Annotated in this window: 52 protein-coding genes (2 of these 52 running past the window's edge); 19 read left to right on the top strand and 33 right to left on the bottom strand. The window is 65.5% G+C overall.

Going from position 1 to position 56842, the window contains the following annotated elements:
• Window positions 1-1528, top strand: partial view of a TonB-dependent receptor gene (locus KP010_RS18430; protein ID WP_142863685.1) — the 3' portion only. The gene continues 662 nt to the left of window position 1, outside the view; the window shows 1528 of its 2190 coding nt (coding positions 663-2190); the start codon falls outside the window, past its left edge; it ends in the stop codon at window positions 1526-1528.
• Window positions 1529-1607: 79 nt separating this feature from the next.
• On the opposite strand, the gene KP010_RS18425 is transcribed toward KP010_RS18430, so the two are convergent.
• The 9 genes from KP010_RS18425 to KP010_RS18385 all read right to left on the bottom strand — a co-directional run bounded on the left by KP010_RS18425 (window position 1608) and on the right by KP010_RS18385 (window position 11582).
• Entirely contained in the window at window positions 1608-2132 is a 525-nt protein-coding gene (locus KP010_RS18425; protein ID WP_142863684.1) for a hypothetical protein, read from the bottom strand.
• Between the two features lie 4 nt (window positions 2133-2136).
• Window positions 2137-2742 carry a hypothetical protein gene (locus KP010_RS18420; protein WP_142863683.1) on the bottom strand — a complete coding sequence of 202 codons (606 nt, stop codon included), beginning with the start codon at window positions 2740-2742 and terminating at the stop codon, window positions 2137-2139.
• The gene (locus KP010_RS18415; protein ID WP_142863682.1) at window positions 2739-3356 is read right to left on the bottom strand and encodes a hypothetical protein; all 618 of its coding nucleotides are present in this window, start codon (window positions 3354-3356) and stop codon (window positions 2739-2741) included. The genes KP010_RS18420 and KP010_RS18415 overlap by 4 nt, the downstream gene beginning before the upstream one ends.
• Complete coding sequence (locus KP010_RS18410) at window positions 3353-4108, bottom strand: ABC transporter ATP-binding protein (RefSeq protein WP_142863681.1); 756 nt, start codon at window positions 4106-4108, stop codon at window positions 3353-3355. Before KP010_RS18410 ends, KP010_RS18415 begins: the two co-directional genes overlap by 4 nt.
• Window positions 4105-5160, bottom strand: a complete 1056-nt coding sequence (locus KP010_RS18405) for an iron ABC transporter permease (protein ID WP_142863680.1) — start codon at window positions 5158-5160, stop codon at window positions 4105-4107. The genes KP010_RS18410 and KP010_RS18405 overlap by 4 nt, the downstream gene beginning before the upstream one ends.
• Entirely contained in the window at window positions 5157-6248 is a 1092-nt protein-coding gene (locus KP010_RS18400; RefSeq protein WP_142863679.1) for an ABC transporter substrate-binding protein, read from the bottom strand. The genes KP010_RS18405 and KP010_RS18400 overlap by 4 nt, the downstream gene beginning before the upstream one ends.
• A gap of 260 nt (window positions 6249-6508) precedes the next feature.
• Complete coding sequence (locus KP010_RS18395) at window positions 6509-9676, bottom strand: efflux RND transporter permease subunit (protein ID WP_142863678.1); 3168 nt, start codon at window positions 9674-9676, stop codon at window positions 6509-6511.
• Window positions 9673-10839, bottom strand: coding sequence for an efflux RND transporter periplasmic adaptor subunit (locus KP010_RS18390; RefSeq protein WP_246659924.1), 1167 nt, complete (start codon window positions 10837-10839; stop codon window positions 9673-9675). Before KP010_RS18390 ends, KP010_RS18395 begins: the two co-directional genes overlap by 4 nt.
• 335 nt (window positions 10840-11174) lie before the next feature.
• Complete coding sequence (locus KP010_RS18385; RefSeq protein ID WP_142863676.1) at window positions 11175-11582, bottom strand: hypothetical protein; 408 nt, start codon at window positions 11580-11582, stop codon at window positions 11175-11177.
• 136 nt (window positions 11583-11718) lie between these two features.
• On the opposite strand from KP010_RS18385, the gene coaBC reads away from it, so the two are divergent.
• From coaBC to dnaA, 6 genes are all read left to right on the top strand, one after another.
• Entirely contained in the window at window positions 11719-12975 is a 1257-nt protein-coding gene (coaBC, locus tag KP010_RS18380; protein WP_142863675.1) for a bifunctional phosphopantothenoylcysteine decarboxylase/phosphopantothenate--cysteine ligase CoaBC, read from the top strand.
• Window positions 12972-13457 carry a dUTP diphosphatase gene (gene dut / locus KP010_RS18375; RefSeq protein ID WP_142863674.1) on the top strand — a complete coding sequence of 162 codons (486 nt, stop codon included), beginning with the start codon at window positions 12972-12974 and terminating at the stop codon, window positions 13455-13457. Before coaBC ends, dut begins: the two co-directional genes overlap by 4 nt.
• Window positions 13454-13900 (top strand): Rrf2 family transcriptional regulator, encoded by a 447-nt coding sequence (locus KP010_RS18370; RefSeq protein ID WP_142863673.1) that lies wholly within the window; start codon window positions 13454-13456, stop codon window positions 13898-13900. The genes dut and KP010_RS18370 overlap by 4 nt, the downstream gene beginning before the upstream one ends.
• 51 nt (window positions 13901-13951) lie before the next feature.
• Window positions 13952-14725: an enoyl-CoA hydratase gene (locus KP010_RS18365; RefSeq protein WP_142863672.1), complete on the top strand. Its 774-nt coding sequence runs from the start codon at window positions 13952-13954 to the stop codon at window positions 14723-14725.
• Between the two features lie 136 nt (window positions 14726-14861).
• A complete protein-coding gene (gene rpsT, locus KP010_RS18360) occupies window positions 14862-15128 on the top strand; it encodes a 30S ribosomal protein S20 (RefSeq protein ID WP_108918235.1) in 267 nt (88 codons plus the stop codon).
• A 906-nt stretch (window positions 15129-16034) separates the two neighbouring features.
• Window positions 16035-17522 (top strand): chromosomal replication initiator protein DnaA, encoded by a 1488-nt coding sequence (gene dnaA / locus KP010_RS18355; protein WP_142863671.1) that lies wholly within the window; start codon window positions 16035-16037, stop codon window positions 17520-17522.
• Window positions 17523-17556: 34 nt separating this feature from the next.
• Here the strand turns inward: dnaA and KP010_RS18350 are convergent, their stop codons facing one another.
• The 5 genes from KP010_RS18350 to trxA (KP010_RS18330) form a co-directional block, all read right to left on the bottom strand.
• Window positions 17557-19584 (bottom strand): glycosyl transferase, encoded by a 2028-nt coding sequence (locus KP010_RS18350; protein WP_216281285.1) that lies wholly within the window; start codon window positions 19582-19584, stop codon window positions 17557-17559.
• 97 nt (window positions 19585-19681) lie between these two features.
• Window positions 19682-25159 carry a hypothetical protein gene (locus KP010_RS18345; protein WP_216281283.1) on the bottom strand — a complete coding sequence of 1826 codons (5478 nt, stop codon included), beginning with the start codon at window positions 25157-25159 and terminating at the stop codon, window positions 19682-19684.
• A 493-nt stretch (window positions 25160-25652) separates the two neighbouring features.
• Window positions 25653-26747, bottom strand: coding sequence for a molybdenum ABC transporter ATP-binding protein (modC, locus tag KP010_RS18340; RefSeq protein WP_142864208.1), 1095 nt, complete (start codon window positions 26745-26747; stop codon window positions 25653-25655).
• On the bottom strand, window positions 26744-27463 hold the full coding sequence (modB, locus tag KP010_RS18335; protein ID WP_108916696.1) for a molybdate ABC transporter permease subunit: 720 nt from the start codon (window positions 27461-27463) through the stop codon (window positions 26744-26746). Before modB ends, modC begins: the two co-directional genes overlap by 4 nt.
• Before the next feature lie 40 nt (window positions 27464-27503).
• Window positions 27504-27830 (bottom strand): thioredoxin, encoded by a 327-nt coding sequence (gene trxA, locus KP010_RS18330; protein WP_108916697.1) that lies wholly within the window; start codon window positions 27828-27830, stop codon window positions 27504-27506.
• Window positions 27831-28088: 258 nt separating this feature from the next.
• Between trxA (KP010_RS18330) and KP010_RS18325 the strand changes: the two genes are divergently transcribed.
• Window positions 28089-28829, top strand: a complete 741-nt coding sequence (locus KP010_RS18325; RefSeq protein ID WP_244594625.1) for an ABC transporter permease — start codon at window positions 28089-28091, stop codon at window positions 28827-28829.
• Window positions 28819-29559, top strand: coding sequence for an ABC transporter ATP-binding protein (locus tag KP010_RS18320; protein ID WP_108916699.1), 741 nt, complete (start codon window positions 28819-28821; stop codon window positions 29557-29559). Before KP010_RS18325 ends, KP010_RS18320 begins: the two co-directional genes overlap by 11 nt.
• 55 nt (window positions 29560-29614) lie before the next feature.
• Here KP010_RS18320 and KP010_RS18315 read toward each other — a convergent pair whose 3' ends face one another.
• Window positions 29615-30778, bottom strand: coding sequence for an LptF/LptG family permease (locus KP010_RS18315; RefSeq protein WP_108916700.1), 1164 nt, complete (start codon window positions 30776-30778; stop codon window positions 29615-29617).
• An 81-nt stretch (window positions 30779-30859) separates the two neighbouring features.
• Window positions 30860-31759: a hypothetical protein gene (locus tag KP010_RS18310; protein WP_166144924.1), complete on the bottom strand. Its 900-nt coding sequence runs from the start codon at window positions 31757-31759 to the stop codon at window positions 30860-30862.
• 430 nt (window positions 31760-32189) lie between these two features.
• On the opposite strand from KP010_RS18310, the gene KP010_RS18305 reads away from it, so the two are divergent.
• Complete coding sequence (locus KP010_RS18305) at window positions 32190-33275, top strand: glycosyltransferase (RefSeq protein WP_246659847.1); 1086 nt, start codon at window positions 32190-32192, stop codon at window positions 33273-33275.
• A 14-nt stretch (window positions 33276-33289) separates the two neighbouring features.
• Complete coding sequence (locus tag KP010_RS18300; protein ID WP_142862992.1) at window positions 33290-34534, top strand: glycosyltransferase; 1245 nt, start codon at window positions 33290-33292, stop codon at window positions 34532-34534.
• On the opposite strand, the gene KP010_RS18295 is transcribed toward KP010_RS18300, so the two are convergent.
• Window positions 34525-35565: a patatin-like phospholipase family protein gene (locus KP010_RS18295; protein WP_142863063.1), complete on the bottom strand. Its 1041-nt coding sequence runs from the start codon at window positions 35563-35565 to the stop codon at window positions 34525-34527. The genes KP010_RS18300 and KP010_RS18295 overlap by 10 nt on opposite strands.
• A 103-nt stretch (window positions 35566-35668) precedes the next feature.
• On the opposite strand from KP010_RS18295, the gene KP010_RS18290 reads away from it, so the two are divergent.
• From KP010_RS18290 to KP010_RS18275, 4 genes are all read left to right on the top strand, one after another.
• Window positions 35669-35950, top strand: coding sequence for a type II toxin-antitoxin system ParD family antitoxin (locus tag KP010_RS18290; protein ID WP_142862993.1), 282 nt, complete (start codon window positions 35669-35671; stop codon window positions 35948-35950).
• Window positions 35947-36294, top strand: a complete 348-nt coding sequence (locus KP010_RS18285; RefSeq protein ID WP_142862994.1) for a type II toxin-antitoxin system RelE/ParE family toxin — start codon at window positions 35947-35949, stop codon at window positions 36292-36294. Before KP010_RS18290 ends, KP010_RS18285 begins: the two co-directional genes overlap by 4 nt.
• Before the next feature lie 99 nt (window positions 36295-36393).
• On the top strand, window positions 36394-37482 hold the full coding sequence (hrcA, locus tag KP010_RS18280; protein WP_142862995.1) for a heat-inducible transcriptional repressor HrcA: 1089 nt from the start codon (window positions 36394-36396) through the stop codon (window positions 37480-37482).
• A 32-nt stretch (window positions 37483-37514) separates the two neighbouring features.
• Entirely contained in the window at window positions 37515-38228 is a 714-nt protein-coding gene (locus KP010_RS18275; protein WP_142862996.1) for a cyclopropane-fatty-acyl-phospholipid synthase family protein, read from the top strand.
• Between the two features lie 84 nt (window positions 38229-38312).
• Here KP010_RS18275 and KP010_RS18270 read toward each other — a convergent pair whose 3' ends face one another.
• The 12 genes from KP010_RS18270 to KP010_RS18215 form a co-directional block, all read right to left on the bottom strand.
• Window positions 38313-39818: an ammonium transporter gene (locus tag KP010_RS18270; protein WP_142862997.1), complete on the bottom strand. Its 1506-nt coding sequence runs from the start codon at window positions 39816-39818 to the stop codon at window positions 38313-38315.
• Between the two features lie 31 nt (window positions 39819-39849).
• Window positions 39850-40188, bottom strand: coding sequence for a P-II family nitrogen regulator (locus tag KP010_RS18265; RefSeq protein WP_108916707.1), 339 nt, complete (start codon window positions 40186-40188; stop codon window positions 39850-39852).
• A 472-nt stretch (window positions 40189-40660) separates the two neighbouring features.
• Window positions 40661-41524, bottom strand: coding sequence for an acyl-CoA thioesterase II (locus KP010_RS18260; RefSeq protein WP_142862998.1), 864 nt, complete (start codon window positions 41522-41524; stop codon window positions 40661-40663).
• 6 nt (window positions 41525-41530) lie between these two features.
• A complete protein-coding gene (locus KP010_RS18255; RefSeq protein WP_108916766.1) occupies window positions 41531-41755 on the bottom strand; it encodes a Trm112 family protein in 225 nt (74 codons plus the stop codon).
• 164 nt (window positions 41756-41919) lie between these two features.
• Window positions 41920-42588: an LON peptidase substrate-binding domain-containing protein gene (locus tag KP010_RS18250; protein ID WP_108916709.1), complete on the bottom strand. Its 669-nt coding sequence runs from the start codon at window positions 42586-42588 to the stop codon at window positions 41920-41922.
• A 46-nt stretch (window positions 42589-42634) separates the two neighbouring features.
• Window positions 42635-43528, bottom strand: a complete 894-nt coding sequence (gene trxA / locus KP010_RS18245; RefSeq protein ID WP_142863000.1) for a thioredoxin — start codon at window positions 43526-43528, stop codon at window positions 42635-42637.
• A 22-nt stretch (window positions 43529-43550) separates the two neighbouring features.
• Window positions 43551-44285: a tRNA (guanosine(46)-N7)-methyltransferase TrmB gene (gene trmB, locus KP010_RS18240; protein ID WP_142863001.1), complete on the bottom strand. Its 735-nt coding sequence runs from the start codon at window positions 44283-44285 to the stop codon at window positions 43551-43553.
• Window positions 44286-44336: 51 nt separating this feature from the next.
• On the bottom strand, window positions 44337-45524 hold the full coding sequence (metK, locus tag KP010_RS18235; RefSeq protein ID WP_108916767.1) for a methionine adenosyltransferase: 1188 nt from the start codon (window positions 45522-45524) through the stop codon (window positions 44337-44339).
• 153 nt (window positions 45525-45677) lie between these two features.
• The gene (locus KP010_RS18230; RefSeq protein WP_108916712.1) at window positions 45678-46121 is read right to left on the bottom strand and encodes a helix-turn-helix domain-containing protein; all 444 of its coding nucleotides are present in this window, start codon (window positions 46119-46121) and stop codon (window positions 45678-45680) included.
• A gap of 122 nt (window positions 46122-46243) precedes the next feature.
• A complete protein-coding gene (lnt, locus tag KP010_RS18225; protein WP_142863002.1) occupies window positions 46244-47935 on the bottom strand; it encodes an apolipoprotein N-acyltransferase in 1692 nt (563 codons plus the stop codon).
• Window positions 47936-48194: 259 nt separating this feature from the next.
• Complete coding sequence (locus KP010_RS18220) at window positions 48195-48662, bottom strand: NfeD family protein (RefSeq protein WP_142863003.1); 468 nt, start codon at window positions 48660-48662, stop codon at window positions 48195-48197.
• 7 nt (window positions 48663-48669) lie between these two features.
• Window positions 48670-49650 carry an SPFH domain-containing protein gene (locus KP010_RS18215; RefSeq protein ID WP_142863004.1) on the bottom strand — a complete coding sequence of 327 codons (981 nt, stop codon included), beginning with the start codon at window positions 49648-49650 and terminating at the stop codon, window positions 48670-48672.
• Between the two features lie 221 nt (window positions 49651-49871).
• Here KP010_RS18215 and cobS point away from each other — a divergent pair, with 221 nt between their 5' ends.
• Window positions 49872-50645 (top strand): adenosylcobinamide-GDP ribazoletransferase, encoded by a 774-nt coding sequence (gene cobS / locus KP010_RS18210; protein WP_142863005.1) that lies wholly within the window; start codon window positions 49872-49874, stop codon window positions 50643-50645.
• A 4-nt stretch (window positions 50646-50649) separates the two neighbouring features.
• Here cobS and dusA read toward each other — a convergent pair whose 3' ends face one another.
• Window positions 50650-51663, bottom strand: coding sequence for a tRNA dihydrouridine(20/20a) synthase DusA (gene dusA / locus KP010_RS18205; protein ID WP_142863006.1), 1014 nt, complete (start codon window positions 51661-51663; stop codon window positions 50650-50652).
• Window positions 51664-51769: 106 nt separating this feature from the next.
• On the opposite strand from dusA, the gene KP010_RS18200 reads away from it, so the two are divergent.
• The 3 genes from KP010_RS18200 to KP010_RS18190 all read left to right on the top strand — a co-directional run bounded on the left by KP010_RS18200 (window position 51770) and on the right by KP010_RS18190 (window position 53730).
• Window positions 51770-52054: a cupin-like domain-containing protein gene (locus KP010_RS18200; RefSeq protein ID WP_142863007.1), complete on the top strand. Its 285-nt coding sequence runs from the start codon at window positions 51770-51772 to the stop codon at window positions 52052-52054.
• An 871-nt stretch (window positions 52055-52925) separates the two neighbouring features.
• Window positions 52926-53354, top strand: a complete 429-nt coding sequence (gene exbB, locus KP010_RS18195) for a TonB-system energizer ExbB (protein ID WP_142863008.1) — start codon at window positions 52926-52928, stop codon at window positions 53352-53354.
• Window positions 53347-53730 (top strand): biopolymer transporter ExbD, encoded by a 384-nt coding sequence (locus tag KP010_RS18190; protein ID WP_142863009.1) that lies wholly within the window; start codon window positions 53347-53349, stop codon window positions 53728-53730. Before exbB ends, KP010_RS18190 begins: the two co-directional genes overlap by 8 nt.
• A 172-nt stretch (window positions 53731-53902) precedes the next feature.
• On the opposite strand, the gene KP010_RS18185 is transcribed toward KP010_RS18190, so the two are convergent.
• The 3 genes in view from KP010_RS18185 to KP010_RS18175 are tightly spaced (each overlapping or abutting the next) and all read right to left on the bottom strand, a layout consistent with a single transcriptional unit that may run on beyond the window.
• The gene (locus tag KP010_RS18185) at window positions 53903-55219 is read right to left on the bottom strand and encodes a glycosyltransferase (protein WP_142863010.1); all 1317 of its coding nucleotides are present in this window, start codon (window positions 55217-55219) and stop codon (window positions 53903-53905) included.
• On the bottom strand, window positions 55216-56805 hold the full coding sequence (locus KP010_RS18180; RefSeq protein ID WP_142863011.1) for a glycosyltransferase family 1 protein: 1590 nt from the start codon (window positions 56803-56805) through the stop codon (window positions 55216-55218). Before KP010_RS18180 ends, KP010_RS18185 begins: the two co-directional genes overlap by 4 nt.
• Window positions 56802-56842: the 3' portion of a glycosyltransferase gene (locus KP010_RS18175; protein WP_185966498.1), read on the bottom strand. The gene runs 958 nt beyond the window's last position; the window shows 41 of its 999 coding nt (coding positions 959-999); its start codon lies off the right edge, out of view; the stop codon is at window positions 56802-56804. Before KP010_RS18175 ends, KP010_RS18180 begins: the two co-directional genes overlap by 4 nt.

The raw sequence follows: 56842 nt of genomic DNA, 5'->3' as shown, positions 1-56842 counted from the left end.
ATTGGCGGGGCGCAAGGGGCTCTCTTACCAGACGCCGATGGGGGAAGCGCGCAACGGCGATTATCGGAGCATCGGCGGCAATTTCACGCTCGGCTATTCGCCGACTGCGGATCAGCATTTCGAGGCGAGCTTCCGCGGCTATGTCGAGACCGACGGGCGCGCCGGCGGCGTCGGCGGCGCGCCGGGATATCCGTTCCTCAATGTGCGGCAGAGCCCCAATGAGCTGCTGATGGGCCGTCTCTCTTATTCCGGCGATTTCGCCGGCGGCCTCATTTCCCATGTCGAAGCGTCCGCCTATGTGAACTATTTCGACACGCATCTCGCGACGATCAACACGAGCAGCGCGCGGCAGACGGTATTTTCGGACAGCCATGTGATCGGGCCGATCGTTTTCGGCGGACGCGTGCTCGCCGTCGCGCCCTGGTCGATCGACGGCCTGGGCTCGGTGGTCTCGAAATTCGGCGGCGACGCCTTCTACGAGCGGCGTCCCGGCAGTCTCGGAACTTCTGTCACCGCGACGCTGTCCAACGGCGTGGTGACGGCGCTGAAATATTCGCCGCTCACGCAATCCGTGCCGGAGTCGTTCCAGACGAATGGCGGCATTTTCATGCTGCACGAATGGACGCCCATCGAAGCGATCACCATTTCCGCCGGGGGGCGGCTCGATTACTTCAACACGCGCACGCGTCTGTCGCCGCTGGCCTCCTCCGCGCTGCTGCCCGCCTATATCGCCAATAGCGACACCGATCGGCTGGCGCCGACGGGCAGCATCGGCGCCGTGCTGCGCGTCACGCCCGCTCTCGACGTCGTCGGCAATGTCTCCACGGCCTTCCGCCACCCCACCAACTCCGAGCTGTTCAATTCGACGGCCACCTCATTGCCCAATCCCAATCTGCAGCCGGAGACCGGCGTGACCTACGAAGGCGGTCTTCGGCTCCATGTCGCGGAGGCGACGGCGAGCATCACGGGATTCCACAGCGTCTATCAAAACCTCCTGCAAACGCAGTCGGTGACATATATGGGCGCGTCCACCTACACGCAGAGCCAGAATGTCGGCCGCGCCGAGATCGACGGCGTGGAGCTCGAAGGACGCTGGCAAGCGACGCCGGAGCTCGGCTTCTTCGGTAATTTCACCGTGCTCGAAGGCACGAATACGACGACCGGGCGGCCCCTGCCTTATATCGCGCCGTTCCGCGCGCGCTTCGGCGCTCAGATCGCGCCGCCTGGAGCCGGCTATTCGCTGCAGGCGGTCCTCAACGCCGCCGCCGCCAAGACGCGCATCGACACGACGCAGGAATATAGGACGTCGGGCTATGTGACGCTGAATCTTTATTCGAGCGTCGATCTCGGCGTGCTGGTCTCGCCGCGGCTCGGCGACACGCGGCTCAGCATCGGCCTCGAGAACGTATTCGACACGGCTTATGTGGACGCTGCGACTTTCGCCAATGTCTCCTATGGCCGCAGCGTCACGAATCCTCTGCTCGAGCCCGGACGCAATTTCGTGATCAAGCTCACGCATGAATTCTAAAAAAGAGAGACCGACCGAACGAAAGAAGGCGGGTCGTCGGGCCCGCCTTCTTTTTTGACCTCGCTTTGTACCGAGTCGATCACAAAATTGCGCGCGCCGCCGCGTCATAGGCCTCTTCCGGAGGCAGGCTCATCAGGCGTTCGGCCATGTCTTGCTTCAGCCATTCGAGCCGCTCTCTTTCCTGCGGCGTCGCGGCGCCGCGGCGGGAGAGCGCGATGAATTCCGCGCGCACCACGCCCTCGCGCAATGTCACGTCGACGCTCGCATCGCGATAAGAGAAGCGGAAGAAGTAGCGGCCGCGCGGACTCTCGATGACGTCCGGGTCGCCGAGGTCGATATCCACCGTGTAGCGTCCGCCGGTGAAGGCGCGGGTCGTCATCTCGATCGCGTCGCGGCCGCCAGGACCCGGAAAGGCGGTGGCGATCGTCAGCTCGTAGCGCTCCGGCCGACCGTCGGCGCAGAGCAGCGGAAAGGCGCGCTGCATCGCCTTGAAGCCATGCGCCGCGCCGCCGATGAAGCTGCGCCCATGATATTTGAGAATATCCGTAAAGGAGATCGCGATCGGTTCGCCGTGATCGAGCACCGTCAGCGTATCATCGGTCATCGGTTCAGAACTCCTCTTTCAGCCAGGGCAGGAAGCCATCGAGAAAGCGCGTCGCCGCCGGCATGAAATGCGATCCGTGGTGATAGAAAGGATCGAGGCTCGTCGCCAGAATGCGCCCCTTCGTCGTCGCCGCATCGACGTAGAGAACAGAGCGTCCTTCGGCGTCGTCGATGAGCGAGCGCGCGCCTTCTGGCGGCGCGAAGACGCCGTGCAAATGCCAGGCGATATCGCTCGCGCCGATGCGCGCGAACAGCGGATGGGCAGGATCGGCGATCGACAGGCCGAGGCTCGCGCCGGGCTCGAGCCACCACCAATAATTGGTCGGAACGCTGGTGAAGCGGATCGATGGCAGCCACAAATGCTGATCGGTCTCGCCCATAGCCACGATCGCGCCGCCGGCGTCCAGATAGGCGTCGAGACGCGCGCGATGCGGCGCGAGCCGGCTCGCGGGCGTTCGACATGGCGCGAGAACGATGTCGAAGCGCGTCAGATCGACGACGCCGAGTTCCTCCGGCCGGGCGAGCGCGTCGAAGAGATGCGCATAGCGCGGCGCCTCCAGAGTTTCGCAGTGATAGGCCGCGCCCGGATGAATGGCGAGAATGCGATTCATGCCGTCGCTCCCGCGCACCAGGCGACGATGCGCTCGGCCAGCGCGGCATTGACGCTCGGCTCGTCGCAGACGGCCCAGAGATCATTGCCCGCGTGCATCAGAATCGCGCCGCCTGCGGGCCGCTCCCAGATCCAATCGATCGGCGCCGCCTGCGGGCCGACCCCGGTGAGCGGGCGGCCGCCGGGCGGGATCGGCGCGTGTCCGCGGCCGTAGAAGCCGGCGACGCCGCGCCGCGTCTCCAACCGCGCGCGGTCGAGGCCGTCGAAGACGAAATGATCGCCGAGCGCGACCAGCGCGAAATCGTCGCGGCGCCCGGCGCCGAGCGGAACGAAAGGCGAGAGCTCCGGCAGGAAGGGCCGCGCGAGATGACCCATGAAGGCCATTCGTCCGCCCCGATCGAAGAAAGTCTCGAGCGCCTCGGCGCGACGCGCGAACTCGATCTGGTCGAGATGCATCGTCGTGACGACGCTGCGCGCCGCCGAGAGGCGCGCGTCGTCGAGCTCCGTCTGCCGCACGCAGGCGAGCGCGCCCGAAGCGAGCGGCGCGTCGAAAGATTTGGGCGCCGGCCCGTCGCCGCTCAGCACGAGCAGAGTTTCGCCTCCGGCGTTGGTCATGGCGCGGCTCCAGCGAAGAGCGGTACGACGGTGTCGATGGGCGCGCTCCCGTCGAGGTCGAGCGTGACGCGCCGCACAGCCAGGCCATAGAGTCGAGTCAGATCGGTTTCGTTCAGCGTCGTCGTCGTCGGCCCGATCGCATGTTCCGACGCGCTCAGCATGAGCAGCGCCTCGTCGGACACGCTCAGCGCATGTTGCGGCAGATGCGTCGAGAACAATATGGCGTGGCGTCCCTGGCGCTTCACGTCTTTCAGCACACGGAGCAGGCGATCCTGATTGGCGAGATCGAGCGCCGAGGCGGGCTCGTCGAGGACGAGCGCGGGCGAGCCGGTGGCGAGCGCGCGGGCGAGCAGCACGATTTGCCGCTCGCCGCCGGAAAGGCGATCGAATGGCCGTTCGGCGAAATCGCGGGCGCCGACGAGCTCCAACGCCGCGTGTGCGGCGCGATAATCGGTGGCTCCAGGCGCGCCGAACAGGCCGAGGCCGAGCGCTCGGCCCATCACCACGACATCGAGCGCGCGATAGGGAATGTCGGCGCCGATCGACTGCGACACATAGCCGATGACGGGCGGCGCGATGCGGCGTCCCGCAGAAAGCGGAACGAGGCCTGCGAGCGCCTTGATGAGCGTGGTCTTGCCGCGTCCGTTCGGGCCGAGCACGGCGAGAATGCGGCCCGTCTCGAGCCGGAAGGAGACGTCGCTGAATATCCAGCGGGGGCCCCGCCGCACGCCGGCCTTGTCGAGGCCGATCATGCGCCGAGCTCCTTGTGGCGCGTCTGGCGGAGCAGGGCGGCGAAGGCTGGGGCGCCCATCAGCGCGGTGATGACGCCGAGCGGAATTTCCGCGGCGGTGACGCTGCGCGCCAGACTATCGACGAGGAGCAGATAGGCGGCGCCGAGCGCGGCCGAAACTGGCAGCAGGACGCGCTGATCCGCGCCGACCAGCAGACGCGCGGCGTGCGGCACGACGAGTCCGACCCAACCGACCACGCCGGCGACGGCGACGGCGGCACCCTCGATCAGCGCGACCGCGGCGAAGACGAGCCAGCGGTCACGCTCGACCGGCAGGCCGAGCGCGCGCGCTTCCTCCTCGCCGAGCGAGAGAACATCGATGCGAAAGCGCAGCAGCCACAGCGTCGCCATGCCGACGAGCACGCCGGGCGCTGCGACGCCGACGCGCGCCCAGGTCGCGGCCGAGAAGCTGCCCATCAGCCAGAAAATGATCGCCGGCAGCGAGCTGTTGGGGTCGGCGACGAATTGTAGCAGAGAGACCAATGCGGCGAATAGAGCGCCGATGACGACGCCGGTCAGCACCAGCATCACAATGTCGCTGCGTTCGTCGACGCGCGCGAGGCATCCGACCAGCAATAGCGCGAAGGCGCCGAAGCCGAACGCCGCGCCGATGAGCGCGAATCCGTCGAGGCCGAGCGAGATGGCGAGCGCGCCGCCGAAGGCCGCGCCCGGCGACACGCCGAGAATTTGCGGCGCGACGAGCGGATTGCGGAATACGCCCTGAAGCGCGGCGCCGCCGGCCGCGAGCCCCGCTCCGCAGAGCGCGGCGAGCAGCACGCGCGGCGCGCGCACGAGAAGAATGATGCGCTCGTCCATCACGCTCCAATCCGCGGATAGGGGCGCGACGCGAGACAGCAATATGGCGATGGCCTTCTGCGGCGCGATCTGGAAGCGTCCGACGCAGAGCGCGGTCAGCGCAGCCGCGAGAAGCAGCGTGAGGATGGCGAGCGCGCCGGCCCAGCGCGGAATCGCGCGTCTCTGTGGCGTCTCGTCGGTCGTGGTCGCGAGGCTCATCGCGTCGCGCTCGTGGCGAAGCGCTCGTAATGGCGCGCGTCGCCATTCGTGCGAATGCGCAATATCTCGTCCATGTCCGAGTCAGACGGCGAGAATCCGTAGAGCAGGCGATAGGCGCGCGCGATCTCGGCGCGCAAATCAAAGTGGAACGCCCCTGGATAAAGGATATCCGCGAGCCACATCCAGGTCAGCGGGCTCTCCTGGCTCGGCGGATCCCAGCGATAGCCGCCGATCGGCATTTTGTAGACGCGCCGCTCGCGCGCGGCGCGCGTCGCCGACAAGATCGCGTCGTCATAGATGCGCGCGGGCGCGAGCTGCTCCTCGAAGCTATTGAGCAGGATCACATCCGGATCCCATTGCGCGATCTGCTCCGCATTGACCGCGCCCGCGCCCACGAGCTCGGCCGCGGCGTTCACGCCGCCGACCAGGCGGATGCAGAAGTCGTTGTAGCTGTTCGCGCCGGCGGCCGCGAGACCGCTCGCGGCGCGCTGCAGAAAGACGACCTTCAGGCGTCTTCCGTCGCGGATGTCGCGCGCCGCCTTCTCTATATCGGCGATCGTCGCGTCTCGCCAGGCGATGAGCGCCTTCGCGCGCTCCGGCTTGCCGGCGATGTCGCCCATCAGCGTGAGATTGCCGCGCGCGAACGGCTCTGTCCCATAGCGCAGCAGCGCCGCCGTGAGGCCGGCGTTGCGCAAGGGACCGACGATGTCGTCGCCGCGATCGCCCCATTGCACCACGATGTCCGGGTCGAGCCGAGCGAGCGTCTCGACATTGGGCATGAATCCGTCGGAACCCGCTCCCGCGATCGATGCGTCGATCGCGCGCGCCTGCGGGAATATGCGTCCGAGCAGCCCTTCGTCGATCGCGCGCTTCGAGGCGGGATGCATTCCGACGAGCCGCTGCGCCGCGCCGTCCACGGCGATGAATGTGGAGGCGGAAGGCATTGGAATGGTGACGACGCGTTCGGCCGGACGGTCCAGACAGACCTGCCGCGCCGTGAGATCGTCGAAGCAGCTCGCCTGCGCGCGCAGAGGCGCGGCGCAGCCGATGAGCAGGGCCGCGACGCCGAGAAATTCCGCCCAAATCATGTTTGCCTCGCAAGCGCGCGCTTCTGGAGCTTTCGCGAGATCGCAGAGCGATCACCCGTTCCGTTCGCCAAGCTCATGGAGCCGGCGTTTCAAGTCAATAGAATCGCGCGGTCGTTGGAACTGTTGCAATATCGGCGGAGCGAAGGTCTCGGCGCGCTTCGAGGCGTTGCGCGATTGCAATGAGGTCGTCCATCAGTCGAGCTGTTTCGCCCGGCGATCTGTCGCCGGGCGAGGACGGCGCCGCGAGAGCGCCGTCTTCTTCACGCGACGGTCGTTGCTTCGCTAGACGAGCGCGGCCGCGAGAGTCGGCGCGCCGCCGCGCGGATCGCGACATAGAACACCGGAGTGAACAGCAGGCCGAAGAGCGTCACGCCCAACATCCCGAAAAAGACGGCGGTTCCGATCGCGTGGCGCAATTCTGCGCCGGCGCCCTTGGCCATCATGAGCGGCGCGACGCCGAGGATGAAGGCGAGAGACGTCATCAATATCGGTCGCAGCCGCAGGCGGCAGGCGCGAACCACCGCCTCGGTCGACGATAGGCCTTGCGCCTCGAGGTCCCGCGCGAACTCCACGATGAGAATGGCGTTCTTGGCGGCGAGACCGACGAGCACGATCAATCCCACTTGCGTGAAGACATTATTGTCCTGCCCCATCGACATCACGCCGATGATCGCGGACAGCAGGCACATAGGCACGATCAGAATAACGGAAAGCGGCAAGAGCCAGCTCTCATATTGAGCGGCGAGCACGAGGAAGACAAATATGACGCTGAGGACGAAGAGGCCGCCGCCGCCGGCGGCCAGTCGCTCCTGATAAGACAGCTCCGTCCAGGCGATCGTGTAGCCGCTCGGCAGCGTTCGCTCCGCGATGTCTTCGACGATCGACAAGGCGCTTCCCGAGCTTATCGTCGGCAGCGCCGCTCCGATCACTTCGGCGGTCGGATAGAGATTGTAGCGCGGAACGCGATCGGGAACGCTTCTGGCGCGAAAGCTCGCGATCGAGCCCAGCGGGACCATCGCGCCGGCGTCGCTTCTCACTTTCAGCGACCCGATCTGCTCTGGGTCGAGCCGGCTCGCGCCTTCCGCCTGGGCGATCACCTGATAGGTGCGCCCGGACAAATTGAAGTCATTGACATAGGCGCTGCCGAGATAGGCTTCCAGAGTGTCGTGGACGCGCGAGGTCGGGACGCCGAGCATCTCCGCCTTGGTCCTGTCGATATCGAGATAGAACTCCGGCGCGGACGCTCGGAACGGCGAAAAAGCGAATTGAATTCGCGGATCGGCTTTGAGCGCCGCCACCAGATCGAGCGTGACGGCGGCGAGACGCGCCGAGCCGCGGCTGTCCATGTCTTGAACGCGCAGAGAGAAGCCGCCCGACGATCCGATGCCTCGGATCGTCGCAGGCGAGATGATCGTGATTTGCGCTCCGGTGATGTCGGCGTAACGCTTCTCGAGCTCCGCCCTGACGGCCGCCGCGGATTTCGATCCGTCATAGCGCTTGTCGAACGCCTCGAGCTGAACGAACACGACGCCGGCGCTCGAGCTCTGGGTTCCCGTCGCGACGGAACGGCCGGGGAACATATGCGCCCATCCGACTCCCGGAATGCCGCGCGCGCGCGCGCCCATCTCGCGCACGATCGCATCGGTGCGCTGCAGGGAGGAGCCGGCGGGAAGCTCGGCTATGGCGATCAGATAGCCCTGGTCGGCGACGGGCACGAAGCCGCGGGGGACGATCGAAAATATGAAGACCGCCGCCGCGACCAGAGCGCCATAGAGAATCAGCATCATCGTCATGCGTTCGATGACGCGCCGAATGATCGCCGAATAGCTTTCGGAGAGCGCGTCGAAGAAGCGATTGAATCCGTCGACGATCGGCGTCGTCACTCTCGCGAGAAGCGTTTCCGGCCGATGGACGGTGTCGTGACGCCGGAGGAAAAGACCAGAGAGCGCAGGGCTGAGCGTGAGGGAGTTGAAGGCCGAAATGACGGTCGCGACGGCGATGACGACGGCGAATTGGCGAAAGAACTGCCCGGTTATTCCGTCGAGGAACATGGTCGGAACGAAGACCGAGACGAGCACGAGCGCGATCGAGATCAGCGCGCCGCCGACCTCGTCCATCGTCTTGCGCGCCGCTTCTCTCGCCGAAAGCCCGTCGCGCAGATAACGCTCGACATTTTCGACGACGACGATGGCGTCGTCGACCACTATGCCGACGGCGAGCACGAGCGCGAACAGCGTCAATGTGTTTATCGTGTAGCCGAGGGCCGCCATGACCGCGAAAGTTCCGATCAGCGACACCGGTATCGCCAGCAGCGGAATGATCGTGGAGCGGGCGCTCTGAAGGAACAGCAGCACGACGAGGACGACGAGGACGATGGCCTCGAAGATCGTATGCTGGAGCGCTTCGATCGACGTTCGGACGAAGAATTCGGTCGGATTATAGGTCATCATATAATCGACGCCGGACGGCATCGTGGCGCCGAGCCGCCGCATCGTGCTCTGCACATCCTGCGAGGCTTCGAGCGCATTGGTTCCCGGCCGCTGGTAGACGAGCATCGCCGTCGCCGCCGTGTCGTTGATATAGGCGTTGGTTCCATATTCGCGGGCGCCGAGCTCGGCTCGTCCAATGTCCTTCACGCGCACGATGCGCCCGTCGACGCCGCGCTTGACGATCATCTGCTCGAAGGCCGTCGGCTCCTTGAAGCGTCCCTGCACGGAGATCGAAGGCTGAAAGGCCCGGTCGCCCGGAATAGGGGGCTGCGCCAGAGCGCCGCTCGCCACCTGGGCGTTCTGAGAACGCAACGCTTCGACGACATCGCCGACCGACAGTCCGAGCTCGGCGATTTTGTCGGGGTCGAGCCAGATGCGCATCGCATATTCGCGCTCGGCGAGGATTTCGGCGCTGCCGACGCCCGGAAGCCGGCGAAGCACGGGGACGACCTGCTGCGCCGCATAATTCGACAGATAGAGGGCGTCGCGGCTGCGATCCGGCGAGATCATCTGCACGACGAGCAGGAAGTCGGGCGCATTCTTGTTCACGCTCACGCCGATCCGGCGCACGACGTCCGGCAAGCGCGGCTCGGCGAGCGCGATGCGATTTTGAACCAGCACTTGCGCCTTGTCGAGATTCGCGCCGGTTCGAAAGGTGACGGTGAGGCTGAAACGGCCGTCCCTGGTCGATTGCGACTGCATGTAGATCATGTCGTCGACGCCATTCACCTCTTGCTCGATCGGCGTCGCGACGGTCTCGGCGATGGTTTGCGCGCTGGCGCCCGGATATTGCGCCGTCACCGTCACGGTCGGCGGAATCACCTCGGGATATTGCGAGATCGGCAATCGGCTCGCCGAAACGCCGCCGATGATCAGCAGAGCGATCGACAAGGCGATCGCGAAGACGGGACGATCGATGAAAAAGCGCCCGAGATTCATTGTGAGAGAGTCCTCCCGCCTGCGTCGGCTCGTTTCGAGACGGCCGATGGCGCTGCTTCGAGAATTGCGACGGCTTGCCCCGCCCGTATGTTCTGCGAGCCCGAGGTCACGACGAGATCGTCTGGGCCGACTCCGCTTCGCACGACGCGCAGACCATCGACGATCGGTCCGAGCGTGACCGTCCTCCGCTCCGCATTTCCGCGGTCCACGACGAATACGACATGCGACGCTTGATCGACGGAGATCGCCTCGTCCGGGATCATCACCGCGCGATGCGCGCCGGTTCCTGCGATCTCGATTCTGGCGAAAAGGCCCGGAACGAGAGAGAGATCCTTATTATCGACGATGGCGCGCAGCCGGATCGTGGCGCTGTCGCGATCGATCTGGTTGGAGACGAAATCCAGCTCTCCCGAACGGGTGAAGTCCGCATCTCCCGACAGCGCGATGCGCACCGAATTTCGAGCGTCGCGCAGGCTCGGCCGTCCGCCGTCCGATCCTCCATGCATGTATCGCAGATAGGCCTCCTGATCGACGTCGAATGTGATGCGGATCGGATCGAGAGAGACGATATCGGTGAGAAGCGTCGCATTCGAATCGCCGCCATTGACGAGGTTTCCGACACTGACGGCATGAGCGTCGATGCGACCGGCGACGGGCGCCCGGACATTGGTGAATTCGAGATCGAGCTTGGCGCGATCCAGAGCGGCTCCTGCGGCCGCGAGACGCGCCTCGGCCTGTCGAAGAGCGGCCAGCCGCTGCTCGTAGACTTCTTCGGCGACCCCGATTTTTCGCAAGGATTGCGCGCGCGAGAGCTCCTGACGCGCGAGCGCGACCGCCGATTCCGCGACTCTGCGTTCCGCCTCCGCGGCGGACACGGCCAATTCGAAGGGACGGCGATCGATCGTGAACAGCAGGTCTCCTTCTTTCACCAGCTGGCCGTCGGTGAAATGAATATCGGTCAGATAGCCGCTCACGCGCGCGCGCAGCTGCACGCTCTCCACTGCGCTGAATCTCCCGGTGTATCGGTCCCATTCGACGATCGTCTTGACGGTCGGCTTGGACGCCGTCACGCGCGGCTTGGGCGCTTCTGTCGTCTGTGTGGGTCTCGCGCCGCCGAGACCGAATGCGTAGAGCGCGAGAGCCGTCGCGCCGAGAATTGTCACGGCCAATCGAGGCCGTCCGAGAAAAAGCTTCATTCGCATAGGCGCTTCTTCAATGTGAGGCGTCGGCCCCGAGGGCGTCGGCCGGACCGAACCGAACGCGCACAAGGTAACGGCTTTGTTTTCTGTTGGTTATGACAAAAATCGGCATGGGGTTATGAGCATGGCTCATCAATCTTCGGCTGAGCCGCTGCGCGCGAAGGTCATGCGATAGAAGACGTCAGAGAAAATCTTTCCATCGGCGGCGACGACGCTTTCATCGCTTTTCGTCTTCGCGGGGAGAAGAAGCGCCTCGATCCGCGCGTCCGGCATGGGCGATGAGCGGGAAACGCGAACGCTCACGCCCGTCCAGAGACCGCCGCCCCGGCGAGCAGCCGCAGGCGGAAGCTCGCCGCATCGAACCCCGCCTCGCCGTCGGCCGTCTCGATCAGCGGCTCCGCGGCGGCGGCCCGAAGCAGATCGGGGTGGGCGAGATCGACGCCGAGGTCGCCGGGGCTGGTCCAGCCGCGGAGCGCGCCGAGGCTCTGCAGCCGCAGCAGAGCGGTGACGCGCAAATCTATGGCGACGGCGACGATATCGGCCGTGTCGGACAGGCCGCGGCGTTCGAGCAGCTCGAACAGGCGGGCGGAGCGCGAGCCCGAGGCCGAGCCCTCCTCCGCCGGCGGCGCGCGCAGCATGTCGACGACCTCGCCGAGGAGATCGGCCGAGATCAAAATGCGATTCACCTTGTCCAAATAGTCCGACATCCCTTCCCTCGCGCGGGCGCTCGCGAATATAGACCAAGGCGTCGCGACCGGATACGGCTTCGATGGCCCGCGCCCTTTCCGGGCCGGCGCGAAAAAGAGTATTCTGCCGCCCTTCCATCGCCAGCGGAGCCGTCGCGTGGTCTTTTCCGATCCACAGAGCCTTTCGGGCAAGCGCATTCTGCTCGTCGTTGGCGGCGGCGTCGCCGCCTATAAGGCGCTCGATCTGGTGCGCCGACTGCGCGAGCGCGGCGCCGCGGTGCGCGCGGTCCTCACCGCGGCGGCGGCGCGCTTCGTCACGCCGCTCTCCTTCGCCAGCCTCACCGGCGAGCGCGTCTATGAGGACCTCTTCTCGCTCACCGATGAACAGGAGATGGGCCATATAAGGCTCTCGCGCGAGGTCGATCTCGTCGTCGTCGCGCCGGCGACGGCGCATCTTCTGGCGCGCATGGCGCAGGGGCTCGCCGATGATCTGGCGACGACGCTCCTGCTCGCCACGGATAAGCGGACGCTGGTCGCGCCGGCGATGAATCTGCGCATGTGGTTGCATCCGGCGACGCAGCGCAATGTCGCGATCTTGCGCGGCGACGGCGCGCTGTTCGTCGGTCCCGACGAGGGCGAGATGGCCTGCGGCGAATATGGCCCCGGCCGCATGGCGGAGCCGCTCGCCATTGTCGCCGCGATAGAGGCGGCGCTGCGGGTGGACACGCGCTTGCCGCTTCCCGGCGCTGCGCCGGGGCCGCTCGCCGGACGTCATGTGCTCGTCACCTCCGGGCCGACGCGCGAGCCGATCGATCCGGCGCGTTTTCTCTCCAACCGCTCCTCCGGCAAGCAGGGCCACGCCATCGCCGCGGCGGCGGCGCGCGCCGGCGCGCGCGTCACTCTGGTGAGCGGCCCGGTCGAGATCGCCGATCCGCAGGGCGTCGCCACGCGCCATGTCGAGACGGCGCAGCAAATGCTGGCGGCGGTGGAGGCGGCGTTGCCGGCCGATATTTTCATCGGCGCCGCCGCGGTCGCCGATTGGCGCGTCGAACCCTCCGCCGACAAAATCAAGAAAAGCGCCTCGGGCGCGCCGCCGACGCTCGCGCTGCGCGAGAATCCTGACATTCTCGCGCGCGTCGCGCAAAGGGGCGCGGGGCGGCCGGCGCTGGTCGTCGGCTTTGCGGCGGAGACGCGCGACGTGCTCGCCCATGCGCAAGAAAAGCTAGCGCGCAAAGGTTGCGATCTCATCGTCGCCAATGACGTCGGCGCCGGGGTTTTCGGCGCGGACAGCAATGAGGTTCATCTCGTCACGCGCACGGGCGTGCAATCTTGGCCGCGGCTCGGCAAGGACGAGGTCGCGGCGCGGCTCGTCGCGTATATTTGCGAAAGCCTCGCGGCCGGGGGAACGCCATGAACACCGTGACCAAGATCGTCGTCCGCCGCCTTCCGCATGGCGAGGGCCTTCCCCTCCCGGCTCACGCCAGCGAAGGCGCGGCCGGACTCGATCTCTGCGCCGCGCTCGCGCCGGGCGGCAAGCTCGTGCTCGAGCCGGGCGCGCGCGATCTGGTGCCGACGGGCCTCACCATCGCTCTGCCGCCCGGTTTCGAGGCGCAAGTGCGGCCGCGCTCCGGCCTGGCGCTGGAATTCGGCGTCGGCGTGCTCAATGCGCCCGGCACCATCGATTGCGATTATCGCGGCGAGGTGAAGGTTCTGCTGGTGAATTTCGGCGCGCATCCGTTCGAGATTTCGCGCGGAATGCGCATCGCTCAGCTCGTGGTCGCGCGCTATGAGCGCGTCGAGCTGGTCGAGAGCGCCGAGGCGCTGGCGGAGACCGCGCGCGGGGAGGGTGGCTTCGGCTCGACCGGAACGGACGCGGTCGGGGGTGGGGCCGAATGAGCCTATTGCCGCGTCCCGCGCGTCTCGCCGTGCTGGCGGCGCTCGACATCGCTCTGCATTCGCGGTCGCGGCCGGTGTCGTCGCGGGCGCTGGCGGCGCGTCACGATCTGCCGCCGCGCCATCTCGAGAGCATGTTGCAAGCCATGGTGCGCGCCGGCATTCTGAAGAGCGTACGCGGCCCGGCCGGCGGCTATGAGCTCGCCCGCGAGCGCCGCCGCCTCTATGTCGGCGAGATCGTGCGCGTGGCTCTGCGCGCGGAGGAGGGCGCGCTGGACGGGGAGGAGCCGCGTCTGCTGACGCTCGCGGTCGATCCCGTCTTCGCGGAGGCGGAACGGCAGGCGCTGGCCAAGCTGGACACGATCACGCTGGACGAGCTGCACGGGCAGGCGGTCGCCGCGGGTCTCGGCGAAATCGAGGCGAATGAAGGCGACTTCGAAATTTGACGAGCGCATAGTAGGGACCGCGCTGCGTTCGAGACAGACAGGAGGCCGGCCTTGGATTACGAGACGATCGAGATCGAGCGCCATGGACGCGTCGCTCTGCTGCGGCTGAACCGGCCGCGCGCGCTCAACGCGCTGAATGCGAAGCTGATCGGCGAGATCGCCGACGCTCTGACGCATTTCGAGGCGGACGCCGAGATCGGCTGCGTCGTGCTGACCGGCTCGGCCGAGGCCTTCGCCGCCGGCGCCGACATAAAGGAGCTGCGCGACAAGACTGTCGCCGAAGCCTATCTCGACGATTTCCTGGCGCGCTGGGACGGCGTGGCGCGCGCCCGCAAGCCCGTCATCGCCGCCGTCGCCGGCTATGCGCTCGGCGGCGGCTGCGAGCTCGCCATGATGTGCGACTTCATCCTGGCCGCCGATACGGCGAAATTCGGCCAGCCCGAGATCAAGCTCGGCGTCATTCCCGGCTCCGGCGGCACCCAGCGGCTGGTGCGCTCCATCGGCAAATCCAAGGCGATGGAGCTCGTTCTCACCGGCCGGCTGATGGGCGCGGAGGAGGCCGAACGCTGCGGCCTCGTCGCCCGAATCGCGCCTGCGGACAAGCTTCTGGAAGAGGCGCTGAAGAGCGCGCAGAAGATCGCCGCTCTGTCGCTGCCGGCGGTGCTGATGGCCAAGGAGGCGGTCGAGCGCGCCTATGAGACGCCCTTGTCGGAGGGCGTGCGTTTCGAGCGGAGAATGTTCTATTCCCTGTTCGCGACCCATGATCAGAAAGAGGGCATGACGGCCTTCATCGAGAAGCGCTCGCCCAAATTCGAGCATCGCTGAACGCTCGTTCCGACCGGCCATTGACGAAGCGCGGCCGGCCCGCGTATAAGGCGCGCGAACTGGCCGCGATTTCGCGGCCGCTTTGCTTTTTTGGGCGGCGACCCCGCCCTTCGCCTCGACCGTCGAAGGAACACAGATGGCCAACACAAGCTCGGCCAAGAAGGCCGTCCGCAAGATCGCCCGGCGCACGGCCGTCAACCGCGCGCGTCGCAGCCAGCTGCGCACGCAGGTGCGCAAGGTCGAGGAGGCGATCGCGAGCGGCGACGCCGCGACGGCGGCCGCCGTGCTCAAGAGCGTCGCGCCGGTCGTGATGCGCGCCGCGCAGCATGGCGTCATTCACAAGAATACCGCATCGCGGAAAGTGTCCCGCCTGACGGCGCGCGTGAAGGCGCTTTCGGCCTGATCTTTTCTTAACCAGACAGCACGTTTCGAAAGCCCGGCTCCGCCGGGCTTTTTTGCGTTCTGCGTAATTGTTCGACGATCGCAGAAACCGATTCCGCTAGTCTGCGTAGTGTGAGATTTTTTTTCACACGCTTTTCTTGTGCGCAGCGTATTTTGTTTAAAAACAGTTAATTGCGTTAAAGGCTCGTTGCGCCGTCAGCGCTCCCCGGGCTTGACACGGTCTCTTTGCCGCGGCGCGCGCCGCGCTCATGCGCGGAACGCTCTTTCGCGCATCGCCGGGCCATTAATTTTTCTGAGCGGCGAATCATGCCTTTATCCAGGCGAAACGCGAGACTGCGGCTGCGATGCGGCGTCGATCCGCGCATTCTGCGGCTCGACCATCGTTGCGCGCGCAAAAGCGGGCGTGTAGGTTCCGAACGTGACGTGGCGCTGAGGTCCGGCGTCGCTTGGATGGGTGAGTGAACGCATGTAGGCCCACAGGTGACACCTTCTCTGCGATAGACTTCCCGACGCACTCGGGGAATGCGTCGACCACGCTACGAATGCATCGGCTCAAATTCCCGCTGGGTGCGTTTCTGTCCGCGTATCTTCAGATCCGATTATCAGGACCGCGACGAGCATTCGCTCATCGCGGATGTAGGGGTGATGTGATGGCTTTTGGGCGGCGAGCCGACACGAGAACGAGCGACGACTCGGCGCAGCGGCATGATGCGCGAGGCCGCGGTCGAAAGGATGGATGCAATCCACTCGACCTCGGCGAATGTTCCGCGGGTCCTCCGATCAGGCTGTAAGCGTCCCCTAAGCGTCGATCGCGCATATCGATCAATACCGACCGCTCTATCCGTTTCACTCTGACGACGCTGTCGAGGCGGCGCGCCTCGACTCGTCTTCTGCGCGAAAGAAAGCCATGTCCGATAATAATGATGACCAGTCGAATTCCAGCGAGCTATCGACCGAGAACCGGCAAAAATGGGAGCGCGTGCGCGGGCGGTTGCGCGCCGAGCTCGGCGAGGCGGTCTATAATTCGTGGTTTGCGCGGCTGGAGCTCGAAAGCTTGAAGGACGGCGCCGCGCTGCTGACCGTGCCGACGAAATTCTTGAAGAGCTGGATTCAGTCTCATTATGCGGATCGCATCCGCACGCGGCTGTGCGCGGAGTTTTCGTCGCTCGACCATGTGGTCATCGACGTGCGCTCGCCGACGCGCCGCGCTCGCCCGCGTGATGCGGAAATCGCCTCCGGCGCAGCCGTCGAGAAGACGCCGCCGGCGCCGGCTGCGGCCATTGTCGAACGCCTCGAGCCTCAGGCCGCCAAGGCGCCGATGCGCGCCGTCGCGCGCGCCGACGGCGAGTCCTTCGGCGGCTCCCCGCTCGATCGCCGTCTGTCGTTCTCGACCTTTCTGGTCGGCCCTTCGAACCAGCTCGCTTACGCCGCCGCCTGTCGCGTCGCCGACGCCCGTCCCGGCGAGCATCCGCTGTTCAACCCGCTCTACACTCACGCCGCCGTCGGACTCGGCAAGACGCATCTGCTGCAGGCGGTGGCGCGCTCGGCCAATGACAATAAGCGCCGCGTGCTCTATCTCACCGCCGAGAAGTTCATGAGCGGCTTCGTCTCCGCGTTGACGCAGCATTCGTCGATCGCCTTCAAGGAGAAGCTGCGCAACATCGACGTGCTGATCATCGACGATGTGCAATTTCTGCAAGGCAAATCGATTCAGCAGGAGTTCTGCCACACGCTGAACTCGCTCATCGACGCCGGCAAGCAGGTCGTCGTCGCCGCTGATCGTCCGCCCTCCGATCTCGAGACTCTCGACGAGCGCGTGCTGTCGCGCTTCAAGGGCGGCCTTTGCGTCGACATCGGCCCGCTCGACGAAGAATTGCGCATGAAGATATTGGAGGCGCGCATCGCCGCCGCGCAGGAGGCGCAGCCGAGCTTCCATGTGCCGCCGGCGGTCGTCACCTATATCGCCAAGACGATCGTCACCAATGGTCGCGATCTCGAAGGCGCGGTCAATCGCCTGCTCGCCCATTCGACACTGAACGGCGCGCCGCTCTGCGTCGAGACGGCGGAGAACGCCATTCGCGATCTCGTGCGCAGCGCCGAGCCCAAGCGCGTCAAGATCGACGACATTCAAAAGCTCGTCGCCAGCCACTACAATATCTCGCGCGCCGATATTCTCTCCTCGCGCCGCACCGCCAATGTCGTGCGTCCGCGGCAGATCGCCATGTATCTGTCCAAGGTGCTGACGCTGCGCTCGCTGCCCGAGATCGGCCGGCGCTTCGGCGGGCGCGATCATACGACCGTGCTGCACGCGGTGCGCAAGGTCGAGGATCTCGCCTCCAAGGACAAGAGCCTGTCCGAGGTCATCGAGCTCTTGAAGCGAATGCTCGCCGAATGACTTATGACCGAGCGACATGGGCATGGCCGCGCGTTCAGCGCGGCCGCCACATGCGCGCATCGGGCGCGATCGGATAGGCGGCGTCCCAATCCGCGAGCTTGCGCTCATAGAGCGCCGCATAATCGGCGTCGCCGAGCAGCTCTATTTTCTCGAGGTCGAGATCGAGCCCGATCTCGTGATAAATATCGAGATTGCGCAGATCCGGACGCGGCAGCTCGCCGCGCTCGTAATCGCTCCACATATCGCGATAGAGAGTCTCCAGCTCGCCGACGAGGCGCGGCGTGTCGAACAGCAGCGACGTTTCGCGGACCTTCGCCAGACGATCTCGGACCCCGGCGAGCTTGCGCCCGTCCTTGCCGAGCTCGATGGCGAGCGCGACATAACCCTCCGCCGAGACGCAGGCGAGCTCGCCGACGCCCGCCGCGCGCACCAGGCTGGCGCAGACGCGCGAGGCGAAGCTGCGGCCGGCGAAGGTGACGATCGGCACGCCCATCCACAACGCATCCGCCGCCGTCGTATGGGCGCCATAGGGGAAATTGTCGAGGAAGAGATCGGCGAGCGGATAGCGCGCCAAATGGTGCGGATTGGCCATTTTATCGGCGAAAATGACCCGCTCCGGCGCGACGCCGCGCGCTTTCGCCTCTTCGCGCACGCGCGCGTTGGTCTGCTCCGCGCCGGTGAGCAGCCACAGCACGCTACCCGGAACCGCCGTCAATATGCGCGCCCAGCGATCGAAGGTTAGCGCGGTGAGCTTCTGCATTCCATTGAGCGAGCAATAGACGAAGGCGTTCTCCGGCAATCCCGCCTCGGCGCGCGTCGGCCGGTTCGGCGCGACGACGCGCTTGCGGTCATTGGGCTGATAGCAGGGCAGCCGCACCACCTTCTCGGAATAATAGATTTCCGATTCGTCCGGGATGATCACCGGATCGGCGATGATGTAGTGATGATAGGGACTGCCCATCGTGCCGGGGAAGCCGAACCAGTTGACGATGATCGGCGCCGGGCGCAACGAGAACACCTTGGTGCGCGCATCCTTGGTGTAGCCGTTGAGATCGACGAGAATATCGATCTCGTCCTCGGCGATCTTCGCCGCGGCGGTTTCGTCGTCCATTCCATTGATGTCGGTCCAGCGATCGACGGCGGCGACGATGCGCTCGCGCGTCGGATCATTGCGCGCAATGCCGCAATAATAAGCGTAGATCTCGAAATGCGCGCGATCATGGGATTCGAGCACATCAGTCATCGCGAAGCCGACGGCGTGCTCGCGCAGATCGGATGAGACATAGCCGATGCGCAGCCGGTCCTTGCCGCGTCTTTTCTCGACCGGGAGCAGCCGGCGCTTCGGCCGGCCGATGGCGCGCTTCTCGTAATGATGCGCCTTGGCGAGTTGGAACATCGGATCGTCGCAATGATTGGCGAGGGACAGCGACGATATGCCATTGGCGAGATCTGCGCGGGTCACGCGCTCGGAGGGCTGCACAACCGGCCATTTGCACTGGCGCTGGCGCAGCGCAATCCAATGCTGGACCACTTCCTCCCGCTCGGGATCGATCTCGAGAATCTGCCGCAGCGCATCTTCCGCGGCCTCGTCCTTATTGAGGCTCTCGAGCACGCGCGCCGTCTGCTGCAGCGCGCTCAGCTTATGCGCGACCGACTCGCCATTGACGGCCGCGGCGCGCTCGACCAGCGCCATCCATTGCGCGACCGCCGCGCCCACCTGGCCCGAATCTTCGAGCAGCCGGCCGAGATTGATATAGGGCGGCTGGAAATCCGGCTGGATGCGAATCGCTTCACGCAGCGCATTGATCGCGCCGGAGCGGTCGCCCGCGTCGGCCAGCGCGGTCGCATAGTTGAAATAGGCCGCATAGATGACGGGATCGTCGACGTTGAAGGCGATCCAATGCTTGTAGAGCTCGACCGCCCGCCGATCGAGCCCCGCCGCTTTGAGCTGCGCGGCGGCGGTGAACAGATCGGCGATGCTCAGTTTGCGCGAGAGGGATTTTTCGACCGCATTTTTGAACAGTGCGAGGGCGGACTCCGATTCGTTCGGCTGGGCAGGCATGTCGACGTCCATTCGAGAGGGCGGCGCCCGAGCGATTTCGCCCGAAACGCCGTTGCGGACGCGTGACGAAGGTCACCGCGTCTCGCGCCTCCCGCCGTCAGCCGACGAGAGACACGAGCGCGATAGCTTGAGCCACGGACATTGCCTGAATCTGGGTTGTCGTGAAGGCGTTGCCCTGGGTCGTGGTGAGAGCGGAGATATCCGTCGTCGTCAGGCCGGCGATGGCCGACGTCGTCAGCGATGGAATACCGGTCGTCGCGTTCAGCGCAGTGAAATTCGTCGTGCTGAGCGCGGCGAGCTGCGTCCTGGTGAGGCCGGCGGCCTGAGCGCTGCTCAGAGCGTCGATCTCGGTGGTGGTCAGCGAATTGATCGCGCTCGCCGACACCGCGCCGATCTGGGCCGCGGTCAGCGCCCCGATCTGGGTAGAGGTGAGATTGCCGACCGCCGTCGCGTCGAGGCCTGCGATCTGCGATGTCGCGAAATCGCCGGCGTCGATGGCGTCGAGATAGCTCGCCGAGAGATTATCCAATTGCGTTGCGGTGAGGCCGCGCACCTGGGTCGAGATCAGGTCGGCGACCTGGGTGGTGGAGAGATTGGAGAGCGCCGTCGTGCTCAGGCGGCCGAGCTGCGTTGCGGTGAGGCCGGCGAGCTGGGTCGTGTTCCAGGACTGGACGTCGGTCGAGGCGAGCGCTCCGAAGCCGGTTGCCGAGAGGGCGCCGATCTGCGCCGAGGTGAGATTGGCGATCTGGGTGGTGGAGAGATCGCCGACCGTGGTCGCGCCGAAGGCGGCGATCTGCGAGGTGGAGAAGTCTCCGGCGTCGATGGCGTCGAGATAGGCGGCGGAGAGGCCGCCGATCTGCGTTGCGGTGAGGCCGCGCACCTGGGTCGAGGTGAGACCAGTGACCTGGGTGGTGGAGAGATTGGAGAGCGCGGTCGTGGTCAGCCGGCCGAGCTGCGTTGCGGTGAGGCCGGCGAGCTGGGTCGTGTTCCAGGACTGGACGTCGGTCGAGGCGAGCGCGCCGAAGCCGGTGGCCGAGAGGGCGCCGATCTGCGCCGAGGTGAGATTGGCGATTTGCGTGGTGGAGAGATCGCCGACCGTGGTCGCGCCGAAGGCTGCGATCTGCGAGGTGGAGAAGTCTCCCGCGTCGATGGCGTCGAGATAGGCGGCGGAGAGGCCGCCGATCTGCGTGGCGGTGAGGCCGCGCACCTGGGTCGAGGTGAGATCGGCGACCTGGGTGGTGGAGAGATTGCTGAGCGCCGTCGTCGTCAGGCGGCCGAGCTGCGTTGCGGTGAGGCCGGCGAGCTGGGTCGTGTTCCAGGACTGGACGTCGGTGGAGGCGAGCGCTCCGAAGCCGGTTGCCGAGAGGGCGCCGATCTGCGCCGAGGTGAGATTGGCGATCTGGGTGGTGGAGAGATCGCCGACCGTGGTCGCGCCGAAGGCGGCGATCTGCGAGGTGGAGAAGTCTCCCGCGTCGATGGCGTCGAGATAGGCGGCGGAGAGGCCGCCGATCTGCGTGGCGGTGAGGCCGCGCACCTGGGTCGAGGTGAGACCAGTGACCTGGGTGGTGGAGAGATTGGAGAGCGCGGTCGTGGTCAGCCGGCCGAGCTGCGTTGCGGTGAGGCCGGCGAGCTGGGTCGTGTTCCAGGACTGGACGTCGGTCGAGGCGAGCGCGCCGAAGCCGGTGGCCGAGAGGGCGCCGATCTGCGCCGAGGTGAGATTGGCGATTTGCGTGGTGGAGAGATCGCCGACCGTGGTCGCGCCGAAGGCGGCGATCTGCGAGGTGGAGAAGTCTCCGGCGTCGATGGCGTCGAGATAGGCGGCGGAGAGGCCGCCGATCTGCGTTGCGGTGAGGCCGCGCACCTGGGTCGAGGTCAGGTCGGCGACCTGGGTGGTGGAGAGATTGCCGAGCGCGGTCGTGGTCAGGCGGCCGAGCTGCGTTGCGGTGAGGCCGGCGAGCTGGGTCGTGTTCCAGGACTGGACGTCGGTCGAAGCGAGCGCTCCGAAGCCGGTTGCCGAGAGGGCGCCGATCTGCGCCGAGGTGAGATTGGCGATTTGCGTGGTGGAGAGATCGCCGACCGTGGTCGCGCCGAAGGCGGCGATCTGCGAGGTGGAGAAGTCTCCGGCGTCGATGGCGTCGAGATAGGCGGCGGAGAGGCCGCCGATCTGCGTTGCGGTGAGGCCGCGCACCTGGGTCGAGGTGAGACCAGTGACCTGGGTGGTGGAGAGATTGCCGAGCGCCGTCGTGGTCAGGCGGCCGAGCTGAGTGGCGGTGAGGCCGGCGAGCTGGGTCGTGTTCCAGGACTGGACGTCGGTCGAAGCGAGCGCTCCGAAGCCGGTTGCCGAGAGGGCGCCGATCTGCGCCGAGGTGAGATTGGCGATCTGCGTGGTGGAGAGATCGCCGACCGTGGTCGCGCCGAAGGCGGCGATCTGCGAGGTGGAGAAGTCTCCCGCGTCGATGGCGTCGAGATAGGCGGCGGAGAGACCGCCGATCTGCGTGGCGGTGAGGCCGCGCACCTGGGTCGAGGTGAGACCAGTGACCTGGGTGGTGGAGAGATTGGAGAGCGCGGTCGTGGTCAGCCGGCCGAGCTGCGTTGCGGTGAGGCCGGCGAGCTGGGTCGTGTTCCAGGACTGGACGTCGGTCGAAGCGAGCGCTCCGAAGCCGGTTGCCGAGAGGGCGCCGATCTGCGCCGAGGTGAGATTGGCGATTTGCGTGGTGGAGAGATCGCCGACCGTGGTCGCGCCGAAGGCGGCGATCTGCGAGGTGGAGAAGTCTCCCGCGTCGATGGCGTCGAGATAGGCGGCGGAGAGGCCGCCGATCTGCGTGGCGGTGAGGCCGCGGACCTGGGTCGATGTGAGGTCGGCGACCTGGGTGGTGGAGAGATTGCCGAGCGCGGTCGTCGTCAGGCGGCCGAGCTGAGTGGCGGTGAGGCCGGCGAGCTGGGTCGTGTTCCAGGACTGGACGTCGGTGGAGGCGAGCGCGCCGAAGCCGGTTGCCGAGAGGGCGCCGATCTGCGCCGAGGTGAGATTGGCGATCTGCGTGGTGGAGAGATCGCCGACCGTGGTCGCGCCGAAGGCGGCGATCTGCGAGGTGGAGAAGTCTCCGGCGTCGATGGCGTCGAGATAGGCGGCGGAGAGACCGCCGATCTGCGTGGCGGTGAGGCCGCGCACCTGGGTCGAGGTCAGGTCGGCGACCTGTGTGGTGGAGAGATTGCCGAGCGCGGTCGTGGTCAGCCGGCCGAGCTGCGTGGCGGTGAGGCCGGCGAGCTGTGTGGTGTTCCAGGACTGGACGTCGGTCGAGGCGAGCGCGCCGAAGCCGGTGGCCGAGAGGGCGCCGATCTGCGTCGAGGTGAGATTGGCGATCTGGGTGGTGGAGAGATCGCCGACCGTGGTCGCGCCGAAGGCTGCGATCTGCGAGGTGGAGAAGTCTCCCGCGTCGATGGCGTCGAGATAGGCGGCGGAGAGGCCGCCGATCTGCGTTGCGGTGAGGCCGCGCACCTGGGTCGAGGTCAGGTCGGCGACCTGGGTGGTGGAGAGATTGCCGAGGGCGGTCGTGGTCAGGCGGCCGAGCTGAGTGGCGGTGAGGCCGGCGAGCTGGGTCGTGTTCCAGGACTGGACGTCGGTCGAAGCGAGCGCTCCGAAGCCGGTTGCCGAGAGGGCGCCGATCTGCGCCGAGGTGAGATTGGCGATCTGCGTGGTGGAGAGATCGCCGACCGTGGTCGCGCCGAAGGCGGCGATCTGCGAGGTGGAGAAGTCTCCGGCGTCGATGGCGTCGAGATAGGCGGCGGAGAGGCCGCCGATCTGCGTTGCGGTGAGGCCGCGCACCTGGGTCGAGGTGAGATCGGCGACCTGGGTGGTGGAGAGATTGCCGAGGGCGGTCGTGGTCAGCCGGCCGAGCTGCGTGGCGGTGAGGCCGGCGAGCTGGGTCGTGTTCCAGGACTGGACGTCGGTGGAGGCGAGCGCTCCGAAGCCGGTTGCCGAGAGGGCGCCGATCTGCGCCGAGGTGAGATTGGCGATTTGCGTGGTGGAGAGATCGCCGACCGTGGTCGCGCCGAAGGCGGCGATCTGCGAGGTGGAGAAGTCTCCCGCGTCGATGGCGTCGAGATAGGCGGCGGAGAGGCCGCCGATCTGCGTGGCGGTGAGGCCGCGGACCTGGGTCGATGTGAGGTCGGCGACCTGGGTGGTGGAGAGATTGCCGAGCGCGGTCGTCGTCAGGCGGCCGAGCTGCGTTGCGGTGAGGCCGGCGAGCTGGGTCGTGTTCCAGGACTGGACGTCGGTCGAAGCGAGCGCGCCGAAGCCGGTTGCCGAGAGGGCGCCGATCTGCGCCGAGGTGAGATTGGCGATCTGCGTGGTGGAGAGATCGCCGACCGTGGTCGCGCCGAAGGCGGCGATCTGCGAGGTGGAGAAGTCTCCGGCGTCGATGGCGTCGAGATAGGCGGCGGAGAGGCCGCCGATCTGCGTGGCGGTGAGGCCGCGCACCTGGGTCGAGGTGAGATCGGCGACCTGGGTGGTGGAGAGATTGCCGAGCGCGGTCGTGGTCAGGCGGCCGAGCTGCGTTGCGGTGAGGCCGGCGAGCTGGGTCGTGTTCCAGGACTGGACGTCGGTCGAAGCGAGCGCGCCGAAGCCGGTTGCCGAGAGGGCGCCGATCTGCGCCGAGGTGAGATTGGCGATCTGCGTGGTGGAGAGATCGCCGACCGTGGTCGCGCCGAAGGCGGCGATCTGCGAGGTGGAGAAGTCTCCGGCGTCGATGGCGTCGAGATAGGCGGCGGAGAGACCGCCGATCTGCGTGGCGGTGAGGCCGCGCACCTGGGTCGAGGTCAGGTCGGCGACCTGTGTGGTGGAGAGATTGCCGAGCGCGGTCGTGGTCAGCCGGCCGAGCTGCGTGGCGGTGAGGCCGGCGAGCTGTGTGGTGTTCCAGGCCTGGACTTCAGTCGAGGCAAGGCTGCCGAATGCGGTGGCGGAGAGGGCGCCGATCTGCGTGGCGGTGAGGCCTTCCGCCTGAGTGGTGGAGAGATTGCCGGCGGCGGTGGCGTCGAGGCCGGCGATCTGGGAGGTGGTCAGATTGGCGAGATTGATCGCGATCAGATCATCGGTGCTGAGCGCATTGAGCTGGGAAGTGGTGAGACCGCGCACCTGCGTCTGGCTGAACGAGGAGATCTGCGTCGTCGACAGATTGCTGATCGCGGTCGTGGTGAGCCTGCCGATCTGCGTGGAGGTGAGCGCGCCGAGCTGGGTGGCGTCCCAGCCCTCCAGCTCTGTGGAGGTGAGGGCGCCGATTTGCGACGCGGTGAGCGCCGCGACCTGGGTGGCGGTGAATTCGTCGGCCTGTGTGGTCGTCAGATTGCCGATCTGCGTGAGCGAGAGGCCGGCGATGGCGTTGGCCGAAAGCGCCGCGATCTGCGTCTGCGCGAAATATTGGAGATCGGTCGAGTTGAGGACGTTGAGCTGCGTCGATGTCAGCGCCGCCGTCTGCGTGGTGCTGAGCGCGGCGATGTCTGTCGTCGTCAGATTGGAGATGATGGTGGTGGTGAGCCCGGCAACCTGAGTCGCGGTGAGGGAGGTCAAGATCGAGGTCATCGGGCGCTCCGCTTCCAATGAAGCTGTTTACGAAGAAACGAAAGGGACGGCGTTACGGTTCTCGGCCCGAGCGCAGGGGCTCGTTCCGCATTGGGCGTGAGCGCGAGATGCAGCGGGACGCGCGAGTGATCGCTCCGGCGCGAAAGCGCCGCCGGCTGAATCTGTCGTCACATGGGTTCGGAAAACACCGTCGCGCCTGGCCGTGCCTCCGGCGGATCCTCATGAGCCGAATGAGCTCGAGGGTCCGAATGCCGGGCCGGCGGCGGACAGATCATCTGTCCTGTTCGGCGCGAATGCGAGGCCGTCTTGGATCGGAGGCTTCGCGGTGTGGATAATCACATGGAGGTCTTAACAAACATCTAAATGAAAGAGCTAATGAATTGCTACCGTTCGACGGGCGGTCCGCCGCGTTTCGGATGGAGCGGGAACCATTCGCGCCGCGCCGAAATTTTCGTAGCGAGCCGGCGCATAAACGCCGCGCGAAGGAGCGCGCTCACGCGCCGGCTCCGAGCTCCCTCTCGTCCAGCGCCACGGATTTCACCAGCGCATAGACTTGCGCGCCGACGCTCAAATTCATTTCGGCGACCGAAAGCCGCGTCGTCGCCGAGACGACCTTGCCGCCGCCTTCGAGCTCGAGCCGCACGAAGGCGAGCGGGCTCTCGTCCTCGTCGATCGCGGCGATGCGGCCGAGCAGCACGGTGCGAATGCTGGTGTTCTCGGGCTTGTGATAGGCGAGCGCCACGTCAGTGGCGTTGATCAGCACGCGCACTCGCCGGTCGCCATTGGCGACATGCGCCGCGACGATGATCTCGCCCGCTGGATGCGCGAGCCGCGTCACGCCATAGCGCGTATCATAGGCGCCGACATGCGCCTCCAGCGCGCTCACCACGGAGAAGCGCCCGCCTTCTATGTGCCGGCTCGCCGCCGCCAGCGTCTCCGACGGCAGACCCTTGGCGACGATGCGGCCTTTCTCCAGCGAGATCACTTCGTCGGCGAGGCGCAATATCTCGTCGGCCGCATGTGAGACGAGCAGGATCGGAATGGAGAATTCGTCGCGCAGACGCTCGATCAGCGTCATGATCTCCTGGCGGCGGTCATAGTCGAGCGAGGCCATGGGCTCGTCCATCGCCAAAAGGCGGGGCGAGCACAAAAGCGCGCGCGCGAGGCCGACGCGCTGCCGCTCGCCGCCCGAGAGCGCGCCGGCGCGGCGGCGCAGCAGATGTGCGACGCCGAGCGTTTCGATGACCGCCTCGAAGGGCACGCGGCGCTCCGCCTTGGGCGTGAAGAAGCGGCCGAAGAGGATGTTGGTCTTGACGTCGAGATGCGGAAACAGCAGCGCGTCCTGGAATACGAGGCCGATGCGCCGCTTCTCCGGCGGAACGAAAAGCCGCTGCGCCGTATCGACCAGCGTGGCGCCGTTCACCGCTATATGACCCTCGTCGGGGGCGGCGAGGCCGGCGACGAGATGAGCGAGCGTCGTCTTGCCGGAGCCAGACGGTCCATGCAGCGCCAATATGCGGGCCTTGGAGGCGAAGGCGGCGGCGAGAGTGAAATCGCCCCGGCGCAATTTGACGTCGACGCCGATCATTTGCCGGCTCTCGTCGCGTCGGCGCGCTTTTGCAATATTTCCGAGACGACGAGCGCCCCTATGGCGATCGCCGCCGATACGGCCGCGAGCCGCAGCGCGTCGGCGTCGCCGTCCGGCGTCTGGGTGTAGCTATAGATGGCGGAGGGAATCGTCTGCGTCTCGCCGGGAATGTTGGAGACGAAGGTGATCGTCGCGCCGAACTCTCCGAGCGCCTTGGCGAAGCCGAGAATGGCGCCGACGATGACGCCGGGAGCCGCCAGCGGCAGAGTCACCAGGAAAAAGGTCCACAAAGGGTTGGCGCCGAGCGAGCGCGAGGCCTGCGCCAATCGCTCGTCTATGCTCTCGAAGGAGAGGCGAATCGGCCGAATCATCAGCGGAAAGCTCATGACCGCCGCGGCCAGCGCCGCGCCGGTCCAGCGAAAGGCGAAGACGATTCCGAAATATTCCGCGAGAAAGGCGCCGAGCGGCGTCTTGCGGCCGAGCAGCAGCAGCAGCGCGAAGCCGGTGACGACCGGCGGCATCACCAGCGGCAGATGGATGAGGGCGTTGAGCGCCGTATGGCCGGGAAAGCGCCAGCGCGCCAATGCATAGGCGGCGAATACTGCGATCGGTAGGGAAAATACCGTCGCCGTCCCCGCGACCTTCAGGCTGAGGACGATAGCCGTCATCTCCTGCGGGGAGAATCCGAGCGAAGGCGCAATATCCGAGAGCGTCATGCTCGTGTGCTTACGCCTTCGCTCGCGTTACGTCGAGCGCTTATATTGCGCCATTGATCCAGCGCAGCAATTCGCCCTTGGGCGCGGCGCCCACCTTCTGCGAGGCGGCCTTGCCGTCCTTGAAGATGATGAGCGTCGGGATGGAGCGAATGCCCAGCATTCCGGCGACATTGGGATTTTCGTCGACGTTGAGCTTGACGATTTTGAGCTTGTCCTTGAGCTCGGCGGCGATCTCCTCGAGCGCCGGGGCGATGGTGCGGCAGGGGCCGCACCATTCGGCCCAGAAATCCACGACGACCGGCTGGTCGGATTTCAGAACCTCGGCTTCGAAGCTCGCATCGGAGACTTTGACGGTCGCGGCAGACATGGCGTTCCTTTCGAATTGAAACTTTGTCGAAAGAGTAGGAACGGCGCGGCGGCGCGTCAAGCCGAGGCCGATTGCCGAGGCCGCCCGCTGAGGCGGACTCGGCCGGACCGTTGACAGAGGCGGCGCCGAACTGGTCTATGCGGCTGCGCCGCCGCATTCGATCCAGGGAGGTTCGGCCTGTCGCTCGCTCAACTGCCGCTCGTCGCCTATGTCGCCCCTTTCGAGCGGGCCTGGCACCATAGGGAGCTCATCCGCGCCGTGGTGCGGCGGGAACTCACCTCGAGGTTCCGCGGCTCCGTGCTCGGGCCATTGTGGGCGGTGCTCGCCCCGCTGATCATGCTGCTGACCTATACCGTCTTGTTTTCTATGACGGTTCCACAATTGTCGGCGGGGATGAGCGCTATTGATTACGCCTCTGGCGTCTTCATCGGGCTCATCGTCTTCAATCTGTTCAGCGAGCTCGCCTATCGCGCTCCGGGCCTGCTGCACGAGCATGTGACCTTCGTGAAAAAGTCGATCTTCCCCAGCGAGACGATCGCCTGGGTGGCGACGATTCGCGCTTTCGTCTATGGCGGCATCAGCCTCGCGGTCTATGTGGCGCTGCGCCTGCTGACGGCCGGCGAACTGCCGATGACGATTTTCTTCGCGCCGCTGCTGATTCTGCCTTTCGCCTGCTTCATGCTGGGCGTGGTGTGGTTTTTGATGGCGCTCGGCGCCTTCACCCGCGATGTGGCGCATATCATGGTGTCGGTCGTGCCGGTGCTGATGTTCGCGACGCCGATCTTCTACCGTCTGGATCAAATGCCGTCGCATATCTCCATCTGGCTGCGCCTCAATCCCGTCGGCGACTATATAGAGATGCTCCGCGGCGTGGCGCTCGACGGCGTGCTGCCCAATCCTATCGCCTATGTCGCGCTGGCGCTGGTGTCCTACGGGATATTCCTGTTCGGCTATCAGTTCTTCATGCGCTACAAATCGGTCATCGTCGATGTCATCTGAACCCATCATCCGCTGCGACAGCGTCGGCAAGGCCTTCCAGCTCTATCTGCACCGCAACGACCAGCTGAAGCAGGTGCTGTTCGGCCTGTGGAAGAAGTTCTATCAGGAGCATTGGGTGCTCCACGACATAGGCTTCGAGGTCGGCAAGGGCGAGAAGGTCGGCATTATCGGCCGCAATGGCGCGGGCAAGACGACGCTGCTGCAAATTCTCTGCGGCATCACGCGGCCGACGCGCGGTTCCTTCGAGGTAAAGGGCCGCATCGCGCCGATTCTCGCGCTGGGCTCGGGCTTCGACGGGCTGTTGACGGGGCGCGAGAACGCCATGATCGGCGGCGCGATCCTCGGATTGAAGCGCAAGGAGGTGGAGAAGCGCCTGCCGGCCATCGCCGAATTCGCCGATATCGGGCCTTTCTTCGATCAGCCCATGCGGCTCTATTCCAGCGGCATGGTGGCCCGCGTCGCTTTCGCCATCTGCGCCAACGCCGACGCCGATATTCTGATCGTCGACGAGGCGCTGTCGGTCGGCGATGAAGTGTTCCAGGCCAAATGCGAGGCCTTCATCGCCGATTTCGCGAAGAAAGGGACCATTTTGATGGTCTCGCACGATCTGCGCTTTCTCGGCGATCTCTGCGATCGGGTGATCTGGATCGACGAGGGCGCGGTGCGCGAGACCGGCGCGCCGGATGTCGTCATCCCGCATTATCGCGACGTGGTGCTCGCCGCGGCGTGATTCCATCTAAGTCGAGAGGAGGGCGAGCCTTCGGGCTCGCTTCCGACCAGCTCGGTCAGGCCGCGACCGTCTGCGGCTCGGCGGCGATGGTCTCGAAGGCGGGGAGCTCGCGCATCGGGCTGGTGCTCCGATTGCGGCGGTGGATCAGCAGGATCGACGCGCCGATCTCGAGCGCCGCCGCCCCGGCCAGAAGAAAAGCGAAACGCGCATCGGCGCGCAGCAGCGATTCGAGCGCCACCAGAAAGAAGATGTGCGCCGCCGGAATGGCGATGATGACGAAGGAGCTCATGCCCCCGCGCCGTCCCGTGACATTGCCGAAGGTCAGCACCAGCGCCATGGCCAGCAGCGTATGGGCGATGGCGAGCGAGGGCACGCCGAAGCGCTTGGCCGCCTCCGCCATCCATTCGCCGGCCTGGCGGCGGTCGAGCTTGGCGATCTGCCAATTGGCGACGAATTCCGGCAGCGTCAGCTCATAGACGCCGCGCCAATTGCGCGGCGGCAGCGCCTCGCTGCCCTGCATCGGCAGCGCCATGGCGTATTCGTCGAAATTGGCAATGCGCACTTCATCCGTGTCGAAGGGCTTGGTCTGAATGCTGCCGTTGGACAGCGCCACCACGACGCCGGAGGGCTGGCGGCGGAATTCGGCGCGCGCCGCTGTGATCGTCTCCTCCTGGCGCTTCTCGATGGAGATTTGCCGCACGAAGAGATTGACGGCGACGTCCGGCGTCTCCCAGCGCTGGAGATAGAGCGTCTTCACCCCATTGTCGAAAGTGTAGAAATGTGCCGCGTCCAACATGCGGTGATTGAGCGAATTGCGCACCACATTGATGACGTCCTGCAGGCCGCTGGCGTAATAGGGCGCCATGAGATTGGCGATCCCATAGCCGAAGATCACCAGCGCGCCAGCGCAGACGAGCGCCGGCCGGCACAAGGACCAAACCGAGAGCCGCAGCGCATAGAGCACGGCGATCATCCCCTCATTGGACATGCGCGCGAATTCGAGCGCCGTCGCGACGCCGATCGCCATGGGCAGAGTGATGAAGCCGACCGTCGGCATGGTGCCGACCAGCGCCGGGGCCAGCAGGCCGGCGCGAATCGCCGCCGGCGTCAGCGTGTAGAGCAGATAGGAGAGCACGACCGGCACGATGAGCGCGAGCTGGACGACGAGCGTGCTGAACAGGATGCGCCGTGCGAGATAGAGGAAAAGTAGGCGAGGCATGTGTCCTGTTCCGTGCGACGAAATCGACCCGTCCCGGAGGGAGGGCCGCCGCCGCACGGCAGTCTCATAGCGGAATTCGGCCTATTTGCGAAATTTTTCCCAGGCGGCTTTGGAAAACTCCTTCCACGAGGCGTCGAAAACGCCCGTCGAGGGGAGGGCGGTCGCCCCCGCCCAATGGCAGAAGTAGATTTCCTTGCCGTCGGGATCGAGCGGCTTGCCCTCGGAGAAGGTGATTCCGGGCGCCTGATAGAAGCTCTCATGCGAGGCGCGCTCGACGCAATGCGGCAAAAGCGTGATGGCGAGCCCGCGCCGATGCGTCACGAAATTCACCAGAGGCTGGGCGAAGAGCTGCCCGCGCTTGCGCACCTCATGGAAGAGCTTGGCGTCCTCGCGCATCGTCTCGATGAAATGATCGAGCTTCAAATATTGGTTGGACGTGACCCAGAAGCCGTCGTTGAACAGCAGCGCGTCGCGCAGGAAGGGGTAATTGGCCTTCTTCTCGTTATAGACATATTCGAAGCTCGGCGAGGCGACGATGAATTCCGTCTTCTTGGCCTCGAGCCGGCCGAAAATGGGCGAGAAATCGCGATAGAGCACCACATCGACATCGACATAGGCGACCTCGTCCAGCGGCAGGGCGAGGGCCTGCAGCTTGCGCAGCCGGCGGCGATTGCCGTTGAACGGGCCGGGATAGAGCTCTGCGGCGAGCCGGTCGATCGCCTCGGGAACCTCCTCGATGAAATGCGCGCCGTATATGTCCGCCGCGCGCCGCGTCTGCGCGACATTCTCGTCATAGGGGATGAGATAGAGCGGCAGATGCGCGTTGGTCTGCGCATAGCTCTCGAGGAAGGGGAGCAGCCAGTCGATGATCTTGTCATTGCCGACGATGGCGATTCCATAACGCTTGCCGGCCGCGGCCCCGCTCTGGTCCGGGGCGGAGCGTGGCGGGGAAAAATCTGGATTTGCGGGTCGAAGGCTCATATACCCCGTCTACTTGGAAACGCCGCCGCAGGGCAAGCGGGGGCGGGCGGACGGCGCCGGAGTCGGGACATGTGGAAACGCGCAGGAAGAGGCGTTTCCACATGTCCCTTCGAGGGGGGGGGCGAGCGCCGAAGGCGCTCGGGAGGGGGTGACGCCCCGAGTCTCGGGCCTTCACCCCACTCCGCCCGGCCATAGGGCGTTCTGAAAGGACGCCCGTCGCGAGCGCCATGCGTCCCATCGTCGCGCGGAACGGGAGGGGTCGATCGAGCAGCTGGTTCCCAACGATGCTTCCGTCGCCGCAGGACCACTCGCGGGGAAGACGGTCGCGGTAGTTCACGCCGCTTGGCATTCTTGCGGCAGCTATCAGGTCAATGTCAGCCAGCTCGAGGCCTATCGCGCGCTCGGAGCGCGGACGATTTCCATCGCTCTGATGGACGCGCCGGCCCCGCGGCCGCCGTGTGGGCCGCGCTGGGAGGCCTATTTCGCCGCCTCCGCCGAGCTGCCGGCCGACAAGCGCTATTTCTGCGGTCCGAGTCGGCTCGCCGCTCTCTCGCCGTCCTTTCTCGCCTATGCGTGGTGGCGGCTGATCCATGGCGATCAGGCGACCTGGCTCGTCGAACTCGCCAAGCTCGTCGCTCTTCCTCCCGGTTTCGCAGACGAGAATGTCGATCTCGTGCATGCGAATCATTACTTCACGCTGCCCTTTGTTGCTCGACTGCTTCGTGGAAGAAATACGCCGGTCATGGTCGAGACGCAGGACATACAAGCGCGACAATATATTCTGCGCAATCGAGGCGGCTTTTTCCTCCCGCCCTATGTGACCTATGACGATATGTTGTCGATAGAGCTCGAGTGGATGCGCGCGGCGGATCTCTGCATACACCTCAATGAGGAGGAGCGGGCGGAGTTCGCCCGTCTGCTGCCGCAGGCGCGGCATCGCCTCGTCTATCCCGCCATCGCGGCGGTTCCCTGCGGGCCGGGCGGCGATCGCATCATCATCGTCGCCAGCGACAATTACGGAAATTTCGTCAGCCTGCGCTGGTTCCTGCGCGAGGTCGCGCCGCTCGCCCCCGGCGTCGAGGTGGAGATCTACGGCAATATCGACTCCGGCGTGAAGCGCCTCGACAAATCGCTCTACGAGTCCCACCGCGCGCTGTTCAAGGGGCGCGTCGACGATATCGGCGCCATCTATGCGCAGGCCGCCTGCGTGCTGCTGCCGACGATCGAAGGGCATGGCCTCTCGGTGAAGGCGGTGGAGGCGATGGCGAGCGGCGCGCCGCTCATCGCCACGCGGCGGGCGTTTCGCGGCATGGCCATCGATCCCGAGCGGCTCGGCAATGTCATTCTCGCCGATCACGCCGCCGATTTCGCCGCCGCCCTGCGCGAGATCGGCCAGCGTCGCGACGCTGGCGCGCGCGAAGTCTCCGACACGCGCCGTCTCTATGACGATATGTTCAGCCCCGCCGCCTATGCGCGCGCATTGCACGAGACGGTCGCGCCGTTGCTCGTGCGATGAACGACGCCCAAGCGATGAAAGACACGGCTTCTCTGCCGCTCGCCGGGCGTCATGTCGCCATTGTGCATCCGGCATGGCATTCCTGCGGCACGTATCGCGTCGTGCTGGGGCAGGTCGCCGCCTATCGCGCGCTCGGCGCCCGCGTCGCGCCGGTCGCCATATGCGACATGCCGGGCTTCACGCCGGATCGCGCCTGGCGCTGGCGCGCTTTCGTCGAGGCGACGCCGGAGCTCTCGAAAGGCGAGCGCTGGTTCGGCGGCGCGCCTTTCCATGCTTTCGCGGCGCCGCGCTTTCTGCGCGATGTTCTGTGGCCTTATCTGCATGGCGATCAGGCGGTCATTCGCGCCGGCGTCGCCGAGCGAGCGGAACTGCCGCTGGGCCTCATGGATCGCCGCTTCGATCTCGTGCATTGCAATCATTTCTTCCTGATGTCGGTGGCGAAGCGCCTCGCGCGCGGCGCGCCCATAATGCTCGACAGCCATGATCTGCAAGCGCGCCAATTCGCGTTGATGAACGAGCGTGCGCCCTGGCTGCCGCCGCGCGTGACCTATGAGCAGATGCTCGCTCGCGAGCTGGCGCTGATGCGCGGCGCCGATCTTCTGCTGCATCTCAACGCGCAGGAATATGATGATTTCCGCGCGCTGCTGCCGGAAAAGCAACACGCGCTGCTCTATCCGAGCGCGCCGGAAGCGCCGCTCGGCCCCGGCGGCGAGGATATTCTGCTCGTCGCTAGCAACAATAGCGCCAATGTCGATAGCGTCTGCTGGTTCCTGCGCGAGGCGCTCGGCGATACGAAAATTCCGCATTTACGCATCGTCGGCAATGTCGACGCCGGCGTGAAGGCGCGCGACCCCGCGCTCTTTGCGGCGCATCGCGCATCTTTCGTCGGCCGCATCGACGATCCGGGCGCCGCCTATGCGACGGCGCGGCTCGTGCTGCTGCCGACGATCAGCGGCCATGGCCTCTCCATCAAGACGGTGGAGGCGCTGGCGAGCGGCCTGCCGCTCCTCTCGACGACCCACGCCTTTCGCGGAATGCATGTCGATCTCGCGCGCTTTCCCGATGTGACGATCGTCGACAGCGCGGAGGATTTCGCGCGCGCATTACAGTCCGCCGTGGCCGATGTGCGCGTTCCCAGCGAGGCGCAACGCGCGGCGAGCGAGATGCGCCGCTTCTATGACGCGCATTTTTCGCTCGACGCCTATCGCGCCAATCTCGCCGCTCTCGCGCCGGCGCTCATCGGCGCGCGTTACACATAGTCCAGCATAGCCGCGAGATCGAAGCTCGAGCGCGTCCCCAGCGCATCGCCATTGTGCTCGAGAAAATCCTCCGCGCGGCGCCGTCCTTCCTCGCGCAGCATCAGCAGAAACTCCCATTCCGCGATCAGCTTGGAGGAGGCCGACAGCTCCGCCGCCATATCGGTGGCGATCGCGTGGATGCGCATGGAGGCCCAGCGCGCGCCCTCGCTATGGCCGGGATCGGCGACCTCGCGCAGCAGCGCGATCATGCGCAGCTCTTTGAGCAATGGCGAGTTGAAGGAAATCTCGTTCAGCCGGTTCAAAATATCGATCGCGCTGCGCGGCGTCTCCTTGCGCTCGATCGGATTGACCTGCACCAAAATCGTGTCCTGCGACACGCATTCTCGCACCAGCGGCGTGATGGTCGGATTGCCGGCGTAGCCGCCGTCCCAATAGGCCTCGCCGTCGATTTCTATCGCCTGGAACATGGTCGGCAGGCAGGCTGAGGCGAGCAGCGCCTCGGCGGAAAGGTCGGCGTTGCGAAAGACGCGCGCGCGGCCGGTGCGCACATTGGTCGCCGTCACGAAGAGCTTGATCGGCGAGAGCGCCAGACGCTCGAAATCGATGGTCTCGCACAATATGTCGCGCAGCGGATTGGCGCCGGCGGGGTTGAGGTCATAGGGCGAGACGAGCCGTGAGGACAAATCCATGGCGAGAAAGGCCGGCGAATTGTCGAGCGTCCAGCGGCCGAGCAGCATATCCAGCGGGCTGCGCTGCAAAGGGCTGAAGCGGGCCGCGGCGGCGACGCGCCGCCAGAACTCCTCCATCGCTGTGCGAGCGCCCTCGACGCCGCCCTGCGAGAATCCATGGATGAGCGCGGCGGCGTTCATCGCTCCGGCGGAAGTGCCGGAGACCCCGTCTATGCGCAGCCAGGGCTCCTCGATCAGCCGATCGAGCACGCCCCAGGTGAAGGCCCCATGCGCGCCGCCGCCCTGCAAAGCCAGATCGACGAGGATTTCGTCTCGCATCGCGCTTGTCCCGCCCACAACCATATCCAGGAGAGATAGGGCGTCGGCTTCGCTCGCCATCCCGCGCGGCTCGTGCTGGCATAAAATGCCAAAGGACACTATGATTATAAAAAGCGAGGAGTCCGCCATGCCGACCCGCAACGTCGTTCTCACCGAGAGGCAGGAAAGCTTGATCGAGGCGCTCGTTCAGAGCGGCCGCTATCAGAATGCGAGCGAGGTTCTGCGGGAAGGCCTGCGCCTCGTCGAGAGCCGTGAGATCGAGGAGGCGCGCAAGCTCGAGGCTCTACGCAGCGCAGCGCAAGACGGCGCTTCTGCCTTCGATCGCGCGGAGTTCAAAGAATTCGCCGACGCCTCCGCGCTTCTCGCCCATCTCGACGCGCTCGCCGCTTCCGGGGCCGTGGAAAAGTGACCGAGGCGCCTTGGCGCATCCGCCTCGGCGCCGAGGCGGAGCGCGAATTTCTGCGCATTCTGCAATATACGGCCGAAACCTTCGGGCCGCGCCAGACGGCAATCTACAAAGCGACGCTCATGGACGCCCTCGCCGAGCTGACGCAAGGGCCGAATGTGGCGGGCAGCGTGGCGCGCGACGAAATCCTCCCCGGCGTTCGCACGCTCCACCTCGCAAGGCGCGGCCGCCGCCGCGGACGGCATTTCATCATGTATCGCGTGGCGGAGGGGAAGGTGGTCGAAGTGCTGCGCATCCTGCATGACGCCATGGACCTCGCTCGGCATGTTCCGCCAGATATCGGCTGACGCCGTGGCCAGCTCGGCGCGGAGCGCCTATTTGAAATCCCTTCGCTCCTTCGCGCAGACCGGGCTTGACCCGCGCCGCCGAGGCGCCATTCTCCCGTCATGATCCGCATGGGCAACTCGATCCCTCCCGCCGGCGCGCAGAGCTTCGCCAATCTCGGCGATCGGCCGCGCGAAATCTTTCGTCAGATCGTCGACACCTATCTGTCGAGCGGCGATCCCGTCGGCTCGCGCCAGCTGTCGCGGCTGCTGCCCATGGCGCTGTCGCCCGCCTCCGTGCGCAATGTGATGCAGGATCTGGAGGAGCTCGGCCTCGTCTATGCGCCGCACACCAGCGCCGGCCGCCTGCCGACCGAGCTCGGCCTGCGCTTTTTCGTCGATTCGCTTCTGCAGATCGGCGACATCGCGGAAGACGAGCGCGCGCAGATCGAGGCGCAGGTCGAGGCCGCCTCCAAGGACCATGACCTCGAAGGCGTGCTGGCCGAGGCGACGAGCCTGCTCTCCGGCCTCACCCGCGGCGCCGCCGTGGTGGTGACCAGCAAGGACAATGCGCGGCTCAAGCAGATCGAATTCGTGCGTTTGGAGCCGGAGCGCGCGCTCGCCATTCTCGTCGGCGAGGACGGCTCGGTCGAAAATCGCGTGCTGCAGGTGCCGCGCGATCTGCCGGCCTCCTCGCTGATCGAGGCGGCCAATTATCTCAACGCTCGCATTCGCGGCCTCACCCTCGGCCAGGTCCGCTCGGAGATAGAGGATGCGCGCAAGATCGCGCAGACCGAGCTCGACGAATTGACTGCCCGGCTCGTCGACGCCGGGCTCGCCAGCTGGGGAGGGGCGGGGGCGGAGCATCGTCAGCTGATCGTGCGCGGCCAGGCCAATCTGCTCGAGGATCTGACCGCTATGGCCGATCTCGACCGCATCCGCCTGCTGTTCTCCGATCTCGAGACCAAGACGGAGGTCATCGATCTCCTGGAGCGCGCCGAGACCGGGGAGGGCGTGCGCATCTTCATCGGCTCGGAGAACCGGCTGTTCTCGCTCTCCGGCTCGTCCATGATCGCCGCGCCTTTGCGCGACGGCAACAAGCGCATCGTCGGCGCGCTCGGCATCATCGGTCCGACGCGGCTCAATTACGCGCGCATCGTGCCCATGGTGGATTACACGGCGAAAGTGGTGGCGCGCGTCGTGGGCGGTTAGCGCTCGCGCGCCGATTTGGATAGGGGATTTTCATGTCACGGCCCGACGCTGCATTCGATGCGGCGGCGCATTTCGACGAGGCGTCCGCGACGCGATACGATCGGCGCATTCGATCGTTCTGTCCGAGCTATGACGCGTTGCACCAGATGACAGCAGCTTGGCTCTCGCGCCTGCCGGAGCGCGCCGAATTTCTCTCCGCCGGCTCCGGAACGGGCGCCGAAATTCTCGCTCTCGGCCGCCGCTTTCCTCTGTGGCGCTTCACCGCGGTCGACGTCTCGAGCGATATGACGACGGCTTGCCGCAACCGTGTCGCCGCCGCGGGCATGGCGGAGCGCGTCGCCTATTTCCAGGGGCGTCTGCAGGAGTTTCGATCGGCGACGTCCTTCGACGCCGCTTCGTCGATATTCGTGTCGCACTTCATCGTGGGGCGGGAGGAGAAGCTCGCTTATTTCCGCGCGATCTCGTCGCTGCTGAAGCCCGGAGGATCGTTCCTCCTCGCCGACCTTTTCTGTGACAGAGCTTCGAGCGAATTCGGCGCGCTGCTGGACGCATGGCTGGCGTCCTACGCGTCTCACGGGGGCGCGGCGCCGGAACTGGAGAAGGATCGCGCCCATATCGAGAATGACATCGCCTTCGTTTCCGAGAGCGAATTGCTCGAATTGCTGCACGAGGCGGGCTTCGACGCGCCCATCCGCTTCTATCAGACATTCCTCTTCGGCGGCTGGGCGATGACGAAACGAGTCTGAGCGCGATGGCGCGTGTGTCCGTAGGCCCACAAACAAAAACGGCGCCCCGTGGGGCGCCGTTCCGCTTTTCGTGAGACGAAGGTCTCAGTAGTTGTAGGCGCGCTCGCCGTGCTCGGCGATGTCGAGGCCCTCGCGCTCCTGGTCGGGGGCGACGCGCAGGCCGATCACCACATCGACGATCTTGTAGAGGATCGCCGAGCCGACGCCCGAGTAGAGGATCGTCGCGCCGACGGCCGTCGCCTGCGAGATCATCTGCTGCGCCATGTCGTATTTGCCGGCGAAATTCTCGCCGATGTTGGTGTAGTCGGTGATGCCGACGCCGCCGAGGTCCGGGCTCACCAGAATGCCGGTGGCCAGAGCGCCGGTGATCCCGCCTATGGCGTGCACGCCGAACACGTCGAGCGAGTCGTCATAGCCGAAGAGGTTCTTCACCTTGGAGACGAAGAACAGGCTGATCGGCGAGACGATGAAGCCGAGCGCGATGGAGCCGATCGGACCGGCGAAGCCGGAGGCCGGCGTCACCGCGACGAGGCCGGCGACGGCGCCAGAGATGAGGCCGAGCAGCGAGGGCTTGCCCTTCAGCGCCCATTCCGTCAGCAGCCAGGAGAGCGCCGCCGCGGCGGTCGCCACCATCGTGTTGACGAAGGCGAGCGCCGTCGTTCCATTGGCCTCGAGGTTGGAGCCGGCGTTGAAGCCGAACCAGCCCACCCACAGCAGCGAGGCGCCGACCATGGACAGCGTCAGCGAGTGAGGCGGCAGCGCCTCCTTGCCATAGCCGATGCGCTTGCCGAGGATCAGCGCGCCGACGAAGCCGGCGATGCCCGCGTTGATGTGGACGACGGTGCCGCCCGCGAAGTCCAGCGCGCCCGTGCCCTTCATCCAGGGAGCGAGGCCGCCGGCGATCCAGCCGACCGAGCCGAGCAGCGTGTCGATCTCGCCCTGAGCGGCGGTCTTGGCTTCATCGGTCGTCGCGGCGGCGAGCTTGGTGGCCGCATCGACGAGAGCGTTCGGATCCGCGACGCCCCACACCCAATGCGCGACCGGGAAATAGATGATCGTCACCCACAGCAGCACGAAGACGAAGGCCGCCGAGAATTTGATGCGCTCGGCGAAGGCGCCGATGATCAGCGCCGGCGTGATCATGGCGAAGGTCATCTGGAACACGAAATACGCGTATTCCGGAATCACATGGCCGGGGGTGAAGGTCGGCGCGTTGGAGGAGGCGTCGACGCCCTTCAGGAACAGCTTGTTGAAGCCGCCGATGTAGGCGTTGAGCGAGCCGCCGTCGCCGAAGGCGAGCGAATAGCCGTAGAGCGTCCAGACGACGCCGACCAGCGCGACGATCGCGAAGGTCTGCGTGAGCACGGACAGCATGTTCTTCGAGCGCACCAGGCCGCCGTAGAACAGAGCGAGGCCCGGCACCGACATCATCAGCACCAGCGCCGCGGAAATGAGCACCCAGGCCGTGTCGCCGGGATTGGGGACGGGCGCATTGCCCGCGGCGAGGGCGGGATCGGCGAGGCCCACGGCGATCGCCGCGCCGACGAGAGTCGAAGCCGCAGACAGGCTCCGAGGCAGACGAAGTCTCATTTGGAACTCCTGGTGATTTTTCGTGAGTGGGTCAGAGCGCGTCGGCGTCGCGCTCGCCGGTGCGGATGCGGATCGTCTGCTCGAGGGGAAGGACGAAAATCTTGCCGTCGCCGATCTGGCCGGTGTGGGCGGCCGCCGTGATCGCTTCTATGGCCTTGGCGACGAGCTCGGACGTCACGGCCACCTCGATTTTCAGCTTCGGCAGGAAGCTGACGGCGTATTCCGCGCCGCGGTAGATCTCGGTATGACCCTTCTGACGCCCGTATCCCTTGACTTCTGTCACGGTGAGACCGTGGACGCCGATGTTCGTCAGCGCGTCTCGGACCTCATCGAGCTTGAAGGGCTTGATGATCGCTGTCACGATTTTCATCTGCCTATCCTGTTGTTCTGGACCTACATGGCTGTGACGGCTCGCGTCGCGAGACGGCGCCCAATATGGCGAGGGCCATGACGAGCACCGTTGTGCTCATGCCGCCAGCCTTCAAATGCCGTGCCAGCTCTCGCCCGGTTTCGCCGAGCGCGCCAATTCAGAAAAGAACGTCAAATCGAATCAAATCCGTGGCGAAGCGCCGCAGGGCGTCGGAAGTGATCGGCCGCGCATGGGGGAGGGGCGTTTTGCCGGAGGCCTTCACATGCGGGGCCTCATTGCGCGAAAGCGGAGGCGCCTGGAAAAAGGCGGCAGGCGCCTATTAAATAATCAGCAGCCTGCTCGAGTTTCGATTGCAGTGTTTTCGAGCGAAGTGGGGCCGGCTTCGCGTGAAGAAACATGACCGAACGAGTCGAGGGGCTGCGAAGAGCGAGCCTCAGGCTCGCTTCTCGAGGCATACGTCCGAGGCTGACGACTAGCGGTCGCGGATCAGACCTTCCTGCGCGACCGAGGCCACCAGGCGCCCGTCCGCGCTGAAGATCATCCCGCGCGTCAGCGTGCGCGCGCCGGCGGCGGTCGGGCTGTCCTGCGTGTACAGCAGCCATTCGTCGACGCGGAACGGCCGATGGAGCCATAGGGCGTGGTCCAGGCTCGCGACCTGCAGCCGCTCGTCGAAAATCGTACGTCCGTGCTTGACGAGCGCCGTATTGAGCAGCGTCATGTCCGAAAGATAGGCGAGCAGGGCCTGATGCTCCGCCAGATCGTCGCCGATGCGATCGACGATTCTGAACCAGATGAACTGCCGCGTATCCGCTACGGCGTCGTTCAAAAAAAAGCCGTGTGGATCGACGACGCGCAGATCCACCGAGGGCGAGCCGGCGATGCACTCCGAGGCGCCGAGCGGCAGAAATTCGGCGAAGCGCTCGGCCAGAGCGCTTTTCGTCGGCAGGCCTTCGGGCGCAGGGACCTGCGGCGGCGCAAACGCGTGCTCGAGGCCGGGCTCGTCGATCTGGAACGAGGCCTCCATCGAAAAAATCGTCCTGCCGTTCTGCTTGGCCTCGCACCGCCGCGTCGTGAAGCTCTTGCCGTCGCGCAGGCGCTGGACGAAAAAATCGATCGGCGTCCTCGGGTCGCCGGGCAGGATGAAATAGGCGTGCAGCGAATGGGCGGGCCGGTCGGCGGGCACGGTGCGCTGTGCGGCCACGAGCGCCTGGCCCACCACTTGCCCACCGTAGACGCGGGCAAATCTGGAGCGGCTGTAGCCGCGGAAGGCGTCCTCGCCGATCGGCTCTATGTCGAGAAGCGCGAGCAATTCGCGCGTTGGGTTTGACGCGTCCATGAGGGCTCAGTCGACCTGCCGCGCCTCCTCCGGCAGCATGATGGGGATGCCGTCGCGGATCGGATAGGCGAGCCGCGCGGAGCGGGAGATCAGCTCCTGGCGTTCGGAATCATATTCGAGCGTCGATTTGGTCAGCGGGCAGACCAAAATCTCCAAAAGACGCGGATCGACCTTGGTCGCTTCGGAGGCGGAGGCGTCCTCGCCCTCGCGCTTCTCGGATTTGTCGCTCATCATGGCGCCTTTCTGCTGGCGAGAGAGAAGCGGTATATGCCGCAGCGGCGGGAAAAGTCTCCAGGATTTTTCCGTGCTTCGATGAACGACAGATAAATCCCAAGCTCCTGTTTCGACGCGTTTCCATCGAACGGAAACGTTCAACGATCGAAATTCGCGCACTTTTAATGGAATTGCGGCGGATCGTCGCTGTTCTGGGCCAGATCGAGCTCGGCCAGCGCGACGAGAATCTCGGCGCGCGAGCGCAGATCGACCGCCTCGAGCAGCGCCTGCTTCTCGTCCGAGCCGAAAGGGCTCATCATGGCGAGCGCATTGACCAGCGCCTCATTGGGGGCGGCGTCTATGCTGGTCCAGTCCACGTCGAGCTGTGAGCCGTCGGCGAATTCGCGCAGCATTCGGATCATCCCTGTGCGATCGACGTCGTCCTCGCCGGCGCCCGGCTCGAGGTCGATGAGGAAATCGTCATAGGCGACCCGGCAGGTCCGATAGGCCAGCGTCCTCGGCAGTTCCTCCTCTATGCGAAAGCGCGCTATGCCGGTGAGCGAGATCAGATAGCGGCCGTCGCCGGTCTCCGAGAAGCGCGTGATCCGTCCGGCGCAGCCGATGCGATGCAGCACGGGCGTCTGCTCGTGCTCGTCCTGGCCGGGCAGGGGCTGGATCATGCCGATGACGCGCTGCGAGGCGATGGCGTCGTCGACCATGGCCAGATAGCGCGGCTCGAATATGTTGAGCGGCAGCTCGCCGCGCGGCAGCAGCAGCGCGCGCGTCAACGGAAACACCGGAATGACGCCCGGCAGCGCGCTCGAATCTCTATAGGGGTGATTGACGCTCATGTCGGTCAGCGGCGATCGCCGCTACTCCTCGAGAAACTCGCTCGCATCAGGAGAACAGCAGCGACGACAGGCGTCGCCTCGCGCCTATTGTCGCTTTGTCGAGCGGCCCCCAGGCGTCGAAGAATTGGATGAGCTGCTTCCGCGCCCCGTCGTCGCTCCAACTACGGTCCTTTCGGATGATGTCAAGCAGCGCGGTGGCGGCCTCGTCGCGCTTGCCCTTGGCGTTGAGCGCGAGGGCGAGATCGAAGCGCGCCTGCAGGTCGTCGGGGTCGAAAGCGACGCGCTTCTGCAGCTCGTCGATCTCGCCGAGATCGGAGGCGGCGAGCGCATTTTCGAGCGACGCCGCCGCCGCTGCGACCAGCGGATCGGCGCGGACCGCGGCGGCGAGGCCGTCGAGCAGCGCCTGCGCATCGGCGAGACGATCCTGCTCCACATAGAGGCGGGTGAGTTCCGCCGCCGCTTTGGCGAAAGGCGGGGTTCTCGCGACGAGCTCCAGCAGGATCGCTTCGGCGGCCTCGATCTGGCCGTCGCCGATCAGCGCCTCGGCGGTGAGAAAATCGTCGGTTCCCTCGTCCTCGAGCGGGCCGGCGAGCCGCTCGATGAAGCCGCGCAGCTGCTTTTCCGGCAGCGCGCCGACGAAGCCGTCCGCCGGCCGTCCGCGCTGGAAGGCGACGACCGCGGGAATGGATTTGACGCCGAGCTGGCCGGCGATCTCGGGATGCTCGTCGATGTTCATCTTGACGAGCTTCACGCGCCCGCCGGCGGCCTTCACCGCCCGCTCCAGGACGGGCGCGAGCTGCTTGCAGGGCTCGCACCAGGGCGCCCAGAAATCGACCAGCACGGGCTGGCGCAGCGACGCTTCCAAAACATCGGCGCGGAAATTCGCCGTCGTCGTTTCGGTCGTTCGGGCGTCGTCTTGCGCCGTCAGTTCCGCCGCCATCGCACCGTCTCCCGCCGTAGAGCTAGGCGTCGCTCGCTCGGCCTCGTTCGCGTCCTCGACGCCTTTCGAAAGTCAGATAGACCGGTTTGCGTCCGGCCGCCATCGCTTTCGCCTCGTATTTTGTCTGTGTCCAGCCCTGCCAGGGCGTCAGCCAGTCCGCCGCGGCCGCTGCGGTCCATGCAAAATCCGTGGACTCTCGGACGCGCGCCAGCGTCCAGCCGGCATAATCGTCGATATCGGTGGCGAAACGCAATTCCCCGCCGGGTCGCAGCACATGGGCGAGCGCCGCCAATGTCTCATTCGAGACGAAGCGGCGCTTGCGATGCCGGCGCTTGGGCCACGGGTCGGGATAAAAGAGAAAGGTTCGGCCGAGGCTCGCCTGCGGCAGCCAGCCGACGACCTCGGCCGCATCGCCCTGGTGAAGGCGAATATTGGCGAGGCCGAGCGCGTCGATCCGCGCGAGCAGCTTGGCCATTCCGTTGACGAAAGGCTCGCAGCCGATGAAGCCGATATCGGGCCGGGCGGCCGCGGCGGCGATCAGATGCTCGCCGCCGCCGAAGCCGATTTCCAGAAACACGTCCTCGACCTGCGTCGAAAACAGGGTCTTCGCGCAGGGACAGGGCTGCGAGAGATCGAGCGTCAGCTTCGGCAAAAGCTCTTGCAGCAGGCGCGCCTGGCCGGCGCGGAGCGCCTTGCCCTTGCTGCGGCCGTAGAGGCGGCGCGCCACAGGGGCCGCGCCGCCGATTTCATCGTTCATGGCCTTGTCTTCGGCGTTTTCTTCGACTTCGTCTCTTCCGCCGTTCGTCGATCAGAAATGCGCCTTCAGCGCGTCGACGAGATCGGTGCGCTCCCAGGAGAAGCCGCCTTCCTCGTCCGGCGTGCGGCCGAAATGGCCATAGGCCGAGGTGCGGGCGTAGATCGGCTTGTTGAGCTGCAGATGCTCGCGAATGCCGCGCGGCGACAGGCGGACGACCTGCGGCAGAATGGCCTCGAGCTTGTCCTCGGGAACCTGGCCGGTGCCGTGCAGATCGACATAGATCGACAGCGGCTCGGCCACGCCGATGGCGTAGGAGAGCTGCAGCGTCGCGCGATCGGCGAGGCCGGCGGCGACGATATTCTTGGCCAGATAGCGGGCGGCGTAGGCGGCCGAGCGGTCCACCTTGGTCGGGTCCTTGCCGGAGAAGGCGCCGCCGCCATGGGGGGCCGCTCCGCCATAGGTGTCCACGATGATCTTGCGGCCGGTGAGGCCGGCGTCGCCATCCGGGCCGCCGATGTGGAACTTGCCGGTCGGATTGACGTGCCAAACCGTCTCCTTCGTCACCCAGCCCGCCGGCAGCGCCTCGAGGATATAGGGCTCGACGATGGCGCGAACGTCCTGCGGCGTCAGACTCTCGTCGGTATGCTGATGCGAGAGCACGATCTGCGTGGCCTCGACCGGCTTGCCGTTCTCATAGCGCAGCGTGACCTGGCTCTTGGCGTCGGGGCCGAGGCCCTTCTCCTTGCCGGAGTGGCGGGCGTGGGCGAGCTTCTCGAGAATCTTGTGCGCGTAATAGATCGGCGCCGGCAGCAGATCGGGCGTCTCGCGCACGGCGTAGCCGAACATGATGCCCTGATCGCCCGCGCCCTCGTCCTTGTTGCCGGCGGCGTCGACGCCTTGCGCGATATCGGCGGATTGGGCGTGCAGCAGGACCTCGACATCGGCGTTCTGCCAATGGAAGCCGGCCTGTTCATAGCCGATCGACTTGATCGCCTTGCGGGCGACGTCGACAATCTGCTCCTTGGGAATGGCCGGGCCGCGGACCTCGCCGGCGATCACCACGCGATTGGTGGTGGCGAGCGTCTCCGCGGCCACGCGAATTTGATAGGGGTCGAGGCCGAATTTGGCGCCCTCGCGAAAAAACAGATCGACGATCTCGTCCGAAATGCGGTCGCAGACCTTGTCGGGATGGCCTTCCGAAACCGACTCGCTGGTGAAAAGATAGTTCTGTCGCGTCACATCCAATCTCCGTCCAATCGCCGCTCCGCCGTTCGCCGGCGGACAGACCCGTCCATTCGCCCAAATCAGTACAGGCGGCGTTCGTTTCGTCAAGCCGTATGTGCCGAAATGTTCTTTATAGAGAACTCGGGCGGCGTCGCGCCGACATGCGGCTCATTTGGAGGCCGCGTCTCCGGCTTCCGGCTCCTTGGCGACGTTCTCCTGCTCGGCCAGTGTCGAGATGAGGTCGATCACGCGCTTGCGCACCTTGGGATCCTTGATGCGGGCGAAGGCGCGATTGAGATGCAGCCCCTCGGCGGTCGAGAGGAAATCGACGACATATTGCGAGGAGGACTCTTCCGCGAAGCCCTCGCCCGTGGCGGGCTGGGCGCTCGGCGCGCCCTCGAAGAAGAAGGAGGGCGGCACGTTCAGCGTCTTGGAAATCTGCTGCAATCGGCTGGCGCCGATACGATTCGTGCCTTTTTCGTATTTCTGCACTTGCTGGAAGGTCAGTCCCAGCGCCTCACCGAGCTTCTCCTGACTCATTTTCATAAGGATGCGTTGCATGCGCACGCGACTTCCGACATGCCGGTCGATCGGATCGGGCGCCTTTTTCACTGCGACTGGTTCCTTTTGCTCATGACGCTCCGGCCTTTTGTCGAAGGGGGTGATCTCGAGAGGGCTGCGCCGAGCCGATGGCTGGCGCGGGCGCATTCGCCGCGCTGTCGAGGAGCGCCCTATCAGGAGCCGGCTCGAAACGCGGTCAAACCCGAGCGGCCGCGCAAGCGTCCGCACAGGGCAAAAATTATTGTGAAGAACCAAAGCGTTGAAGTCCAGCGAAAAGGATGGGCGGCAAAGGGCGGGGATTGGATGGCTCGCGGCAGGCGCGTGTCGATGACGCCGTCGACGCCGAGCGGCAGGCGCTCGAGAACGCGTCCATAGGGGTCGACGAGCGCGGAAATCCCGGTATTGGCGACGCGCGCCAATGGCAGCCCTTCCTCTATGGCGCGCAGACGCGCCTGGGCGAAATGCTGATAGGGGCCGCTGGTCGCGCCGAACCAGCCGTCATTGGTGACATTGAGCAGCCATTGCGGCCGCTCGCCCAGGGGCTCCGCCGTCTCGCCCGGAAAGATCGCCTCATAGCAGACGAGCGGCGCGGCGAGCGGCAGGCCCGGAGCGGCGAAGCGACGCGGGCCCGTTCCCTCGTCCCAGACGCCGGGGACGAGCTGGGTGACGCCGAGCGGCGCGAGCAGCTTGGAGAGCGGCAGATATTCGCCGAACGGCACGAGATGCGTCTTGTCATAAGCGGCGACGATGCGGCCGTCCCGAATGGCGAGAATCGAATTGAAGATTTTCGTGCGCCGCTCGCCGTCCGCGCGGCGCGCATCCGAAGCGGATTCCTCCACCCGCGCGGCGCCGGTGAGGAGAATAGCGCCGCGCATGGTCGCCGCGATGCGCGTGAGCGCGTTCGGGTCGCGCGAGAGAATGAAAGGAAAGGCCGATTCCGGCCAGATCAGATGGGTCGCGTCGGCGACGCCGGAGCGGCCGGGCGCGACGGCGCGGTCGGAGAGCTCGAGATAGCGGCCGAGAATAGCCGGGCCGTTCTCGGGCTTGAATTTGGCGTCCTGCGGGAGATTGGGCTGCATCAGCCGCAGTTTCACGCCCTCGACATATTCGGTCTCGCCGGCGACGAGCCGCAGACCGCCATAGCCCGCCATGGCGGCGGCGAGGGCGATGGCGATGGCGAGCGCCGGCGTCGGTCGGCGACGGCCGTCGATCAGCGTCGCCGGCGCGGCGAAGAGAATGACGGCGAGAATATCGAGCCCATGCAGCCCGACGAGCGAGGCCGTCTGATCGAGATAGGGAACGGCGGCCAGCGCCATGCCGAAATCATTCCACGGGAAGCCCGTGAACAGCGAGCCGCGCAGAAATTCCGAGGCGCCGAGGCCGGCCGCCAGCGCGAATATGCGCGCCGAGCCGCCCGACCACAGCGCCCGCGCCAGGGCGAAGCCGAGCGCCGGGAACAGCGCCAGGACCGCCGGCGCGCCGATGACGGCGAGCGGCAGCGCCCAGGCGAATTGATCGGGCTCGACCAGCATGGCCGCGCCGAGCCACCAGAGCCCGGCCAGAAAATAGCCGAAGCCGAGCCACCAGCCGGCGCCCGCCGCGCGGCGCACGGAGGCGGCGAGATGGGCGAATCCGCCATCGCCGCGCGCCGCCGCCGAGCCGTCGATGAGCCAGACCGCGACGCACAGGGTCACGAACATGGCCGGCGCGAAATCGACCGGCGCCAGCGCCAGCGCCCCCACCGCCCCTGCCGCGAAGGCGATGGCGCGGCGCGTCCAGCCCTCGGAAAGGATGATGCGCTGAGGCAGGGTCGGTCCCGTCCGCGCGCCGTCGGAGAAGGTCTTGGTGAGGAATTGCTGCGCCATGGGCATCCGTTCGATTCGAAAGTGGCGCCGGACTTTAGCCCGTCCGACGGCTATGCCCTAGCGTCTCCAGCCGAAGTGGACACCGATTCGACGTTGGAAACCCGTCAAAACAAAGGCCTAGAGTCTTTCCGCGTTTCAATGAAACACGGAAAGACTCTCGTGGACCGCTTCATCGGAACCGAAGGGGCTTTGAGAGAACGGGGCTCGCGGTCCCAGCGCGCGTTTCTGGACCGCGAGCCTTCAAAATTCGCTTCTCGCTCTACCGCTCCGGCGCGGACGGCGTCAGCACCAGCTCGAGATTTTCGATCGCCGTCACCCGCGCCCGCGCGCCGGGCGCGAGGCTGTCCGCGCGTGAGTCCGCGGCGAGGCGGGCGCGCCATTCGACGCCGGACCAATAGACGACGCCGCCCGATTTCGTCACCGCGTGAGTCGTCGTCAGCTCGCGGCCGATGAGATCGCTGCTCGTGTCCTCCTGCACTTCCGCAATCTGGAAACGCTGCAGCGGCTTGCGCCCGACGAGCGCGGTGGCGAGGCTCAGCGTCGCGGCGAGCGCGGCCGTCTCCAGCAGAGACGGCCGAAAGCCGGTGAGATAGAGCAGCGCGCTCGTCGCCAGCGCGCCGATCGCGAAGAACATCAGCGGCGACAGGCCGATCACCGCTATGTCGAGGGCGAGCAGCGCGAGACCGACGACGAGGCTCGCATTGGCGGGGTCGTACAACAACTCCATCGGCGGCTCACTCGCTCTTCTGCCAAGGCTGTGCGCGGCTCTGCGGCGCAGCGCCGGCGTTCACCGATTTCAGCACCGCCATGGCCCTGGCGATCCAGCCCGCCGGGTCGGCGCCCTCGCCCATCAGCACGAGAGAGGTGCCGGTCTTGGCGAGGCGGCCATATTGCTCTATGGCCGATTTCGCCACTTCGAGCTGCACGGCCTGATCGCCGCCCTGTTCGGTGATTTGCTTGCGCACGAGCTCGATGGCGCGCGCCTGGCCCTCGGCGCGAAGAATGGCGGCCTGCTTCTCGCCCTCGGCGCGGTTGATCTCGGACTGCTTCACGCCCTCCGACTCGAGCACGGCGGCGCGCTTGTCGCGCTCGGCCTTCATCTGCCGCTCCATCGATTGGCGCAGCGACTCCGGCATCTTTATGTCCTTGATCTCGTAGCGCGTCACATGCGCGCCCCAGAGCTGCGCGGCGTCGGAGACGGCGCGCACGACGCGCTCGTTGATCTCGCTTCTATTCTCGAATGTCTTGTCCAGCTCCATGGAGCCGATCGCCGAGCGCATGCTGGTCTGCGCCAGATTGATGATGGCGCGGCTGATGTCCTGCGCGCCATAGGCGGCGTCCTTGGCGTTGACGATCTTATAATAGAGCACGCCGTCGATCGTCACCGTGGCGTTGTCCTTGGTGATGGCGTCCTGCTCGGGCACGTCGATCACCTGCTCGCGCAGATCGAAAGTGTAGGCGGCGCGCTCGACGATCGGCCAGACGAAATTTATGCCGGCGCCGAGCGTGCGATTGTAGCGGCCGAGCCGCTCGATGACGAGCACGGTCTGCTGGCGCACGAAGCGCACCATTGTCGCGAGCGTGAGCGCCACGACATAGGCGAGCCAGAACAAATGGTTATGGAGGAGGTCGAGCGGCAGGCCGAGCCCGAGATTGCGATCGAAAACGAGCAGAGCGAGCGCGACGGCGCCGGCGATCAGGAGAGGCAGGCCCATGGGGATTTTCCTTTGTATCTTCCGTGAAATCGCGTGTGTGCGGCGGCTCGGGTTCTAACGGCTCCCGCGCAATTTGCCGTGCGTCGGCGCACAGCCGATCGCGTGAACGCGCGTCGACGACGACGAGGCGAGAGTATCACGGCGTGCGCCGCCGCGCCGCGAAGAGAGGCGAAATCGCCCCTTCTCGACAAATCCCCGCTTTGGCGTCATGAGGGAGCCCCATGTTCCGCCCCTTCGTCGACGACTTCCTCGCCTGTCTGCGTTTCTACTCCCGCCTGCCGGTTCCGGCGCCGCGCGGGCATGAGATGCCGGATTTCCGCACGGCGGTGCGGGCGCTGCCGCTCGCCGGCGCGCTGATCGCCCTTGCGCCGGCCGGGACGCTGCTCGCCGCCCGTGCGCTCGGCCTGCCGCCTTTCCTCGCCGCCACGCTGGCGCTGGCGGCGCTCATCGCCGCCACCGGCGCGCTGCATGAGGACGGGCTCGCCGATCTCGCCGACGGGTTCGGCGGCGGCGCGACGCGGGAGGAAAAGCTCGAGATCATGCGCGACAGCCGCCTCGGCTCCTATGGCGCGCTGGCGCTGACGCTCTCGCTGGCGCTGCGGATCGGCGCGCTGACGGCGATCGCGCAACGCGGCTCCTTCGAGGCGGCGGCGATCCTCGTCTTCGTCGCGGCGCTCTCCCGGACGGCGGGGCTGGCGCCGATCATGATCCTCGCGCCCGCGCGCGCCGACGGCGCCGGCCACGCCGCCATGCGGCCGTTCAAGGAGGCGTTGCAGACGGCGGCGCTGCTGGCGAGCGCTTTCTCCATTCTGCCGATCGCGATGGGCGTCTCGCCGGCGACGGCGCTGTTCGCCGGCGCGCTGTCCGTCGGCGCCGCCTATGCGACGGCCAAGCTCGCCGAGCGGCAGATCGGCGGCCTCACCGGCGACGTGCTGGGCGGCGCGCAACAGACGGCGGAGATCGCGGCGCTGCTCGTGTTTTCGAGCGGCGGCTGAGCGCTCAGGCGCTCGCCGCCTCCGCCATGCGCGCCGTCGCGCGCCGCACCTCGTCGACGGCCGACAGCAGCGTCTCGACGCCGGCGCCGGGGCGCGCCGCCTCGCTGGCGAGACGACGACGAAAGGCGCGCGCGCCGGGCTTGCCGGCGAAGAGGCCGAGCATGTGCCGCGTCATGTTGGAGAGCCGCTCGCCGCGCCGCAATTGCGCCTCGACGTAGGGGATGAACGCCTCCACCGCGGCGAATCCGTCCGCGAGCGGCGCCGCTTCGCCGAAGAGTTCCGGGTCGACGCGGAGCAGAAGCTCCGGCTCATGATAGGCGGCGCGGCCGATCATCACGCCATCGACATGGGCGAGATGCGCGCGCATGTCCTCGATCGTCGCTATGCCGCCGTTGATGGCGATGGGCAGATCGGCATAGGCGCGCTTCAGCTCATAGACGAGTCCATAGTCGAGCGGAGGAACGTCGCGATTCTCCTTGGGCGAGAGGCCGGAGAGCCAAGCCTTGCGCGCATGGACGATCAGCGCGTCGCAGCCCGCTGCGACGGCGCGCTCGGCGAGTGTGAACAGCGCCGTTCTCGGCTCCTGATCGTCGACGCCGATGCGGCATTTGACGGTGATGGGGAGATCGACCGCGTCCTTCATCGCCTTCACGCAATCGCCCACGAGATCGGGCCGCAGCATCAGACAGGCGCCGAAAGCGCCATTCTGCACGCGGTCGGATGGACATCCGACATTGAGATTGATTTCGGCATAGCCGAAGGCCGCGGCGATGCGCGCCGCCTTGGCCAGATCAGCCGGATCGGACCCGCCGAGCTGCAATGCGAGCGGCCGCTCCGCCGCGTCGAAGCCGAGCAGCCGATCCCTATCGCCGAAGATCACGGCGCCGGTGGTGAGCATCTCCGTATAGAGCCGGGCGCGGCGCGACATCAGCCGATGGAAGAACCGACAGTGACGGTCCGTCCACTCCATCATAGGCGCGGTAGAGAATATAATATCTTGATTTGTAATAGATTTCATTTTGCTCTCGAGGCCCCGGGTCGGGTCGTGCGCACTCTCCCGCACGCCTCGATACGACACTTTTCGCTCCTTTTCGACTTCTCAGTGCACACAGAGCGCACACGAAATGGCGACGTTCACGAATCCGACGGAAGTCGTCGTCGAACCTGGCGACGTCCTATACATGCCGCCGGGCGTGCTCCATCATGTGCGCAGCCTCGATTGCGCTTTCTCGTTCAATGTGGACTGGCATACGAAGGCCAGCGCTCTGCGTGGAGCGCTGGCCTTCGCGCGCGGAATGCCCGCAAAGAATGTCTACTACAACATGATCATCGCATTCGGATTGTGGAGCGGCGTCTCCGCGAAGCGGCTGCTGCCGTACTATCGACCCTATCTGAATTACGTCTCTTGAAGCCGAGTGATCATATGTGTCCTTTCTCGAGCGTGCGCGCCCGCTGAGCGCGTCTCGGCCTGTGCCGATCGAGGTCGAGAGGGCGTCGATCGAATAACGCGCTTCGGCGTTCGAAACGCAGTCCGATGCCGAGAAAGACGCAAAAAGAATCGCGCTGCACGGGTGGTGACGCTGGCGGCGGCGGCAGGCGGTGCGGCCAGCGATGTTGTACCGGTTCCGCGCGCTCTGATGACAGCGCTCTGATGACAAGCCGACGCCACGGCGCGATGGCGCTTCATGTCGACAGCGCTCCTCGGACCAGCAATGAGACGGTCATCTGGCTTCAAAGCGCGTCGGGCTCGATGATCCTCGCATCATCACGGAGCGCCGCTGTGCCGTCTCGAACATCGATATTCTCGTGGCGCCTCTCCGCAAATAGCGCGGCGGCCGTGCGTCGGCGCCAAAGATGTAATGAAAATACATCGCGACGCTTTTGGGGTCGTGGAAAATTGATGCAAGGCGGCAAAAAAATACGCATATCGATCGATATTACGGCAAGCATCAGCATGTCCTGTAGTCCGGAGATCGTCTGCGCACGGAACAGGGCGCGATGTTAGTATATTGTTTTATCGTGCAGAAACGAGAGCCGATGGCGCGTGGCGCGGATGTCTGCTCCGGACATCGAGCCTGGTCGCCTTTGGTCGTCCGGCTGCTCGACGACAGGAAAATTGCTCATGTAGCGTCCACTTTTCTTCGATCCTCGGCGGAGGCCGAATTTTCCCATTGACGCGGTCTGAGGCGCTGCGCAATGTAACGAAGATAAATATTGATGTCGTTGCGCCGTCGTGGCCGGAAACGACACAATTGCCGCTGCGAGCGGGAGAATTGCGCCATGCAGATGGAATGGTTGTCGACGGCGATCGATTTCGGCGTCATCGGAGTTTTGGCGACGCTCAGCGTCATTGTCGTCGCTGTGGCGCTCGAGCGGCATTTCGCCTACCGCGCGATCGATATAGCGACTTTCACCAGCATCAAGGCGCTCGAGCTGGAATTGACCAAGCGGCTGATCGTCATCGCCTCGGTCGCTTCCAATGCGCCCTATATCGGCCTGCTGGGCACGGTCCTCGGCATCATGCTGACCTTCTATAATTTGGGCCTCGACGCTTCGGCGGACGCCGGCAAGATCATGGCTGGGCTGGCGCTCGCGCTCAAGGCCACCGCCATCGGCCTGATCGTCGCTCTTCTCGCGGTGGTCTCCTACAACATTCTGCTGCGCAGGACGAAGGTCCTGATGCTCAAATGGGAGATTGCCAATGGATGAGAAGCCTTTCGAGACGCTCAATGTGATTCCGCTCGTCGACGTCATGCTGGTGCTTCTCACCATGGTGTTGACGACCGCGAATTTTATCGCGACCGGGCGCATTCCAGTCGCTCTGCCTCACGCTTCTCAGACGCAGGTCGAAAAGCAGAAGGACAAGACGATCGAACTCGCCGCCGACGGCAATATTTATTTCGACGGCCAAATTGCAGCGAAAGAGGAATTGCGGAGCCGCCTCGAGGGCCTGCCGCCCGAAACCGCCTTCCTCATTCGCGCGGATCGCGCCGTGGCTCTTCAGAGCTTCATAGAAGTCGCAGACATTCTAAAGCGGATGAACTTCACCAAAGTCGCCGTTCAGACGAAAGCCGGCCAAAAGTAGAGGCGTCGAACCTATCTTCGAGCCGCGGCGCGCCGTCGGCGCCGCTGATCCCGTGCAGGTCCGGCGCACCTTTCGTCGCCGCCGCGAAGGATGAGGAGGGGCTCGGGCGTCGGAGTGATCGCCGACCGAGTTGGACAGGATATATTCCCTCTTCTGCTTCGCTATGCTTTCCTCAGCGCGTCGAGGGGGCGGGTAGTCTCGGCTCCTCCGAGAGCGCGGGCGGCGGCGCCACCTCTTTCGAAGAACTCTCGGACCCGTCTGCGATCGCGGACGCCTCCATAGGCATCGGTTCGAACAGCGAGGATATTTTCTCGGCTACGATCGCCCAATCGAATTGTTCGTTGGCGATCGCCCGCGCCTTTGCGCGTATCGCATCGCCTCGATCCGTTTCCCAAACGCGCGACTGCAGCAAGGCGCGCAATTCGGTTGCGTTCCGCGCGAAGACGCTCCATCCGTCCGCGCCGACCCCGCGCGCGCCGAATTCATTGGCGACGATGAGACATCCCGCCGCCATATAGTCGAAAAGCTTCAAATTGGTCCCGCCGCCCGAAAACACCAATTGCAAAGCGAAATCTGCGGAGCTCAACAGCGCGATTTTCAGATCCTCATCGACAAAATCGAACCAGAGCTCATCGAAGGGAACCTCGGGCCAGCCGGTGCGGTCGGCTTGCGCGATCGAGCCGATCAAGGCGACAGCGCCGTCGAAGCCGGCCTCGGACAGCAATTGACGCGCTTTGAAGTAGGATTCGACATTCGGGCCGTAGCCGCTGCCCAGGAAGACCGCCAACGGCTTGTCACCGATTTGCAATTTGCTGCGAAGCTCGGCGCGGCTCGCCTTGTCCCAGAGCGGATATTTCGAGCAGTCGACGCCGTTTGGCGCGACCGTGATGAGGCTGCGCGGAACATCGTAGAGCTCGGCCATGCGCTCGGCGTCGCTTTCGCTCACAGCTGTGACGAAATGGGCCTCACGGCACGCCATTCTCTCAGCATAATAGACCCAATCCATGAAGGAAGCGAGTTGGGACGCGCATAGCCCGCCACGGAAATGCTGTTCCTTCACGTCGAATTCGACGTTGAACGACTCGTAGATTTTGATCGCATTCCGCTTCGCGAAGCCGAAGCCCAGGAGCGCGAGATAAGGGTGTGACGAAATCACGACGTCCGCCGCTTCGATGATCCGCCGCGCGTCGCGCACGAACTCGTCCGAGAGGTGATACTCGCGAATACAGAGAACATCATGCGCGAGACGTCGCGTCTTTTCCAAAATATGCCAGAAATGCTGCTGATCGCCGGTCGCCGCCGGGAAGGAGATCACGTCGAAACGATCGGCGAGCTTATAGCGCCGAATGTGGTCGCTTTGGCGATAATCATAGGCGAGAAGCGTAACATCATGGTTTTTGGCGATATTCTTGTAGACGGATACGTAGCGTGTTTGTCCGCCATCGCGGATCGGTGTGATGTCGAATGTGGAAAGGACTACGATTTTCATCGGCTCACGCCTTTCAGCACATCGAGGACGGTTCCTGCGACGCGATCCCAATCGAAGCGAGAAGCTGCCTTGGGCGCATTCGCGGCGAGGCGCGCGCGCAGCGCCGGGTCCGTCGTCAGCGAGAAAAGCCCATCTGCGATGGAGCTCACCGACAAGGGATCGACGAGAACGGCGGCGTTCTGCGCAATATCCTGCATACTGGTTTCCTGCGAGGTCAAGACGGGAACGCCGCACGCCAGCGCCTCCAGCACGGGCATGCCGAAGCCTTCGTAGACGCTGGGATAGGCGACGAACATCGCGCCCGAGTAGAGTGCCGACAGATCCTCATTGTCGACGCCGCTCAGCACCTTCACATGTTCCGAAAGCCCTCGGTTGGCGATCAATCTCATCAATTCGTCGTATCCCCATCCGTGGGAGCCGACGATGACCAGCATCGGCGCATCGTCGACGCTGCGCCGGAATTCATCATAGGCTTGAACCAGACGAAGATGATTCTTTCGCGGCTCGAGCGTTCCGACGTTGAGAATGTAATTTCGGCGCAGACGAAATTTCGAGAGCGCGGCGTCGACTGCGGATGGGGGACGCGGCCCGATCGCGCCGGGGCCGATCCATGTGGTCGTCAAACGTTCCGCGGCGACGCCGGCATTGTCGATGACGTCATTGCGGGTCGTGTCGGAATTGCAGAAAATGTGATCGGCTCGCTTGAAGACATCGACGACATTGGTGAAATTCTCGACCGCATCTTTGCCGAAGAAATTCGGAAACAGGATCGGGATCACGTCATGCGCCCAGCTCGCCAGAGCGAGCCCGGGAATAGCGACCGGAATGAAGTGATTCGCAAAATAGACGGTCGCGCCCATTTCCCGAAGCTCGCGGCCCAGCAGGTTCAAATTCGACGCGCGCCGCTGCTCGGCTGCGGCGCGCGCGACTGCGTCGAAACGACGATCGAAACGTCCATCCGCCAAGCGATACCGGAGCTTCTGCCGGATGTGCACTCCGATGCGAACGCGATCGGCGCGCGGGAAAAGCTCGAGCGGGATTTCGCCGCGTCCGTCGGTCCAGCGCCAGGCGGCTTCCGCATCGTGATAGCCTTTCACGAAACGGGCGTCATCGAAGGAATATTCCTGCGATCCCTTCTCCCATTCGATGACGATTTTGTCGAACGCCACGCCGAGATTGCGGCTGTCCGGAAAATTCAGCGTGTCGCAGGGGCGCGCCTGCCGGCTGCACAAATACATCGCTTGTCGAGGCGTGGCGCCCTCGTAGTGATGCCACAATCCGTCCGACGTCGCCGTCGCCGTGGTCCGCTTGGCCTCGCCGTCGATCTCGAAGCGCACGCGCTCCTTGTCGGTGAGGAGCGGAAAAGAGCCCGCGGGCTTCAGGACGCCGCGATAGATGATCCGCGGCGTGAAGGTCAGCGCCGCCATCGCCTCCGGCCGCACCTCTCCGAAAAAAGGATCGGCGACAAAAACGAATTCGACATCGGGGGCGATTCTGGCGGCGGCGTTCAAGAAGCCGACGGATACGTTGAAAATTCCACCGCTGATCGACTGCTGAAAGGCTCCGGCGTCATATGCGATGATCATGCGTTCAACCCCGCGGAGATATCGACGAACCCCTTCA

Source organism: Methylosinus sp. KRF6 (assembly GCF_018887255.1).
GTDB classification, from domain to species: Bacteria; Pseudomonadota; Alphaproteobacteria; order Rhizobiales; family Beijerinckiaceae; genus Methylosinus; species Methylosinus sporium.
This window is presented reverse-complemented; position numbering and strand designations above follow the sequence as displayed.

Excerpts from the sequence above, each read along its gene's own strand:
- KP010_RS18405 (WP_142863680.1), bottom strand. The coding sequence starts at position 5,160 with ATGAGCCTCGCGACCACGACCGACGAGACGCCACAGAGACGCGCGATT.
- modC (WP_142864208.1), bottom strand. The coding sequence starts at position 26,747 with ATGATCGGCGTCGACGTCAAATTGCGCCGGGGCGATTTCACTCTCGCC.
- KP010_RS18250 (WP_108916709.1), bottom strand. The coding sequence starts at position 42,588 with ATGAGCGTCAATCACCCCTATAGAGATTCGAGCGCGCTGCCGGGCGTC.
- trxA (WP_142863000.1), bottom strand. The coding sequence starts at position 43,528 with ATGGCGGCGGAACTGACGGCGCAAGACGACGCCCGAACGACCGAAACG.
- KP010_RS18420 (WP_142863683.1), bottom strand. The coding sequence starts at position 2,742 with ATGAATCGCATTCTCGCCATTCATCCGGGCGCGGCCTATCACTGCGAA.
- KP010_RS18310 (WP_166144924.1), bottom strand. The coding sequence starts at position 31,759 with ATGAGCCTTCGACCCGCAAATCCAGATTTTTCCCCGCCACGCTCCGCC.
- dusA (WP_142863006.1), bottom strand. The coding sequence starts at position 51,663 with ATGAAATCTATTACAAATCAAGATATTATATTCTCTACCGCGCCTATG.
- KP010_RS18200 (WP_142863007.1), top strand. The coding sequence starts at position 51,770 with ATGGCGACGTTCACGAATCCGACGGAAGTCGTCGTCGAACCTGGCGAC.
- dnaA (WP_142863671.1), top strand. The coding sequence starts at position 16,035 with ATGTCCGATAATAATGATGACCAGTCGAATTCCAGCGAGCTATCGACC.
- dut (WP_142863674.1), top strand. The coding sequence starts at position 12,972 with ATGAACACCGTGACCAAGATCGTCGTCCGCCGCCTTCCGCATGGCGAG.
- KP010_RS18425 (WP_142863684.1), bottom strand. The coding sequence starts at position 2,132 with ATGACCGATGATACGCTGACGGTGCTCGATCACGGCGAACCGATCGCG.
- trxA (WP_108916697.1), bottom strand. The coding sequence starts at position 27,830 with ATGTCTGCCGCGACCGTCAAAGTCTCCGATGCGAGCTTCGAAGCCGAG.
- KP010_RS18350 (WP_216281285.1), bottom strand. The coding sequence starts at position 19,584 with ATGCCTGCCCAGCCGAACGAATCGGAGTCCGCCCTCGCACTGTTCAAA.
- KP010_RS18260 (WP_142862998.1), bottom strand. The coding sequence starts at position 41,524 with ATGGACGCGTCAAACCCAACGCGCGAATTGCTCGCGCTTCTCGACATA.
- KP010_RS18215 (WP_142863004.1), bottom strand. The coding sequence starts at position 49,650 with ATGGGCCTGCCTCTCCTGATCGCCGGCGCCGTCGCGCTCGCTCTGCTC.
- KP010_RS18275 (WP_142862996.1), top strand. The coding sequence starts at position 37,515 with ATGTCACGGCCCGACGCTGCATTCGATGCGGCGGCGCATTTCGACGAG.
- KP010_RS18320 (WP_108916699.1), top strand. The coding sequence starts at position 28,819 with ATGTCATCTGAACCCATCATCCGCTGCGACAGCGTCGGCAAGGCCTTC.
- rpsT (WP_108918235.1), top strand. The coding sequence starts at position 14,862 with ATGGCCAACACAAGCTCGGCCAAGAAGGCCGTCCGCAAGATCGCCCGG.
- KP010_RS18255 (WP_108916766.1), bottom strand. The coding sequence starts at position 41,755 with ATGAGCGACAAATCCGAGAAGCGCGAGGGCGAGGACGCCTCCGCCTCC.
- KP010_RS18395 (WP_142863678.1), bottom strand. The coding sequence starts at position 9,676 with ATGAATCTCGGGCGCTTTTTCATCGATCGTCCCGTCTTCGCGATCGCC.
- KP010_RS18270 (WP_142862997.1), bottom strand. The coding sequence starts at position 39,818 with ATGAGACTTCGTCTGCCTCGGAGCCTGTCTGCGGCTTCGACTCTCGTC.
- KP010_RS18180 (WP_142863011.1), bottom strand. The coding sequence starts at position 56,805 with ATGATCATCGCATATGACGCCGGAGCCTTTCAGCAGTCGATCAGCGGT.
- KP010_RS18185 (WP_142863010.1), bottom strand. The coding sequence starts at position 55,219 with ATGAAAATCGTAGTCCTTTCCACATTCGACATCACACCGATCCGCGAT.
- trmB (WP_142863001.1), bottom strand. The coding sequence starts at position 44,285 with ATGAACGATGAAATCGGCGGCGCGGCCCCTGTGGCGCGCCGCCTCTAC.
- KP010_RS18305 (WP_246659847.1), top strand. The coding sequence starts at position 32,190 with ATGGACGCGCCGGCCCCGCGGCCGCCGTGTGGGCCGCGCTGGGAGGCC.
- KP010_RS18415 (WP_142863682.1), bottom strand. The coding sequence starts at position 3,356 with ATGACCAACGCCGGAGGCGAAACTCTGCTCGTGCTGAGCGGCGACGGG.
- KP010_RS18220 (WP_142863003.1), bottom strand. The coding sequence starts at position 48,662 with ATGGAGTTGTTGTACGACCCCGCCAATGCGAGCCTCGTCGTCGGTCTC.
- KP010_RS18370 (WP_142863673.1), top strand. The coding sequence starts at position 13,454 with ATGAGCCTATTGCCGCGTCCCGCGCGTCTCGCCGTGCTGGCGGCGCTC.
- KP010_RS18345 (WP_216281283.1), bottom strand. The coding sequence starts at position 25,159 with ATGACCTCGATCTTGACCTCCCTCACCGCGACTCAGGTTGCCGGGCTC.
- modB (WP_108916696.1), bottom strand. The coding sequence starts at position 27,463 with ATGACGCTCTCGGATATTGCGCCTTCGCTCGGATTCTCCCCGCAGGAG.
- KP010_RS18290 (WP_142862993.1), top strand. The coding sequence starts at position 35,669 with ATGCCGACCCGCAACGTCGTTCTCACCGAGAGGCAGGAAAGCTTGATC.
- KP010_RS18385 (WP_142863676.1), bottom strand. The coding sequence starts at position 11,582 with ATGTCGGACTATTTGGACAAGGTGAATCGCATTTTGATCTCGGCCGAT.
- KP010_RS18410 (WP_142863681.1), bottom strand. The coding sequence starts at position 4,108 with ATGATCGGCCTCGACAAGGCCGGCGTGCGGCGGGGCCCCCGCTGGATA.
- lnt (WP_142863002.1), bottom strand. The coding sequence starts at position 47,935 with ATGGCGCAGCAATTCCTCACCAAGACCTTCTCCGACGGCGCGCGGACG.
- KP010_RS18300 (WP_142862992.1), top strand. The coding sequence starts at position 33,290 with ATGAAAGACACGGCTTCTCTGCCGCTCGCCGGGCGTCATGTCGCCATT.
- KP010_RS18295 (WP_142863063.1), bottom strand. The coding sequence starts at position 35,565 with ATGGTTGTGGGCGGGACAAGCGCGATGCGAGACGAAATCCTCGTCGAT.
- KP010_RS18190 (WP_142863009.1), top strand. The coding sequence starts at position 53,347 with ATGGATGAGAAGCCTTTCGAGACGCTCAATGTGATTCCGCTCGTCGAC.
- exbB (WP_142863008.1), top strand. The coding sequence starts at position 52,926 with ATGCAGATGGAATGGTTGTCGACGGCGATCGATTTCGGCGTCATCGGA.
- KP010_RS18315 (WP_108916700.1), bottom strand. The coding sequence starts at position 30,778 with ATGCCTCGCCTACTTTTCCTCTATCTCGCACGGCGCATCCTGTTCAGC.
- KP010_RS18400 (WP_142863679.1), bottom strand. The coding sequence starts at position 6,248 with ATGATTTGGGCGGAATTTCTCGGCGTCGCGGCCCTGCTCATCGGCTGC.
- hrcA (WP_142862995.1), top strand. The coding sequence starts at position 36,394 with ATGATCCGCATGGGCAACTCGATCCCTCCCGCCGGCGCGCAGAGCTTC.
- KP010_RS18265 (WP_108916707.1), bottom strand. The coding sequence starts at position 40,188 with ATGAAAATCGTGACAGCGATCATCAAGCCCTTCAAGCTCGATGAGGTC.
- cobS (WP_142863005.1), top strand. The coding sequence starts at position 49,872 with ATGTTCCGCCCCTTCGTCGACGACTTCCTCGCCTGTCTGCGTTTCTAC.